The organism is Bacillus sp. cl95 (genome assembly GCF_900115925.1).
Lineage (GTDB): Bacteria > Bacillota > Bacilli > Bacillales > Cytobacillaceae > Neobacillus_A.
The window spans coordinates 1-57,624 of record NZ_FOYF01000009.1 but is presented as its reverse complement, the minus strand read 5'-3'; the positions used below and the strand labels follow the sequence as shown (position 1 = coordinate 57,624).

At 39.6% G+C, this 57,624-nt stretch carries 57 protein-coding genes, 2 tRNA genes and 3 rRNA genes; 59 read left to right on the top strand and 3 right to left on the bottom strand.

All coding sequences use genetic code 11. From position 1 onward, the window contains the following. From BMZ31_RS18620 to rsmI, 12 genes are all read left to right on the top strand, one after another. Positions 1-118, top strand: a 23S ribosomal RNA gene (locus BMZ31_RS18620); the annotation flags it as partial. A gap of 88 nt (positions 119-206) precedes the next feature. Then, a 5S ribosomal RNA gene (gene rrf, locus BMZ31_RS18615) occupies positions 207-323 on the top strand. Positions 324-712: 389 nt separating this feature from the next. Then, the gene (locus tag BMZ31_RS18610; protein WP_090833442.1) at positions 713-916 is read left to right on the top strand and encodes a sigma factor G inhibitor Gin; all 204 of its coding nucleotides are present in this window, start codon (positions 713-715) and stop codon (positions 914-916) included. A gap of 318 nt (positions 917-1,234) precedes the next feature. Then, positions 1,235-2,677: an aminotransferase class I/II-fold pyridoxal phosphate-dependent enzyme gene (locus BMZ31_RS18605; protein ID WP_090833441.1), complete on the top strand. Its 1,443-nt coding sequence runs from the start codon at positions 1,235-1,237 to the stop codon at positions 2,675-2,677. Positions 2,678-2,708: 31 nt separating this feature from the next. After that, a complete protein-coding gene (tmk, locus tag BMZ31_RS18600; RefSeq protein ID WP_175478180.1) occupies positions 2,709-3,338 on the top strand; it encodes a dTMP kinase in 630 nt (209 codons plus the stop codon). Between the two features lie 181 nt (positions 3,339-3,519). After that, complete coding sequence (locus BMZ31_RS18595) at positions 3,520-3,849, top strand: cyclic-di-AMP receptor (protein ID WP_090833439.1); 330 nt, start codon at positions 3,520-3,522, stop codon at positions 3,847-3,849. Positions 3,850-3,875: 26 nt separating this feature from the next. After that, complete coding sequence (locus BMZ31_RS18590) at positions 3,876-4,316, top strand: YaaR family protein (RefSeq protein ID WP_090833438.1); 441 nt, start codon at positions 3,876-3,878, stop codon at positions 4,314-4,316. A gap of 13 nt (positions 4,317-4,329) precedes the next feature. After that, entirely contained in the window at positions 4,330-5,337 is a 1,008-nt protein-coding gene (gene holB, locus BMZ31_RS18585) for a DNA polymerase III subunit delta' (protein ID WP_090833437.1), read from the top strand. Next, positions 5,330-6,157: a PSP1 domain-containing protein gene (locus BMZ31_RS18580; protein ID WP_090833436.1), complete on the top strand. Its 828-nt coding sequence runs from the start codon at positions 5,330-5,332 to the stop codon at positions 6,155-6,157. The genes holB and BMZ31_RS18580 overlap by 8 nt, the downstream gene beginning before the upstream one ends. Positions 6,158-6,170: 13 nt before the next feature. After that, positions 6,171-6,545, top strand: coding sequence for a DNA replication initiation control protein YabA (yabA, locus tag BMZ31_RS18575; RefSeq protein ID WP_090833435.1), 375 nt, complete (start codon positions 6,171-6,173; stop codon positions 6,543-6,545). A gap of 249 nt (positions 6,546-6,794) precedes the next feature. Then, positions 6,795-7,535: a tRNA1(Val) (adenine(37)-N6)-methyltransferase gene (locus BMZ31_RS18570; protein WP_090833434.1), complete on the top strand. Its 741-nt coding sequence runs from the start codon at positions 6,795-6,797 to the stop codon at positions 7,533-7,535. A gap of 407 nt (positions 7,536-7,942) precedes the next feature. Beyond that, the gene (rsmI, locus tag BMZ31_RS18565) at positions 7,943-8,815 is read left to right on the top strand and encodes a 16S rRNA (cytidine(1402)-2'-O)-methyltransferase (protein WP_090833433.1); all 873 of its coding nucleotides are present in this window, start codon (positions 7,943-7,945) and stop codon (positions 8,813-8,815) included. Positions 8,816-8,905: 90 nt separating this feature from the next. Here rsmI and BMZ31_RS18560 read toward each other — a convergent pair whose 3' ends face one another. Beyond that, positions 8,906-9,190, bottom strand: a complete 285-nt coding sequence (locus tag BMZ31_RS18560) for an AbrB/MazE/SpoVT family DNA-binding domain-containing protein (RefSeq protein WP_090833432.1) — start codon at positions 9,188-9,190, stop codon at positions 8,906-8,908. Between the two features lie 507 nt (positions 9,191-9,697). Here BMZ31_RS18560 and metG point away from each other — a divergent pair. The 26 genes from metG (at position 9,698) to BMZ31_RS18430 (ending at position 35,084) form a co-directional block, all read left to right on the top strand. Then, a complete protein-coding gene (gene metG / locus BMZ31_RS18555) occupies positions 9,698-11,662 on the top strand; it encodes a methionine--tRNA ligase (protein WP_090833431.1) in 1,965 nt (654 codons plus the stop codon). Between the two features lie 134 nt (positions 11,663-11,796). After that, positions 11,797-12,567, top strand: coding sequence for a TatD family hydrolase (locus BMZ31_RS18550; protein WP_090833430.1), 771 nt, complete (start codon positions 11,797-11,799; stop codon positions 12,565-12,567). Between the two features lie 234 nt (positions 12,568-12,801). Continuing rightward, positions 12,802-13,986, top strand: coding sequence for a G5 and 3D domain-containing protein (locus BMZ31_RS18545; RefSeq protein WP_090833429.1), 1,185 nt, complete (start codon positions 12,802-12,804; stop codon positions 13,984-13,986). 247 nt (positions 13,987-14,233) lie between these two features. Further along, positions 14,234-14,794 (top strand): ribonuclease M5, encoded by a 561-nt coding sequence (gene rnmV, locus BMZ31_RS18540; protein WP_090833428.1) that lies wholly within the window; start codon positions 14,234-14,236, stop codon positions 14,792-14,794. Further along, the gene (gene rsmA, locus BMZ31_RS18535; RefSeq protein WP_090833427.1) at positions 14,787-15,665 is read left to right on the top strand and encodes a 16S rRNA (adenine(1518)-N(6)/adenine(1519)-N(6))-dimethyltransferase RsmA; all 879 of its coding nucleotides are present in this window, start codon (positions 14,787-14,789) and stop codon (positions 15,663-15,665) included. The genes rnmV and rsmA overlap by 8 nt, the downstream gene beginning before the upstream one ends. A gap of 167 nt (positions 15,666-15,832) precedes the next feature. Further along, a complete protein-coding gene (yabG, locus tag BMZ31_RS18530; RefSeq protein ID WP_175478179.1) occupies positions 15,833-16,726 on the top strand; it encodes a sporulation peptidase YabG in 894 nt (297 codons plus the stop codon). A 208-nt stretch (positions 16,727-16,934) separates the two neighbouring features. Then, a complete protein-coding gene (gene veg / locus BMZ31_RS18525) occupies positions 16,935-17,198 on the top strand; it encodes a biofilm formation stimulator Veg (RefSeq protein WP_090833425.1) in 264 nt (87 codons plus the stop codon). A gap of 119 nt (positions 17,199-17,317) precedes the next feature. Beyond that, positions 17,318-17,494, top strand: coding sequence for a small, acid-soluble spore protein, alpha/beta type (locus BMZ31_RS18520; protein WP_090833424.1), 177 nt, complete (start codon positions 17,318-17,320; stop codon positions 17,492-17,494). A 261-nt stretch (positions 17,495-17,755) separates the two neighbouring features. Then, positions 17,756-18,625, top strand: a complete 870-nt coding sequence (gene ispE, locus BMZ31_RS18515) for a 4-(cytidine 5'-diphospho)-2-C-methyl-D-erythritol kinase (protein ID WP_090833423.1) — start codon at positions 17,756-17,758, stop codon at positions 18,623-18,625. A gap of 58 nt (positions 18,626-18,683) precedes the next feature. Further along, a complete protein-coding gene (gene purR / locus BMZ31_RS18510) occupies positions 18,684-19,517 on the top strand; it encodes a pur operon repressor (RefSeq protein ID WP_090833422.1) in 834 nt (277 codons plus the stop codon). 62 nt (positions 19,518-19,579) lie between these two features. After that, positions 19,580-19,954 carry a RidA family protein gene (locus tag BMZ31_RS18505; protein ID WP_090833421.1) on the top strand — a complete coding sequence of 125 codons (375 nt, stop codon included), beginning with the start codon at positions 19,580-19,582 and terminating at the stop codon, positions 19,952-19,954. A 161-nt stretch (positions 19,955-20,115) separates the two neighbouring features. Next, a complete protein-coding gene (spoVG, locus tag BMZ31_RS18500) occupies positions 20,116-20,406 on the top strand; it encodes a septation regulator SpoVG (protein ID WP_090833420.1) in 291 nt (96 codons plus the stop codon). Positions 20,407-20,608: 202 nt separating this feature from the next. Then, the gene (glmU, locus tag BMZ31_RS18495) at positions 20,609-21,982 is read left to right on the top strand and encodes a bifunctional UDP-N-acetylglucosamine diphosphorylase/glucosamine-1-phosphate N-acetyltransferase GlmU (protein WP_090833419.1); all 1,374 of its coding nucleotides are present in this window, start codon (positions 20,609-20,611) and stop codon (positions 21,980-21,982) included. A gap of 19 nt (positions 21,983-22,001) precedes the next feature. Next, positions 22,002-22,958 (top strand): ribose-phosphate diphosphokinase, encoded by a 957-nt coding sequence (locus tag BMZ31_RS18490; RefSeq protein WP_090833418.1) that lies wholly within the window; start codon positions 22,002-22,004, stop codon positions 22,956-22,958. 156 nt (positions 22,959-23,114) lie between these two features. Continuing rightward, on the top strand, positions 23,115-23,750 hold the full coding sequence (locus tag BMZ31_RS18485; protein WP_090833417.1) for a 50S ribosomal protein L25/general stress protein Ctc: 636 nt from the start codon (positions 23,115-23,117) through the stop codon (positions 23,748-23,750). Positions 23,751-23,976: 226 nt separating this feature from the next. Then, positions 23,977-24,540, top strand: coding sequence for an aminoacyl-tRNA hydrolase (gene pth / locus BMZ31_RS18480; RefSeq protein ID WP_090833416.1), 564 nt, complete (start codon positions 23,977-23,979; stop codon positions 24,538-24,540). A 112-nt stretch (positions 24,541-24,652) separates the two neighbouring features. After that, on the top strand, positions 24,653-24,883 hold the full coding sequence (locus BMZ31_RS18475) for an anti-sigma-F factor Fin (RefSeq protein WP_090833415.1): 231 nt from the start codon (positions 24,653-24,655) through the stop codon (positions 24,881-24,883). 144 nt (positions 24,884-25,027) lie between these two features. Beyond that, positions 25,028-28,558, top strand: a complete 3,531-nt coding sequence (gene mfd / locus BMZ31_RS18470) for a transcription-repair coupling factor (RefSeq protein WP_090833414.1) — start codon at positions 25,028-25,030, stop codon at positions 28,556-28,558. A gap of 264 nt (positions 28,559-28,822) precedes the next feature. Beyond that, the gene (gene spoVT, locus BMZ31_RS18465) at positions 28,823-29,359 is read left to right on the top strand and encodes a stage V sporulation protein T (protein ID WP_090833413.1); all 537 of its coding nucleotides are present in this window, start codon (positions 28,823-28,825) and stop codon (positions 29,357-29,359) included. A gap of 390 nt (positions 29,360-29,749) precedes the next feature. After that, entirely contained in the window at positions 29,750-31,372 is a 1,623-nt protein-coding gene (locus BMZ31_RS18460) for a putative polysaccharide biosynthesis protein (protein ID WP_090833412.1), read from the top strand. Between the two features lies 1 nt (position 31,373). Then, complete coding sequence (gene mazG, locus BMZ31_RS18455) at positions 31,374-32,834, top strand: bifunctional methyltransferase/pyrophosphohydrolase YabN (RefSeq protein ID WP_090833411.1); 1,461 nt, start codon at positions 31,374-31,376, stop codon at positions 32,832-32,834. A 21-nt stretch (positions 32,835-32,855) separates the two neighbouring features. Continuing rightward, positions 32,856-33,131 (top strand): RNA-binding S4 domain-containing protein, encoded by a 276-nt coding sequence (locus tag BMZ31_RS18450; protein ID WP_090833410.1) that lies wholly within the window; start codon positions 32,856-32,858, stop codon positions 33,129-33,131. A 96-nt stretch (positions 33,132-33,227) separates the two neighbouring features. Beyond that, positions 33,228-33,530, top strand: coding sequence for a sporulation protein YabP (yabP, locus tag BMZ31_RS18445; RefSeq protein WP_090833409.1), 303 nt, complete (start codon positions 33,228-33,230; stop codon positions 33,528-33,530). Beyond that, a complete protein-coding gene (yabQ, locus tag BMZ31_RS18440; protein ID WP_090833408.1) occupies positions 33,527-34,162 on the top strand; it encodes a spore cortex biosynthesis protein YabQ in 636 nt (211 codons plus the stop codon). The genes yabP and yabQ overlap by 4 nt, the downstream gene beginning before the upstream one ends. A 14-nt stretch (positions 34,163-34,176) precedes the next feature. After that, on the top strand, positions 34,177-34,572 hold the full coding sequence (locus BMZ31_RS18435) for an FtsB family cell division protein (protein WP_090833407.1): 396 nt from the start codon (positions 34,177-34,179) through the stop codon (positions 34,570-34,572). A gap of 86 nt (positions 34,573-34,658) precedes the next feature. Then, positions 34,659-35,084 (top strand): S1 domain-containing RNA-binding protein, encoded by a 426-nt coding sequence (locus BMZ31_RS18430; protein WP_090833406.1) that lies wholly within the window; start codon positions 34,659-34,661, stop codon positions 35,082-35,084. A 180-nt stretch (positions 35,085-35,264) separates the two neighbouring features. Here BMZ31_RS18430 and BMZ31_RS18425 read toward each other — a convergent pair. Beyond that, positions 35,265-35,336 (bottom strand) — tRNA-Glu (locus BMZ31_RS18425). Positions 35,337-35,348: 12 nt separating this feature from the next. After that, positions 35,349-35,425 (bottom strand) — tRNA-Met (locus BMZ31_RS18420). 657 nt (positions 35,426-36,082) lie between these two features. Between BMZ31_RS18420 and spoIIE the strand changes: the two genes are divergently transcribed. The 21 genes from spoIIE to BMZ31_RS18315 form a co-directional block, all read left to right on the top strand. Further along, a complete protein-coding gene (gene spoIIE / locus BMZ31_RS18415; protein ID WP_090833405.1) occupies positions 36,083-38,557 on the top strand; it encodes a stage II sporulation protein E in 2,475 nt (824 codons plus the stop codon). Between the two features lie 115 nt (positions 38,558-38,672). Then, on the top strand, positions 38,673-39,410 hold the full coding sequence (locus BMZ31_RS18410; protein ID WP_090833404.1) for a VWA domain-containing protein: 738 nt from the start codon (positions 38,673-38,675) through the stop codon (positions 39,408-39,410). Further along, positions 39,379-40,386 carry a protein kinase domain-containing protein gene (locus tag BMZ31_RS18405; RefSeq protein WP_090833403.1) on the top strand — a complete coding sequence of 336 codons (1,008 nt, stop codon included), beginning with the start codon at positions 39,379-39,381 and terminating at the stop codon, positions 40,384-40,386. Before BMZ31_RS18410 ends, BMZ31_RS18405 begins: the two co-directional genes overlap by 32 nt. Before the next feature lie 328 nt (positions 40,387-40,714). Continuing rightward, on the top strand, positions 40,715-42,097 hold the full coding sequence (gene tilS, locus BMZ31_RS18400) for a tRNA lysidine(34) synthetase TilS (RefSeq protein ID WP_090833402.1): 1,383 nt from the start codon (positions 40,715-40,717) through the stop codon (positions 42,095-42,097). 33 nt (positions 42,098-42,130) lie between these two features. Beyond that, positions 42,131-42,685 (top strand): hypoxanthine phosphoribosyltransferase, encoded by a 555-nt coding sequence (gene hpt, locus BMZ31_RS20840; protein ID WP_090833401.1) that lies wholly within the window; start codon positions 42,131-42,133, stop codon positions 42,683-42,685. A 126-nt stretch (positions 42,686-42,811) separates the two neighbouring features. Next, positions 42,812-44,782 (top strand): ATP-dependent zinc metalloprotease FtsH, encoded by a 1,971-nt coding sequence (gene ftsH, locus BMZ31_RS18390; protein WP_090833400.1) that lies wholly within the window; start codon positions 42,812-42,814, stop codon positions 44,780-44,782. 197 nt (positions 44,783-44,979) lie between these two features. Further along, positions 44,980-45,759 (top strand): type III pantothenate kinase, encoded by a 780-nt coding sequence (locus tag BMZ31_RS18385; RefSeq protein WP_175478181.1) that lies wholly within the window; start codon positions 44,980-44,982, stop codon positions 45,757-45,759. A 25-nt stretch (positions 45,760-45,784) separates the two neighbouring features. Continuing rightward, positions 45,785-46,663: an Hsp33 family molecular chaperone HslO gene (gene hslO, locus BMZ31_RS18380; protein ID WP_090833398.1), complete on the top strand. Its 879-nt coding sequence runs from the start codon at positions 45,785-45,787 to the stop codon at positions 46,661-46,663. Between the two features lie 23 nt (positions 46,664-46,686). Continuing rightward, positions 46,687-47,577, top strand: coding sequence for a peptidyl-prolyl cis-trans isomerase (locus tag BMZ31_RS18375; protein WP_090833397.1), 891 nt, complete (start codon positions 46,687-46,689; stop codon positions 47,575-47,577). A 230-nt stretch (positions 47,578-47,807) separates the two neighbouring features. After that, on the top strand, positions 47,808-48,737 hold the full coding sequence (gene cysK / locus BMZ31_RS18370; protein ID WP_090833396.1) for a cysteine synthase A: 930 nt from the start codon (positions 47,808-47,810) through the stop codon (positions 48,735-48,737). Positions 48,738-48,893: 156 nt separating this feature from the next. Further along, complete coding sequence (locus BMZ31_RS18365) at positions 48,894-50,312, top strand: anthranilate synthase component I family protein (protein WP_139205981.1); 1,419 nt, start codon at positions 48,894-48,896, stop codon at positions 50,310-50,312. Next, positions 50,296-50,904, top strand: coding sequence for an aminodeoxychorismate/anthranilate synthase component II (pabA, locus tag BMZ31_RS18360; RefSeq protein ID WP_090833395.1), 609 nt, complete (start codon positions 50,296-50,298; stop codon positions 50,902-50,904). Before BMZ31_RS18365 ends, pabA begins: the two co-directional genes overlap by 17 nt. 4 nt (positions 50,905-50,908) lie before the next feature. Beyond that, the gene (pabC, locus tag BMZ31_RS18355; RefSeq protein ID WP_090833394.1) at positions 50,909-51,781 is read left to right on the top strand and encodes an aminodeoxychorismate lyase; all 873 of its coding nucleotides are present in this window, start codon (positions 50,909-50,911) and stop codon (positions 51,779-51,781) included. Then, positions 51,778-52,626, top strand: a complete 849-nt coding sequence (gene folP / locus BMZ31_RS18350; protein ID WP_254778918.1) for a dihydropteroate synthase — start codon at positions 51,778-51,780, stop codon at positions 52,624-52,626. The genes pabC and folP overlap by 4 nt, the downstream gene beginning before the upstream one ends. Beyond that, the gene (gene folB, locus BMZ31_RS18345; protein WP_090833393.1) at positions 52,619-52,978 is read left to right on the top strand and encodes a dihydroneopterin aldolase; all 360 of its coding nucleotides are present in this window, start codon (positions 52,619-52,621) and stop codon (positions 52,976-52,978) included. The genes folP and folB overlap by 8 nt, the downstream gene beginning before the upstream one ends. Position 52,979: 1 nt before the next feature. Further along, positions 52,980-53,507, top strand: coding sequence for a 2-amino-4-hydroxy-6-hydroxymethyldihydropteridine diphosphokinase (gene folK, locus BMZ31_RS18340; RefSeq protein ID WP_090833392.1), 528 nt, complete (start codon positions 52,980-52,982; stop codon positions 53,505-53,507). Beyond that, positions 53,459-53,668: a helix-turn-helix domain-containing protein gene (locus BMZ31_RS18335; protein ID WP_090833391.1), complete on the top strand. Its 210-nt coding sequence runs from the start codon at positions 53,459-53,461 to the stop codon at positions 53,666-53,668. The genes folK and BMZ31_RS18335 overlap by 49 nt, the downstream gene beginning before the upstream one ends. 78 nt (positions 53,669-53,746) lie before the next feature. Further along, positions 53,747-54,754, top strand: coding sequence for a tRNA dihydrouridine synthase DusB (dusB, locus tag BMZ31_RS18330; protein WP_090833390.1), 1,008 nt, complete (start codon positions 53,747-53,749; stop codon positions 54,752-54,754). A gap of 209 nt (positions 54,755-54,963) precedes the next feature. Further along, a complete protein-coding gene (lysS, locus tag BMZ31_RS18325) occupies positions 54,964-56,448 on the top strand; it encodes a lysine--tRNA ligase (protein ID WP_090833389.1) in 1,485 nt (494 codons plus the stop codon). Between the two features lie 269 nt (positions 56,449-56,717). Continuing rightward, positions 56,718-57,080: a GNAT family N-acetyltransferase gene (locus tag BMZ31_RS18320; protein ID WP_254778917.1), complete on the top strand. Its 363-nt coding sequence runs from the start codon at positions 56,718-56,720 to the stop codon at positions 57,078-57,080. Positions 57,081-57,402: 322 nt separating this feature from the next. Then, positions 57,403-57,624 (top strand): 16S ribosomal RNA (locus BMZ31_RS18315); the annotation flags it as partial.

Here is a 57,624-nt window from a genome sequence, read left to right as displayed (position 1 = left end):
GATTTCCCATAGCGTAAGCTAGTAAGATCCCTGAAAGATGATCAGGTTGATAGGTCAGAGGTGGAAGCGCGGCGACGTGTGGAGCTGACTGATACTAATAGATCGAGGACTTAACCAAAGTCAAAGATTTAAAAAGGTGAACTCGTTTTTACTCTTCTTCTAACATTATCTAGTTTTGAGGGAATGAACCTCAAAAAACAAAATAGTCTGGTGGCGATAGCGAGAAGGTCACACCCGTTCCCATACCGAACACGGAAGTTAAGCTTCTCAGCGCCGATGGTAGTTGGGGGCTCTCCCCCTGTGAGAGTAGGACGCCGCCGGGCAATATGAAAGAACAGCCGTTGTGCTGTTCTTTTTTTTGTGTGTTGAGGGAGTATCAAAAGAGAACTGAAGAAATGCATAAATGAGTAAAGGGAGAATTAACGCAAGTAAGGGAAGTGATACTAGTATGAGATGCTCGTACTATAAGGAGTAGATGGGGGTTAGAAGGAAAGCGCTTTGGAGGGAGTAATTGAAATAGACAATCCGTTAAGATAACACCAGCATCAAAAACAGAAAAAATATGCTCCAATTTCAAGATTTCCAATAGAGACATACACCCAAATGAAACATTTGACATACAATATTATTCAGGACCATTCCTGCGAAAAATTCTAAAAATTGTATACAAATGGATGAGACAGGAAAGAATATGTGTATGGAGGTGGGGAAATTGAGTTCGCTATTAGCTAAAAGACAAATTGAGGAAACATGCGTCGTTTGTGAACAAATGAAACCAAAAGGAATACATCTATACACTGCTTTTATATGTACAGAGTGTGAGAGAGATTTAATCCAAACAGATACGAGTGATCCAAGGTATAAATATTTCTTGAAACAACTAAAGAAAATTACAACACCAGAAATCTTCTCCTAAAAAAGTCCATTCGGGCTTTTATTTTTTTATCAAAAGCCTCTGTACTACTACAAAGTTCATATTCCTTAGAATCCGTTCCCTTAAAAATACCTGACAAGCCTTTTCACTCGTTCTTCCGGGCGTGGTGTTGTCAGAGTTAGACACTTCTTACTCACGAGTGTCGCTGATTCTCGGATTTATCATTTGTTTTAAAATAATGATTGAACTTAAACAGAGCCAGGTCAAAAGAGTTAATATGATTAATGAGAGAAAACAAGATTATTGGAGAATGTTTTGTTAAAATAGATGGGACTCTCGTATGGAAGTAGTGATGGTTAAATGGATCACAGTCAGGTACCACTATATCGGGCACTCAAAAAACATAGTAGTCGAAGTCCTCTATCCTTTCATGTACCCGGACATAAGTATGGAAAAGTATTCCCCTCGATAGAAAATGAAGATTTCCAGGGAATATTAAAAATAGATGCAACTGAGATTACAGGTCTCGATGACCTCCATGCTCCTGAAGGGGTAATCATGGAGGCAGAAGACTTGTTAGCAGATTTATATAAAGTTCAAAAGAGTTTTTTTCTCGTAAATGGTTCGACAGTAGGTAATCTTGCGATGATTATGGCGGTATGCAAGGAAAATGACATCGTACTTGTTCAAAGAAATTGTCATAAGTCAATCATGAATGCCATTAAATTGGCTAGAGCTCATCCCATTTTTCTTGAACCGGAATACGATGAGGACTGGGGAGTTGCAGCTGGTGTAACAATTGCTACGATAAGCAAAGCATTAGATCAATATCCAAATGCGAATGCGCTCATCCTTACATACCCTAATTATTATGGGATGACATATGATCTAAAAAGTATCATAAAAGTGTCTCATGAAAAAGATGTTCCTGTACTTGTAGATGAGGCACACGGAGCTCATTTTACCATCGGTGGAAATTTCCCTACTTCTGCAACAACCTTAGGTGCAGATATTGTGATTCAATCTGCTCATAAGACATTGCCTGCCATGACAATGGGTTCTTATCTACATTTCAATAGCAAACGTGTATCCATAACGGAAATCTCGGAATATTTACATATGTTTCAGTCTAGCAGTCCATCTTATCCCATCATGGCTTCCCTTGATTTAGCTAGAGCCTATTTAGCGACATTCTCGGGTGAGGACTATGATTCTTTAATGAGAGAAATTCGATCTTTTAAAAAAGAAGTGGAACATCTAGATGGTCTTAAAGTAAATACCTATAAAGAAGGCATGTTGGATCCTTTAAAATTGACGATACAATCTACAAGTGGATTAACAGGATATGAATTGCAAAACCAATTTGAGGGTGTTGGCATTTTTACAGAAATGGCTGATCCACAGAATGTAATTCTCGTTCTTCCATTATTGAAGAAGACACAACAGAACTTCTTTGCTGAGGCTTTGGAAAGAATGAAAAAGGTTTCATTCGGGTTAAAAGGGACAAACATGGAAAGAGAAGCTATTAGAACCAGTAAGAAACCAATTTCTGAGCTAGCCCTATCCTACAAACAGATGGAAGGATTATCGGTCACTTACATAGAGTTAGAGGAATCAGATGGAAGGATTTCAGCCGAAACAATCATACCCTATCCTCCTGGAATTCCACTTATCCTAACAGGTGAAAGGCTCACGAGCAGTGTCATTTCAAACATGAAAAGATTAATGTCATACGGAAGCAGATTTCAGGGTGGAGAAAGTTTAGAACAAGGAAAGATTAGAGTCTTTTCACAATCAAGCTAGTCTCACAATACATAGTTTTGGAGGATACATCATGGAAGGAATTTTTATCACAATAGAGGGACCAGAAGGAGCAGGGAAATCTACGATTATTTCCATGCTCACTGAGAAACTTATCTCAAGTAATTTTGATGTTTTACTTACTCGTGAACCGGGGGGCATTGATATTGCGGAACAGATTAGAAACGTCATATTGAATACTGAAAATACAGCGATGGATCCACGTACTGAAGCATTACTTTATGCAGCTGCACGGAGGCAACATCTGATTGAAAAAGTAAAACCAGCGTTGGCAGAGGGTAAAGTTGTACTTTGTGACCGCTTTGTTGACAGTTCTCTTGCTTACCAAGGCTATGCACGCGGACTAGGAATAGATGAAGTCTTCAAGATCAATGAGTTTGCCATCGAGGATATGATGCCAGAGCTTACGTTATTCTTTGACTTGGAACCTGCTTTAGGACTGGAGAGAATTGGCCTTAATAACGGTCGCGAAGTAAATAGACTCGATTTGGAAAAGCTTGATTTCCATGAAAGAGTAAGAGAAGGTTATCATATTTTGTTAAACCGTTTTAGCGATAGAATGGTTTTAATCGACGCATCAGGGCCAATTGAGCAAGTTTACCGTGATGCTGAGGAAGCCATACTAAAAAGACTCAAAAAATAAGTTAACATGAAAAAAGCCTCTCAGGGGCTTTTTTTAACAGAAAGATTCAATATGAGCAAAGTAAGCCCTTATAATCAAGTCATATATATACCTTTTAATTTCCAATTGAATATACGATGTAACTAACAGTTGTAACTGTTATAATATAGAAAGAACCAATGCGGAAAAAGGAGTGGATAATATGAAATTGATACTAGCCGTCGTTCAGGATCAAGATAGCAACCGCTTATCTTCAGCACTGGTCGATCATAATTTCAGAGCAACAAAGCTTGCTAGTACGGGTGGATTCTTAAAATCAGGAAATACGACATTCATGATTGGGACGGAAGATATTCGTGTAGACAAGGCTTTAGAAATTATTAAGGATAACTGTAAGTCAAGGGATCAATTAGTCGCTCCGGTATCTCCGATGGGTGGAAATGCAGATTCCTATGTGCCTTATCCGGTTGATGTAGAAGTTGGTGGAGCAACAGTATTCGTCCTGCCAATTGAACAATTTGTTCAATTTTAGAAGGACATGTTTACGGAGGATGCAGAATGAAAATTAACCAAGATCTTCGTTTGAACATGGATCAAGTAAGGTCTGAAGTAAAACAGCAATCCGTCGGTACCGCAAAGTTTGGAGCGCTTGTTCAAAAGCAAGACCAAAAATTACATGTCGCGCAATTGCAACAGCTAATGGCAGACATTGAATCAGCTGGCGATAGACTTGGAAGGTCAAGAACTTTCAAGGAACTAGCAAAATTTAAGACCCTTGTTAAGCGTTTCGTCAAGGAAACGGTTGATTTTGGAATGGGTCTGAAACAATCACATAGCTGGAACCAGATGGGACAAGGGCGTTCACTCAAGATTGTCGAAACGATAGATCAGAAGCTAGTTGAGTTAACGGAAGAAATCACGAAAAAAGAAGGCGAGTCCATAGATGTTCTTGGCAAAATCGGGGAAATTAAAGGACTTTTAATTAATTTATATACGTAAGAGAGTGATAAATTTGGTTAAAACATGGGACGAGCTTGATCAGCTTCAGCCGATTGTCATGAAAATGCTGAAAAATAGTATCCTAAAAAATAGGGTTGCCCATGCGTACTTATTTGAAGGTATGAGAGGTACGGGCAAAAAGGAAACGGCAATCATACTTGCAAAAGTACTACTTTGCGAATCTCTCCTAGATCAGTATTTACCATGTGATGAGTGCAGCAATTGCAAGCGGATAAATAGCGGTAACCATCCTGACGTACATATCGTTGAACCAGATGGTTTATCGATTAAAAAGGCTCAGGTACAAGCCCTTCAAGAAGAGTTTTCAAAAAAAGGCGTTGAATCATCAAGGAAAATTTATATGATCGTACACGCGGATAAAATGACCGTAAATGCAGCCAATAGTTTGTTAAAGTTCCTAGAGGAACCGAGTGCGCAAACTGCAGCCATACTACTGACAGAGCAGACTCAGCAAATACTCCCAACTATCCTATCCAGATGCCAAGTTCTTTCATTTAAGCCTCTATCACCTGCTAATATGACAGAAATATTGTTGCAAAATGGTCTAAGTCGACAAAATGCTGCAGTTTTAGCCAATTTGACGAATAATGTCGATGAAGCATTGCAATTAAATAGTGATGAATGGTTTGTACAAGCGCAAAAAATAGTGTTAAAATTATATGAAGTGCTAAAAAAAAATCCGCTTGAAGCCATGGTCACGCTTCAAGGTGATTGGTTCTTGCACTTTAAGGAAAAAGATCAGATTGATCGAGGTTTAGATCTATTACTTTTAATCTTTAAGGACTTACTTTATATACAGCTTGGCAAACACGAACAAACCGTTTATGTTTCAGAAAAAGAACGGTTAGAGCTTTATGCCTTGCAAACATCCGGACGGCGCATATCCGAGCAGATGGCAGCGATCTTAGATTCAAAAAGAAAGTTGCAAGCTAATATGAATCCTCAGCTGTTAATGGAACAGCTTGTGTTAAAATTGCAGGAGGGATCTTCATTTGTATGATGTTGTAGGCGTACGCTTTAAGAAAGCTGGTAAGATTTATTACTTTGACCCCGGCGATCACCATATAGAAAAAGATGAATTCGTCATCGTTGAAACGGTTCGCGGTGTTGAATTTGGTAAAGTTGTTATAGCAAGGAAGCAAGTCGAGGAGCATGATGTAGTCCTTCCGCTCAAGAAGGTAGTTCGTATTGCCGATCAAAAGGACAGACTCATTGTTGACGAAAATAAGTATGCTGCCCAGCAAGCCTATGAAGTCTGCAATGCAAAAGTCAATGAACATCAATTAGATATGAAATTAGTAGATGTGGAATATACTTTTGATCGTAATAAAGTTATTTTCTATTTTACGGCAGATGGACGTGTCGACTTCCGTGAACTTGTAAAAGATTTAGCCGCTGTTTTCCGGACTCGAATTGAATTGCGCCAGATTGGCGTAAGAGATGAAGCGAAGATGCTAGGTGGAATCGGACCTTGTGGCAGAATGCTATGCTGTTCGACTTTCCTAGGAGACTTTGACCCGGTTTCAATCAAAATGGCAAAAGATCAGAACTTATCACTAAATCCTACTAAAATCTCTGGATTATGCGGTCGCTTAATGTGCTGCTTAAAATACGAAAATGATGAGTATGAATCAGCAAAAGAACTATTGCCTGATTTGGGTGCGTTCATTGCAACACCGCATGGAAAAGGAAAAGTAGTAGGTTTGAATATTTTAGAACGGATTTTACAGGTTGAATTCAAGGAACAGGAACGTGTACTCGAATACACCCTAGATGAAATCATGAAAGAAAGTGCAGTTTCGATACAATCCACAGACTAATGGGGTGGAATGCGTGGATAAAAAAGAAATTTTTGATTCAGTGAGCAATATGGAGGTCCAAATTGGACATCTTTATCGTCAGCTTGGTGAATTGAAACAGCATTTAGCAGAAATATTAGAAGAAAATAATTCTGTCAAAATTGAAAACGAACATTTAAGACGCCGTCTGGAAAAAGCAACAGAGCGAGAGGGGAAATCTCCCGTTTCCAAGAAGAAAGGAAAAGGGCAAACAGAAACTCCTGATGAAAAATCTGTTGATATTGGCGAGGGATATGATAATTTGGCCCGACTATATCAAGAGGGTTTCCATATTTGCAACCTGCATTTTGGCAGCTTGCGAAAAGAAGGAGATTGCCTTTTCTGTCTTTCCTTCTTAAATAAGAAATAAATGCAGCCTTCCTTTCAATTAGGAAGGCTATTTTGTTAAACTTTGATTAGTAAATACATACGGGCGGGTTATAGACTAGAGACTTCGATTTTCTCTTGTTAAGAGCGGCATCGGCTCGTGGGCATAGGCTAATGGCTTCGGAAGGCGAAGAACGCATTCTGACAGCGCTCGTCTTATGCTTGTCGCTGATAAGCGACCGCACTTCGCTTTTCTGGATATACTAATGGTATTGAAGCAATGGAGGATATTATGACGATTTTAAAAGATGATGAACGGCTGGATTACTTACTTGGTGAAGACTTAAAAATCATACAAAGTCCTTCTGTTTTTTCATTCTCATTGGATGCCGTTTTATTGGCAAAGTTCGCATACGTTCCGATACAAAAAGGAAACTTGCTGGATCTTTGCAGTGGTAATGGGGTCATCCCATTGTTTTTGAGTTTAAGGACAAAGGGGAAAATTACTGGCGTTGAGATACAGGAACGCTTATATGATATGGCAATAAGAAGTATTGAGTATAACGGTCTTGATGAGCGGTTAAGCATGATAAATGGGGATATTAAGGAAATGCCTAAAGTATTAGGCTTTGGCAAGTATGATGTTGTAACCTGTAACCCCCCATATTTTATCACTCCGTCTTCAGAAGAAATCAATTTGAACGAGCATTTGGCAATTGCCCGCCATGAAATAATGTGTACATTGGAAGATGCCATTAAAGCGGCAAGTCAGTTAGTGAAACAAGGTGGGAAAGTAGCTTTTGTTCATCGTCCCGGCAGACTTTTAGATATCGTTACACTCATGAGAAAGTATCGCTTGGAGCCTAAGAGAGTGCAATTTGTTTATCCTAAAGCAAACAAAGAAGCAAATACATTATTGGTTGAAGCTATCAAAGATGGCAATGCCGATCTGAAAATACTTCCCCCGCTGGTAGTATATAATGACAAAAATGAATATACCTCTGAGATGAATGAAGTATTATTTGGAACTTAATTAATAATAATAGAGTTTTTATTTTAGGCTGTGTTAATGTACAATGTTGATTTTCTGCACTTTGTTGATTGGAGCGGAGGATGCGAGACTCCTCGAAAATCCTCATTATGCTATCGCATAATATCGTGCGATGTAAATTCAGGGAAACATTCCTTGTGCTACCGCCTTTTCTTCGTGCGTGGGTTCATTCGAGGAAGTCAATCAATGTCCTGCAAGATTAGCGGGACAGGTGAGACCCATAGGCGCAAATGCGCTGAGGAGGCTGACCGCACGCCCGATAAGAATTTGCCCATGAAAAAGCCTGCACTAGGACTTTTTCATAATTCGTCCGCGGAAAACGAGCATCCTGGAGCGGAAATCAACAAGTAAGTATAACAGAGCCTTATTTTAAGAAACGGGTGGATATGATGTGGCAACAGAAGAGCTTTGAAAATGAAAATAATAAGGGTATTCTCTATTTGGTACCGACACCCATAGGCAACTTGGAGGACATGAGTTTTAGGGCCATTCGACTGATGAAGGAAGCAAATTTCATTGCAGCAGAAGATACGAGAAATACTAAAAAATTGTGTAATTACTTCGAAATTGAAACTCCTATCGTCAGTTATCATGAACATAATAAGGAAGTAAGTGGGCAAAAACTAGTTAGTTTGTTGAAAGAAGGAGCAAAGATCGCCTTAGTAAGTGATGCGGGAATGCCAACGATTTCGGATCCAGGCTATGAACTAGTTACAGCAGCATTGGCGGAACAATTGACAGTTGTCCCACTACCAGGAGCAAATGCTGCCTTGACGGCCTTAATTGCGTCAGGTCTGTCTACGCAACCCTTTTTCTTTTATGGATTCCTTCAACGCCAGAAAAAGGATAAACGTAAAGAACTTGAACTCTTAAAAGGTCAGACAGCGACAATGATTTTATACGAATCACCGCACCGCCTAAAAGAAACACTTCAACTAATTTTAGAGGTGTTAGGAGATAGGCAGATAGTTCTGTGTCGTGAATTAACAAAGAAATTTGAAGAATTTATCCGTGGTACTGTTCAGGAAACTCTTCATTGGGCAGAGAATGAAGAAGTAAGAGGAGAGTTTTGCCTCATTATCGAGGGTGGGCTAGCTGTTGAGGAAGAAGCGGATAACTGGTGGGAGAATTTATCTATTGAGGAACATGTAAACCATTATATGAACAAGGAAAATGCCAATTCTAAAGAGGCAATAAAACAAACCGCTAAGGACCGCGGTGTTCATAAAAGGGACATCTATCATGCCTACCATATAGAATAATAAAAGGGCCAATCCGCAATGAATGTGGATTAGCCCTTTGTTTTATCAGAAATAAATTTGGTGCGGTTTGCTTAAAAGCAACCGTCCTAATTATTTTACAAGTTCAAAATTGCTTTGGATTTCTTGAAGTAATTGTTCTGCACCTTCACGGCTAAGGATCAATTTACCGCCAGCTAAAGTGATGTTGTTATCAGATACTTCACCTGTTACTTGGCAAGTCATGTTTGGCTTATATTTTTTCAAGATGATTTTTTCATCGTCTACATAAATTTCAAGAGCGTCTTTTTCTGCAATACCCAATGTACGTCTAAGTTCGATTGGAATTACCACACGACCTAGTTCATCAACTTTACGAACGATACCTGTAGATTTCATAATAAAATGTTCTCCTCTCAATTTAAAGCTTGTGTCTATTTATCTATTTTTCTCTTTTTTTAATTCGTCATTATTCGACAAAATACTTACAAATTCATAATACCAGCCATTCCCATAAACGTCAATTACTTTCTCTGTAAAAATAATAGTAAATTTCACCCATTATCAATAAAGATGATTATACTGCGGTTCTTTGTGTCTATTTTTAGAATTTAGAGGAAATTCACGCTTTTGAAATTGGAAATTACAATAATATTTCATTAAGTGTGATTCGACATAAAACGACAAAATTCCTTGCTACTATATATATTTCGATACAACTGAATATTATTTGGGGGTAAGAAAATAATTTGATTTCATTCCATGAGTGGGCAACTTTACCATTCTATTGCACTTTCGTGGTTTTTTAGGTATATTTTGAGGATATAAGAGGCAAAGATGAAAGAAAAATGAAAGTGTTAGAACGGGTAACTGAAATACGCTTTTTGACCATAAGGAGTGACAAAAATGGAAGACAAATTAAAGACATTTTATATTACGACCCCAATCTATTACCCAAGCGGGAATTTACATATTGGGCATGCATACACAACTGTAGCAGGAGATGCGATGGCAAGATATAAGCGCTTACGTGGCTATGATGTTATGTATCTAACAGGAACAGATGAACATGGTCAGAAGATACAGCGTAACGCCGAAGCGAAGGGTGTTACCCCACAACAATATGTAGATGAAATTGTTGATGGAATTCAAAGTTTATGGAAAAAGCTTGATATTTCCTATGATGATTTTATTCGTACAACACAAGATCGACACAAGCAAATCGTTGAAAAGATATTCGCCAGACTCTTGGAACAAGGCGATATTTATATGGATCAATACGAGGGTTGGTATTGCACCCCTTGTGAATCGTTCTTTACAGACCGCCAGCTTAACGAAGGCAATTGTCCTGACTGTGGCAGACCGGTAGAGAAAGTAAAAGAAGAATCTTATTTCTTTAAAATGAGCAAGTATGCTGATAGATTGCTGAAATATTATGAAGAAAATCCTGATTTCATTCAGCCAGAATCCCGTAAGAACGAGATGATCAACAATTTCATCAAACCTGGACTTGAAGATTTAGCTGTTTCAAGAACGACGTTTGATTGGGGAATTAAGGTTCCTGGCGATGCGAAGCATGTTATCTACGTTTGGATTGATGCTTTATCAAACTATATTTCTGCTCTTGGTTACGGCACCGAAGAAGATGCGAAGTACTTAAATTATTGGCCAGCTGATGTGCATCTTGTTGGTAAAGAAATTGTTCGCTTCCACACAATCTATTGGCCTATTATGTTAATGGCACTCGATGTTCCGCTTCCGAAAAAAGTATTTGCGCATGGTTGGCTTCTCATGAAAGATGGAAAGATGTCCAAATCGAAGGGGAATGTTGTTGATCCAGTAACATTGATCGATCGTTACGGCTTAGATGCGTTAAGGTATTATCTGTTACGTGAAGTACCATTCGGTGCTGATGGCGTATTTACACCAGAAGGGTTTGTAGAACGCATTAACTTCGATTTAGCCAACGACCTCGGAAATCTTTTGAACAGAACGGTTGCTATGATAGATAAGTACTTTGATGGTCAAATTCCTACGTATAATGGTTCAATAGGTGAGTTCGACAGTCAATTGCTTGAGATGAATCAAGAAACTGTAACGAAGTACGAAGAAGCAATGGAAAAAATGGAGTTTTCTGTTGCACTTAGCGCTATTTGGCAATTAGTCAGTCGCACAAATAAATATATAGATGAGACCCAGCCATGGACATTGGCTAAGAATGAAGATCGTAATGAAGAGCTTGCAAGTGTGATGGTTCACTTAGCTGAATCATTGAGAAGAGTAGCAGTTCTTTTAAAACCTTTTCTCACTCGTACGCCTGGAGAAATCTTCAAGCAGCTTGGCGTTGAAGATGAAACACTTCAGACTTGGGAGAGTTTAGAAAAGTTTGGCTCAATCACTGAAGGAACAAAGGTAGTAAAAGGAAATCCTATTTTCCCTCGACTTGAAATCGCTGACGAAGTGGAGTATATCAAGGAACAAATGCAAGGCCCTGCCGCTCCAAAGCAAGAAGAAAAGACAACTGAAGTGATGGAAGTACCTGAAAGTGAAGAGATTTCAATCGATGATTTCATGAAGATTGATTTGCGAGTTGCTGAAGTCATTCATGCAGAACCTGTGAAAAAGGCAGATAAGTTGTTGAAATTACAGTTAGATTTAGGATATGAAAAGCGCCAAGTAGTTTCTGGAATTGCGAAGTTTTATAAGCCAGAAGAATTGATCGGACGTAAAGTAATCTGCATAACGAACCTTAAACCAGTTAAGTTGCGTGGAGAACTTTCACAAGGAATGATTCTAGCGGGCTCTAAGGATGATGTTCTTTCATTGGCAAGCGTGGATCAATCCCTTCCAAACGGTGCAAAAGTTAAATAAAGAATTTTTTTAATATAAAAAGACAAACAATAAAAACATAGGAATGTTCCACGTGAAACAAGAAAATAGTGGAAATTCCTATGTTTTTTCATCAATAAAAAAATATTGAAATATAATTCTTGAAGGAGCTTGTTATGTTATTTGATACACACGTGCATTTAAATGCGGAACAGTTCAATGAAGATTTGAAAGAAACTATTGAAAGAGCCCTCGATGAAGGAGTTACGAAAATGGTTGTAGTGGGTTTTGATCGTCCAACCATTACGAAGGCAATGGAATTAGCGGAACGATACGATTTTATATATGCTTGTGTAGGTTGGCATCCTGTTGATGCCATTGATATGACAGATGATGATTTGAAATGGATTGAGGAGTTGGCATCGCATCCAAAGGTAGTTGCCATTGGGGAAATGGGTCTTGATTATTATTGGGACAAGTCCCCTAAAGAAATTCAAAAAGAAGTATTCCGTAAACAAATTCGTCTGGCTAAAAAAGTGAAGCTGCCGATCGTTATCCATAATCGAGATGCGACATCAGATATCGTGGAAATACTAAAAGAGGAAAATGCTGCCGAAGTAGGTGGTATTATGCACTGCTTTAGCGGAAGTGTCGAAGTGGCTCGTGAATGCGTGGAGATGAATTTTTATATCTCTTTAGGTGGTCCTGTTACTTTTAAAAATGCCAAAAAACCAAAGGAAGTTGCGGCTGAAATCCCATTAGAAAAACTTCTGATAGAAACTGATTGTCCATATTTGACGCCGCATCCATACCGAGGGAAACGAAACGAACCTGCATATGTAAAATTGGTTGCAGAGCAAATTGCTGAAATAAAAGGGCTTTCCTTAGAAGAAGTGGCTAATGCCACAACTGAGAATGCGAAAATAGTTTTCGGCATAAATCGCTAAGAAATCTTGTCGATTGACAAGGAAGTTTGTCCTAATTTTTTAAGATTATTAATTGTTCTACATGTCTCCTTTTCTACATAGGATAACCGTGTCGATAAGTTTCCCTTTGCATCTTGTCCCAGTTTATGCATAATTAGAAATACGTTCCAGCAAGGTGTAAAGGTTGACAGCCGGCAACATAGTTCTTTATAATCACTCCAAGAAAAGGAGGCGTTTTTCATCGTATTTAAAAACATGAAAAACCTGTTTTCCAAGTCTTTGAGTAACAAGAAATGGGCTCTAGTTTTTACTAGTTTCCTAGTTTTTGCAGCATCTCTTGGGTTTCTTTTTTATGAGGGATCGAAAAAGACAGTTGCATTAACTTTGGATGGAAAAGAGCAAGTCATCAAAACACATGCAGATACAATCCAAGAAATTTTCGATGAACTTAATATTTCTTTACACTCTGAAGATTTTGTCTCTCCCCAAAAGGGAAGTAAGGTAACCGACAATTTAAAAGTTGTGTGGAAGCCAGCAAAACAGGTTCAAATGGTTACAGAGCACGAGAAGAAAACGGTTTGGACAACAGCCGATACGGTTGCTGAGCTCCTCAAAGAGCAAAACATTGTACTAGGTGAACACGATCAAATCCAACCAAAACCGCAAGATGCCATTAAGAATGAGATGAGTATTGCCATTCAAAGAGCTTTTAGTCTCATAGTCTCAGATGGAGGAAAGCAACAAAAAGTTTGGTCCACTTCGGCTACGGTCGCTGACTTTTTAAAACAGCAAGGTATCACACTAAATGAATTAGACCGAGTTGAACCGTCATTAAACGAGACAGTGAAAGAGAATGCCGTTATTAACGTCATTCGAGTAGAAAAAGTCACCGATGTAGTGGAAGAACCAGTTGAATTTGCCGTTGTTTCAAAGCAAGATAGTCAATTGCAAAAAGGGACACAAAAAGTTGTGACGGAAGGCCAAAATGGTCTGATTACGAAGCAATATGAAGTCGTACTAGAAAACGGCAAAGAAGTATCCCGAAAATTGATTAGCGAGAAGAAAGTGAAAGAAAAGCAAGATAAAGTAGTGGCTGTGGGGACAAAAGAAATTGTCAAGCAAGTTTCACGTGGAGATAGCAGTGAGTCGGGAAAAGAGTTTTATGTGAGCTCAACGGCGTATACAGCTAACTGTAATGGTTGCTCTGGTACTACTGCAACCGGTCTTAACTTGCGCTCAAATCCAAATGCCAGGGTAATTGCTGTTGATCCTAGTATTATACCTCTTGGAACGAAGGTATACGTTGAAGGATACGGATATGCAATTGCAGCTGATACTGGATCGGCCATAAGAGGGTTTAAAATCGATGTATTTTTCTCTTCTAAATCTGATGCATATCGATGGGGAAGAAAGAAAGTAAAGATTAAAATCCTAAATTAGTTTTTTGATGCAGGGGAGAAATCCTCTGCATTTTGTTTTTTATCCGGAAATGATTATACTAGTCAGCATATTAAGATTCAATAGGATATAATAAGCATATTAGGAAATTTTATTTCACTTATTAAGACGCTTGAAAAGGCCCAAAAGTTTCAAAGTTTTTTTAGATTTTTATTGTTTTTTATGTTGAAGCAAAAGGTTATTTAAGATAAGGTGCCTTACGCTTTTCTTAGGAGGTACAGTTTAACTTATGAAAATCCAAGAGATTATTGTGGTTGAGGGAAAAGATGATACAGCAGCTATCCGTAATGCGGTGGATGCTGATACGATAGAGACGAACGGTTCAGCCATTAATGAAGAAACGATTGAGAAGATAAAGTTGGCACAGAGCACGAGAGGTGTCATTGTTTTCACAGACCCAGACTTTCCAGGTGAAAAGATCAGAAAGACAATTGCAGAACGCGTGCCAGGCTGTAAGCATGCATTCTTACCGAAGGAGAAAGCTATCCACCGAACTGGCAAGGGTTTAGGTGTAGAGCACGCAAGCCGACAGGCCATTATCGAAGCGTTGAAGGACGCTTATGAGATGAATGAACAGATCGAAGAAACAATTACACAAGAAGATCTAATTTCAGCAGGACTCATTGGTGGTGCTGGTTCTAAAGAGCGGAGGATACAGTTGGGTAAGCTGCTAAAAATCGGCTATACGAACGGCAAACAGCTACATAAGAGGCTAATGATGTTTCAAATCAGTCAGCAGGATTTTGCAAAGGCACTTGTGGCCATACGTCAGGAGGAAGAAAATGCATAAAGATATTGCAACACCCGTTAGAACGAAAGCCATTATGGAGAAGTATGGTTTTTCTTTTAAGAAAAGTCTCGGACAAAATTTCTTGATTGATACGAACATATTGAGAAAGATTGTTGATGCAGGATTATTATCTGAGTCTTCCGGTGCCATTGAAATTGGACCTGGTATCGGGGCGCTTACTGAACAACTTGCTAAAGTCAGTAAAAAAGTAGTGGCATTTGAAATTGACCAACGCTTATTACCTATCTTGGCAGACACATTGTCACCTTATGACAATGTGAAAATCGTTCATCAAGATGTTCTAAAAGCAGATGTGAATCAAATTGTCGCAGAGGAATTCGAAGGCATTTCTGATTTGATGGTTGTGGCCAATTTACCGTACTATGTCACTACACCTATCATCATGAAGCTCCTTGAAGAGAAAGTGCCAGTTCGAGGCATGGTAGTCATGCTACAAAAAGAGGTTGCAGACAGAATCTCAGCTAAGCCAGGGACAAAGGATTATGGTTCTCTTTCTATTGCCGTGCAATACTACACGCAGCCTGAAACGGTCATGATTGTACCAAAGACCGTTTTTGTACCGCAACCAAACGTGGATTCAGCAGTTATTCGTTTAACGAAAAGAGACAAGCCTGCCGTTGATGTAAAAGATGTGGACTTTTTCTTTACGGTTACGAGAGCGAGTTTTGCTCAAAGGAGAAAGACCTTGTTAAACAATTTAACGAGTCAATTGCCAGAGGGGAAACAAAAGAAAGAAGAAATCCTTGCAGCGCTGGAAGAAGCTAATATCGAGCCTTCCCGCAGGGGAGAAACGCTTTCGTTAGAAGAGTTCGGTCGATTAAGTGATGCATTATATCCGCATTTCCACTAGATCCATTCATTAGAATGGGTCTTTTTTTATGAAAAGTACAGCGTTTTGATCAATCATTCGGTGAATTCAAGAGCAATTTAAAACTCCTTATGTAACAGGTTATTAGGTTTTCGCATAGCTTATGAAAGAAACATTATCGGAGGGCCAATTTTGGTCTCAATGGAGTGATGACAGTGGATATTAATAAGATGGATATTGTCGGTAGACTGTCATATAATTGTGATCTTTTATTCCGTGTAATAGACATTCAAGAATCAAATGGCAAGAAAATAGCCATTTTGTTCGGGGAAGACTTACGCATTGTCGCAGATGCACCCTACGAAGATTTAGTGATTATTGATCAAAAGGATCGCTTGAAGCTTACTCAGGAATATCGGTCCCTTGAAGAGCAATCCCTTCAACTATTCCGTCAAGATGTAAGTTTATTAAAACAGCGCCGTGAATATGAGGTATCAGGAGGATATTCAAAACCGTCGAACTACTTTCAGATTCCAGGAAAGGTTCTGCACCTCGATGGAGATGCGTCATATTTAAAAAAATGTTTAACATTGTACGAAAAAATAGGAGTTCCTGTAATGGGGGTTCATTGCAACGAAAAAGAAATGGCAGAAAAGGTTGGACAGCTTATTGAAGATTATCGCCCGGATATACTTGTTGTAACCGGACATGATGCTTATTCAAAAGCAAAGGGGAAATTATCAGATATCAACTCTTATCGACATTCAAAGCATTTCGTCCAAACTGTAAGGGAAGCTAGGAAAAAGGTACCTCACCTCGATCAGTTATTTATTTTTGCAGGAGCCTGTCAATCCCATTTTGAATCGCTCATTTACGCTGGAGCAAATTTTGCAAGTTCTCCATCAAGAATTAATATTCATGCCTTGGATCCGGTTTATATTGTATCTAAGATTAGTTTCTCGCCTTTCATGGAAAGAATCAATGTTTGGGATGTGCTAAGGAATACTTTAACTGGTGAAAAGGGGCTCGGTGGAATCGAGTCTAAAGGAGTATTGCGTACTGGTATGCCTTATAAGCCGATAGTTGAAGAGAATGAAGAATAGATGACAAGCAGGTACTAACCGTTCCTGCTTGTTTTTCCGTTTTTTACATAATCGTATTATGATATGGATATAATAAGTTTTGTTGAAAAATGGGAGAAAAAGCAGAAGAAAAATTATTGACAATCTTTTTGCGGGACTGATATAATTTATGCTTTTGTTTGACACTAGTGTGTCAGAGTGTTATACTTTACATAGTGAGGTGGACCGAATGCCAAAGACCTTAGCCGATATTAAACTGGCTCTCGATTCAAATTTAGGGAAAAGACTTTTGCTCAAGGCGAACGGTGGACGTAGAAAGACGATTGAACGTTCCGGAGTTTTAGCAGAAACTTATCCATCCGTATTTGTAATTGAACTAGATCAGGATGAAAATGCATTTGAACGCGTATCATACAGCTATGCGGACGTTTTAACAGAAACGGTTCAAATTACCTTCTATGAAGATGCAGCAGGACATTTAGCTTTAAGCTAAGATATATCGCTTCAAGCGAGGCAGTGGATAATGATTCCACTGCCTTTTGATTTTGTGATGAAAAACTCGTCAATTAACCATACTAATAATGCCGCAAGTGATGAAAGGGGCTGTTTTGGATGGGTAGAAGAAGAGGTGTCATGTCAAGCTCTTTTAAAGAGGAACTCGCTAGGGAACTTGGTTTTTATGATGTTGTTCAAAAAGAAGGCTGGGGAGGAATCCGAGCTAAAGATGCGGGTAACATGGTAAAACGTGCGATCGAACTTGCTGAACAACAGCTAAGAAGCAAACGCTAGTAATGACTTTTGAGCGGAAGTGGCTCGCTTTATCTTCAGAAAACTAAAACGAGAATTTCACTGCGGTAAAAGGTCGAGGCGTAAGCCTTGGCCTTTTTTCAGGTCTTTAAAATTATTATTCGGTTTTTTTCTACAAAAAATGAACAATATATATAATTTTTTGATGAATAGTTCAGATTCTAACGTCTTACATAGTCGATTTTGTGGTAAAATAGGACAAAATATTGAGATCGTTGGAAAACTCAAAAGTAGGTGGACGAAGTGAAGCTTTTGGTAAAGGCACCGGCTAAAATCAACTTAACATTAGATGTTTTACACAAACGTCCAGATGGCTTTCATGAAGTCGAAATGATCATGACAACCATCGATTTAGCCGATCGCCTAGAATTAACATTATTGGATTCAGATAAAATTACGATTCTTTCACATAATCGATTCGTACCGGATGATCAACGGAATTTAGCTTATCAGGCTGCAAAGTTGTTGAAAGAACGGTTTAACGTAAAGAAAGGTGTAGCGATTTCCATCGAGAAGACGATTCCGGTGGCAGCTGGTTTAGCAGGTGGGAGCAGTGATGCCGCTGCTACATTAAGAGGGTTGAATAAGCTTTGGGAGCTTGGTCTTTCGTTGGACGAATTGGCAGAGTTGGGGTCTGAGATTGGCTCTGATGTTTCTTTTTGTGTATACGGGGGAACGGCCCTTGCAACGGGCCGAGGAGAAAAGATTGCACAATTGCCAGTACCGCCAACTTGTTGGGTCATTCTTGCTAAGCCATTCATTGGTGTATCTACGGCAGATGTATATCGACGTCTGGATTTGAGTACAATGAAGCACCCGCAAACAAGCGAAATGATTGCTGGGATTGAGGAAAACGACTACCACAAGGTTTGTCAAAACGTAGGGAACGTTCTTGAAGAAGTAACGTTGAACGTGCATCCAGAGGTTGCACAAATAAAAGATCAGATGAAACGTTTTGGTGCCGATGCTGTCTTGATGAGCGGCAGTGGTCCTACTGTCTTTGCCATCGTTCAGCATGATTCAAGAATGCACCGTATTTATAATGGTTTGCGTGGATTTTGTGATCAAGTATTTGCTGTGAGGATGCTCGGAGAAAGACATACGCTTGATTAAATCCGTTTATTGATGCTGCCATTTCTACATTAATAATATTCGGTTTTAGGAGGATTTCATGAAATTTCGTCGCAGTGAACGTTTAATCGACATGACGAATTATTTACTCGAGCATCCAAGTCAGCTTGTACCACTGACTTTTTTTGCTGACCGCTATGGATCTGCCAAGTCATCGATTAGTGAGGATCTTGGGATCATAAAAGAAACCTTTGAACAAAGAGGAATTGGAACGCTACAGACAGTACCTGGTGCTGCTGGTGGGGTAAAATACTATGTGAATGTCAGTGATGATGAGGCAAAGCCATTCGTTGCAGAATTATGTGAAATGATTGCCACTCCAGATAGACTTTTACCTGGTGGCTATTTATATATGACAGATATATTAGGGGACCCGGCTATCGTACAGAAAGCGGGCCGCATAATTGCTTCTGCTTATGCTCATGAAAAGATCGATGTCGTCATGACTGTAGCAACGAAGGGAATACCATTGGCCTATGCAGTAGCAAGTCAATTAAATGTCCCTGTTGTCATAGTAAGAAGAGACAGTAAAGTGACAGAGGGTTCTACAGTTAGTATTAATTATGTTTCTGGGTCAGCAAAAAGAATCCAAACAATGCTCCTGTCAAAACGCAGTTTAGCTGAAGGGTCAAAAGTGCTGATTGTCGATGACTTTATGAAAGCTGGCGGTACTGTGATGGGTATGATCAGTTTGCTAGAAGAATTCAATGCCCATGTAGCAGGGATAGCAGTACTGATTGAAGATGAAAAGATTCAAGAGCGCCTGGTAGACGAATACATATCCCTAGTCCAATTATCAGACGTAGATGTAAAAGAGAAGAAAATCAATGTAAGAGAAGGCAACTATTTTGTAAAAAAGAATGAAAAAGTTTAAGCTGTTTTTAACAAAGATTACTGTTTAGTTGAGCTTGCGATTTTCTAATAGGGGGAATTGAGATGAAAGTAGTTCAAACTGTTCATGCTCCAGCGGCCATTGGTCCTTATTCACAAGGTATCGTTGTAAATAATATGTTCTATAGTTCGGGACAAATCCCGTTGACTGCGGAAGGAACAATGGTTGAAGGTGATGTGAAAGCTCAGACTCATCAAGTGTTCAAAAATTTGCAGGCAGTTTTGACGGCCGCAGGTGCTTCTTTTGAAACAGTGGTAAAAGCAACAGTATTTATTAAGAATATGGATGACTTTGGTGCGATAAATGAAGTGTATGGTGAGTACTTTGCTTCTCATAAGCCTGCTCGTTCTTGCGTAGAAGTGGCAAGATTACCAAAAGATGCTGAAGTGGAAATTGAAGTTGTAGCGCTCGTTAAATAGGACGAGCGTTTTTATTTTGCCCATTTATTCAAGAATTTTACAAAAATTCATCAAATAGACCTAATTTTTCAAAAAAATTTTACAATTAAAGAAGGAATATTCATTCTTTTGTAGAATTTAATTAACTAGATTTTATATCTACAGAAAAGGGTGTGAACCACATGGAAGTAACAGACGTAAGATTGCGACGCGTTAATACAGATGGACGTATGAGAGCGATTGCCTCGATTACATTAGACAACGAGTTTGTTGTTCATGATATTCGAGTAATTGATGGAAACAATGGTTTATTTGTAGCAATGCCAAGCAAACGCACTCCAGACGGAGAATTTCGTGACATCGCTCATCCAATCAATTCAGGAACACGCGGAAAGATACAAGAAGCAGTGTTGGCTGAATACAATCGCGTTGGAGAGTTAGAAGTCGAGTTTGAAGAAGCCGGTGCTTCCTAAGCAATAAGACATCAAGGGCCTACCTCAAAAGTAAGGCTCTTTTTATTTTTCTACCCCTTTTTCCCCCAGGTGACTCCTCTTTATTCATTATTTCTGTAACGATATTTTGACAAATATATACACTTTACTTCATTCCTTGAAATAAGAGGCTATTTAAGATAATATTTTTAATGGATAAAAAGGTGAAAATGGAGGCCTGTACATGTTTAATCGATATGCCGTAATCTTAGCGGCAGGGCAAGGAACGAGGATGAAATCAAAGCTTTATAAAGTTCTCCATCCTGTGTGTGGAAAACCGATGGTTCAACATGTTGTGGATCAGATTTCAAAGCTTGATATAAAAGAAATCGTGACTATTACTGGACACGGTGCAGAGCAAGTGAAATCCCAGCTTGGAGAGCAAAGCCTGTATGCCTTACAGGAAGAACAGCTTGGAACTGCTCATGCTGTTATGCAAGCTAGTGATATGCTCGAAGGTAAAGATGGAGTCACAATTGTTGTTTGTGGAGATACACCTCTAATCAAAGCAGAGACGATGGAAGCCCTCTTTAAGCATCATGAACAAACGTCAGCAAAGGCAACGGTCTTAACGGCACAATTGGCTGATCCAACAGGATACGGCAGAATTATCCGTAATGAAAATGGCCATGTTGAGAAAATTGTTGAACATAAAGATGCAACCGCTGAAGAACGGAAAGTCGATGAAATCAATACAGGGACTTACTGTTTTGACAATCGTGCTCTTTTTGAAGCAATCAAGAATGTTTCAAATGAAAATGTACAAGGTGAATATTATTTGCCAGATGTCATTGAAATCCTTAAAAACCAAGGGGAGATTGTTTCAGCTTATCAAACGGCAGAATTTGAAGAAACTCTTGGTGTAAATGATAGAGTGGCACTTGCTGAGGCTGAAAGATTGATGCGTTTGCGCATTAATGATTTGCACATGAGAAACGGTGTGACTTTAATAGACCCAGCAAACACGTATATCGGTGCAGAAGCAGTGATCGGTCAGGATACTGTTATCTATCCAGGCACAACGATTACTGGCAAAACGTTTATCGGTTCAGAGTGCAAAATTGGACCTAATACAGAAATTGATAGCTGCTTAATTGGAGATAATACGGTAATTAAGCAATCAGTTGCACACCAAAGTTCAATAGGTTCTGAAGTAAACATCGGACCGTTTGCACATATTCGTCCAGAATCTGATATCCAAGACGAAGTAAAAGTCGGCAATTTCGTGGAAATCAAGAAAGCAAGCTTTGGAAAAGGAAGCAAAGCTTCTCATTTAAGCTATATCGGTGACGCAAATGTCGGCAGCGATGTTAATATTGGATGTGGTACGATCACAGTCAATTACGATGGAAAAAATAAATTCCTAACTACAATTGAAGACGGCGTATTTATTGGCTGTAACTCAAATCTTGTAGCTCCGGTAACAGTTGGAAAAGGTGCTTACGTGGCCGCGGGTTCTACCATTACGGAAGATGTACCAGGTGAAGCATTATCAATCGCCAGAGCACGTCAGGTAAACAAGGAAAATTACGTTCAAAAGCTCAATCTTAAGAAATAGTGATTATTGGAGGTCCATCATGTCAAATCAATATTTAGATCCTAATTTAAAAGTTTTTAGCTTGAACTCAAACCATGAACTTGCTGAAGAAATCGCAAAAGTAATCGGTGTAGAGCTTGGGAAATGTTCTGTAACAAGATTCAGTGACGGAGAAATTCAGATTAATATCGAAGAAAGTATTCGTGGCTGTGATGTTTTCGTTATTCAATCTACAAGCGCACCGGTAAATGAAAACATCATGGAACTTCTTATTATGATTGATGCTTTGAAACGTGCTTCTGCAAAAACGATTAATATTGTTATGCCTTATTACGGTTACGCACGACAAGATCGTAAGGCGCGTGCCCGTGAGCCAATCACTGCGAAACTTGTAGCTAACCTACTAGAAAAAGCAGGAGCAACACGTGTCATTACCCTAGATCTACATGCACCGCAAATCCAAGGTTTCTTTGACATCCCGATTGACCACTTAATGGGTGTGCCTATTCTCTCTGAGTATTTCAAGAACAGAGAACTTGGTGGGGATATTGTTATTGTTTCTCCTGACCATGGTGGTGTTACACGTGCCCGTAAGATGGCAGAACGTCTAAAGGCTCCGATTGCGATTATCGATAAACGTCGTCCGAGACCAAATGTAGCCGAAGTTATGAATATTGTTGGTAACATTGAAGGAAAAGTAGCGATTTTAATTGATGACATCATTGATACTGCGGGTACAATCACACTTGCTGCCAATGCATTAATTGAAAACGGTGCTTCTGAAGTTTACGCTTGCTGTACACATCCTGTATTATCAGGTCCAGCAATCGATCGCATTCAAAACTCAAAAATTAAAGAACTTGTTGTGACAAATTCTATCGCTCTTTCAAAAGAAAAGAAAACAGAGAAAATCGTTCACTTGTCTGTAGCTCCACTGATTGGTGAAGCGATTATCCGTGTACATGAAGAGCAATCAGTAAGTACGCTTTTTGATTAAGAATTAGTGGATTTAGCTTCCTCGTTTTGCCTGGAATTTTCTCCTGCATGTGAAGCAGTTTTTTATTGAAATGAAACTTAAGCGTTTAGACTTTCCTATTTTGGGGCAATTTTTATATAGACAGTCTTTGGACTAAAATAGGAAGGGGATTTCATAATGAGTACTTTACTGCAAGCAAAGGAACGTACAGAATTTAAGAATTCTGAACTAAGGAGATTGAGACAGGAAGGGAATATTCCCGCAGTCGTTTATGGATCTAAATTAGCTAGTAAATCTGTTTATATAAGCGCTTCAGAGTTTCTGAAAGCCATCAAAGAAGTAGGTAGAAACGGTGTTATCTCCCTTGATCTTGATGGTGCGAAACAAGACGTAGTGTTAAGTGATTATCAGGAAACTGCAATGAAGAAGGAAATTATCCATGCTGACTTTCTAGCTATTGATAAGTCGTCTGTCATCAATGCAGATGTACGTATTACACTTGTTGGAGATGCAGCAGGCGTAAAAGATGGCGGGGTCATGCAACAAGCCCTTCATCAAGTTTCCGTAACAGGCAGACCTGCTGAAATTCCTCAGGAACTTGAAGTAGATGTAACAGCACTTCAAGTGGGTGAGACCATTACAGTAGCGGATTTAACCCCTGGTGCTGACTTGAAGGTAAACCATGAGGATGAAGAAGTCATTGCATCCATTCTTCCACCAAGACAGGAAGAAGAGATTAATTCAGGCGAACAGCAAGATGGCGGTACGCCTGTTAATGAAGAAGGAAGAGAAACACCAGCTAGCGGAGAATAATGTAGGAGACGTAACCCATATAACGGGTTACGTCTTTTGTGGTCTTTTCTTTAAAAGATAATTAAGTATATAAATTTTACGTGGATAACTGTCTAGCTCCAGCGCCCAGCCCCTCGGGATCATAAGCCAAACCGCTACAGAAATCAGGATTTCCTGCGCGCTTCGTCTTATGCCTGTCGGGGCTAATCAGGGCGCTTGCGCTTTTCTTGGGGGAGTGAGAAATAAAATGAAATTAATAGTTGGCTTAGGTAATCCAGGTAAGCTGTATGCTCAGACGAGGCATAACATAGGTTTTGATGTTATTGATGAACTGTCATCAAAGTTTCAAATTCCACTTGATCAACAAAAGCATAAAGGCTTGTACGGAACAGGCTTTCATAAAGGTGAAAAGATTTTACTACTCAAACCCCTTACATATATGAATCTATCCGGTGAAAGTATTCGTGCAGTAATGGATTATTATCAAATTGACCTTGAGGACTTACTTGTCATTTATGACGATCTCGATTTGCCGGTTGGGAAGCTCAGACTTCGTCAAAAAGGCAGTCCGGGTGGCCACAATGGCATTAAATCTACTGTGGCTCATATGGGTTCACAACAATTCAATAGAATTCGAATCGGAATAGACCGTCCTAAAAACGGGATGAGCGTTTCTGATTATGTTTTAGGAAAGTTCTATAAAGAAGAACAAGAGTTAATGAATGAAGTGATCAAGAAGAGTGCAGAGGCATGTGAGGCATGGCTGGATAAGCCCTTTTTACAGGTAATGAACGATTTTAACCAATCTTAAAATTTGGTACATGAGTTTTCTTTTACTTTCATACAATGAAACAATATGAATAAGTTCCTTCCAATGCGTGAATAATAGGGATATTGAATGCCTTGCAAAGGGAGGGACAGGCATGGCCATACATTACCAATGCCGTCATTGTGGTTCGAAAATAGGGTCTTTAGATCAGAAATCCATTCATGCGGAAGCATTAGGGCTACATAAGTTAACCGATCAAGAGAGAATGGAAATGGTCACTTATGATTCAGGTGGTAACATTCATATCACATCTATTTGTGAAGACTGCCAAGAGTCGCTGGAGCGTAACCCAGACTACCATCAATACGATTTTCTTATACATTAACAAGCTTTGGAGAACGCATCCAAAGCGTTTTTCTATTTTGAACTTTTGAAATTTTTTAATAGAAATGCATCTGTAAAGTTAGGGCGCTATTGGTTGAGAGATCCATATAGCGCTACTTCTTTTCGGCTGAAGGGAGGCGCGGTTGTGAAAGGTCTTAAGAATTTATTTTATCAACAGGACGATATACGGTCGGTTTTAACCGGAGTAGAAGAAGGCTTAAAAGAACAGTTGGTAGCCGGATTGTCTGGGTCTGCGAGAACCGTCTTTATCGCATCAATATATGAACAGACAAGAAAGCCTATCCTGATTGTGACTCACAATCTATTACAAGCTCAAAAGCTTTATGAGGATATGATCAATCTAGTAAATGAACAGGAAGTATTTCTGTATCCTGCCAATGAACTGATTGCAGCGGAAATGAGCATTGCCAGTCCAGAATTACGCTCGCAAAGAATTGAAGCCTTAAATCATTGGAGCAAACGGACTGATGGTATTGTCATAGCACCAATGGCAGGCTTACGTAAACTGCTGCCACCTAAAGACAAGTGGGAGCATTATCAATTGGAGATTAAAGCTGGCGAAGATCTCGATGTACCAGTAGCTTTAAAGCTTTTTGTGAAAATGGGATATACACGAACAGAAATGGTCTCTACGCCTGGTGAATTCAGTGTAAGAGGTGGAATTCTTGATATCTTTCCCTTAACCGAAGCAAATCCTATTCGAATAGAGCTGTTTGATACAGAAGTTGAATCGATACGCACTTTCTCTTTGGAAGACCAACGTTCGAAGGAAAAGCTTTCTGACGTAATGATTGGCCCAGCTTCGGAAACACCGATTGAAGGACTTGATTATGGGAGAATCATTGAACGATTAGAGCAAGGATTGTCTCAAAGCTTAAAGAAGATAAAGAATGAAAAAGCAAAATTGCAGTTATCTCAAAACATTGGTTACGAATTGGAACAGTTAAGGAACGGGCAAAAACCTGATCAGCTTTTTAAATACCTTTCACTCGCTTACGAAAAAGCTAATAGTTTACTAGATTACCTTCCCGCCAATGGTCTACTTTTTATCGATGAAATTAGCAGGGTTCAGGAGATGAATGATTCACTTGAGAAAGAAGAAGCGGAATGGTATACCTCTCTCCTAAGTGAGGGGCAGATTATCCATGATTTGATGATTTCGCACAACTTACATTCCTTGTTGCAAAGGAAATCGGTCCCAATTCTTTATTTGTCACTTTTCTTACGACATGTTGCCAATACGAGTCCGCAAAACATCATTAATGTTTCGTGTAAACAAATGCAAAACTTCCATGGTCAGATGAACGTGCTAAAATCTGAGATTGAAAGATGGAAGAAGGGCAATTATGCAGTGCTTTTCCTCGGTCCAGATGAAGAAAGGGTCAAGAAATTAGAACGTGTTTTGGAGGACTATGAGGTTGAGGCAACGTTCTTGAAAGAAGATCAGGATGTATTGCCTGGGAAGGTCCAAATTGTGCGTGGAACACTGCAGTCCGGTTTTGAGCTGTCAATTCAGAAGATTGCAGTTATCACGGAAGAGGATCTTTTTAATAAGAAAACAAAGAAAACAGCCCGTAGACAAAAGCTTTCAAATGCAGAAAGAATTAAAAGCTATTCTGAACTGCGTGTTGGAGATTATGTTGTCCATGTTAATCACGGAATCGGTAAATATCTAGGAATTGAAACTCTTGTTATTAATGGCATTCATAAAGATTACCTGCATATTCGTTATCATGGTACAGACAAATTGTATGTGCCAGTTGAACAAATTGACCTTGTTCAAAAGTATGTAGGTTCGGAAGGTAAAGAGCCGAAGATTTATAAACTTGGAGGAAGCGATTGGAAACGGGTTAAGAAGAAAGTTGAATCTTCTGTCCAAGACATCGCTGATGACTTAATCAAGCTTTATGCTGAACGTGAAGCGGCAGTTGGTTATGCTTTTTCACCTGATGGAGAAATGCAAAGAGAGTTTGAATCGAATTTCCCTTACCAGGAAACGGAAGACCAAATCAGATCGATTCATGAAATCAAAGTCGATATGGAAAAAGAGCGGCCGATGGATCGATTACTTTGTGGTGATGTGGGTTATGGAAAAACGGAAGTGGCGATAAGAGCTGCTTTCAAGGCAATTGCGGATGGAAAACAAGTCGCTCTTCTCGTCCCAACTACTATTCTTGCGCAACAGCATTATGAAACGATGAGGGAGAGATTTCAAGATTATCCGATTAACATCGGTTTGTTGAGTCGTTTCCGTTCAAGGAAACAACAGACAGAAACGCTGAAAGGTTTGCAGGCTGGAACGATTGATGTCGTAATCGGGACCCATCGATTATTATCCAAAGATGTTATTTACCGCGATTTAGGATTGTTGATTATCGATGAAGAACAAAGATTTGGTGTTACTCATAAAGAAAAAATCAAGCAGTTAAAGACAAATGTAGACGTGCTGACGCTGACAGCCACTCCAATTCCAAGAACATTACATATGTCCATGCTAGGCGTAAGGGACCTGAGTGTTATCGAAACACCGCCTGAAAACCGTTTCCCTGTCCAAACGTATGTAATGGAATATAACGGAGGACTTGTACGTGAAGCCATTGAGAGAGAGTTGGCTCGTGATGGGCAAGTGTATTTCCTATACAACCGTGTAGAAGATATCGAGCGAAAAGCTGAAGAGATCTCCATGCTTGTTCCTGATGCAAGAGTCGTCTATGCGCATGGACAAATGTCCGAGAATGAATTAGAGTCCGTCATGCTTAGTTTCCTTTCAGGAGAGGCGGACGTTTTGGTCAGCACAACGATTATAGAAACGGGTGTCGACATTCCTAATGTGAATACATTAATTGTTTTTGATGCCGATAAAATGGGCTTGTCTCAACTTTATCAGCTTCGTGGACGTGTTGGACGTTCGAATCGGGTGGCATATGCTTACTTTACTTATAGAAAAGATAAGGTCCTTACTGAGGTGGCGGAGAAGCGTCTACAAGCGATTAAAGAATTCACCGAACTTGGATCAGGGTTCAAAATTGCGATGCGCGACTTATCGATTCGAGGAGCAGGGAATCTGTTAGGTGCCCAACAGCATGGGTTTATAGATTCTGTCGGTTTCGATCTATATTCTCAAATGCTCAAAGAAGCCATTGAAGAAAGAAAAGGGGACATCAAACCTCGACAAGCTTCAAAGGTGGAAATCGATCTTGTCATCGACGCGTATATTCCTGATAGTTATATTAAAGACGGCCATCAAAAAATCGAAATGTATAAACGTTTCAGAGGTATTCAGACACTAGAGGAAGTAGAAGAGCTTCAGAAAGAAATGCTCGACCGTTTTGGAGAGTACCCGGATGAAGTATCATACTTATTCCAAATTGCAGAATTAAAGGTTTATGCGGCAATTACAGGAGTAGAGTTGGTCAAGCAGACGAAAGATGAAGTAGTCATCCTATCCTCGGAAGAGGGAAGCATAGGAATAGATGGCGGGCGCATTTTCCAAATTAGCACTGAATTTGGCAGAATGGTTGGACTCGGCATGGAAGGCAAAAAGTTTAAGATGACTCTCAAAATTAAAGGTGTCGAAACAGCTACATGGCTACATGCTGCCTTCGAGATGGTTCGAGGATTGCAGAAAGCCAAGGATAGAGAACAGGCGTTATAAAACAAAAAATGTAATCTATTTGTAAAAAAACATACGTTTTGACAATCTATACTAAGGGTATTTCATCTAATAATAACCTGGATGTTAGAGTTGGTATCTTTATCCTTTTTTGGAATCTTTATTACCATTCAGAAAAAATTTAAGATTGTGCATAGAACTTTCCATATGAAAGATACTAAGTTCAAACTTGGTGATGGTTTCTAATAAAGGAAATAAAGGTCATTGCCATTTTCTAATCATCAGATGAAAGTGAGGCAACATTGGATGAAAGCAACTGGTATTGTTCGTCGAATCGATGATTTGGGTCGTGTAGTCATTCCTAAAGAGATCCGCAGAACTTTGCGTATCCGTGAAGGTGACCCACTAGAGATTTTTGTGGATCGTGATGGTGAAGTCATTTTAAAGAAATATTCTCCTATAAGTGAATTAGGTGACTTCGCAAAAGAGTATGCTGAAGCTTTGTTTGATAGTCTGGGTAATCCGGTTCTCATTTGTGATAGAGATTCTTATATTGCAGTTGCTGGCGGATCTAAAAAGGACTACTTAAACAAAAATATCAGTGAGCTAGTTGAAAAAACAATGGAAGAACGAAGTTCCGTGCTAAACAATCAGCAAGGTAATCTATCGCTCGTTGATGGAAATGAAGAATCTCTTTCTTCTTATACAATTGGTCCAATCATCGCTAATGGTGATCCAATTGGGGCAGTTATCATTTTTTCTAAAGAAGGTTCACTTGGAGAAGTGGAGCAAAAAGCAGTGGAAACAGCTGCTGGATTCCTTGCAAGACAAATGGAGCAATAAACATTATCATATTTTTATTTAAAAAGGCAGCGATATGCTGCCTTTTTCTGTTGAGAAAATAGTGTGTCGACCTTACCGCGGGAGGCTTCGACTTCACTAAGCGAATCAAAAGGGCAGTGAAGCCTTTCATACTAGATAAGAAAGTAGAAAAATTAAACGGAGATAGCTGTCTAGCTCCAGGCCCAGCCCCTCGGGGTTGTTTCCAGAAGCCGAAACAGCCTTAATTGTTTTCTAAAGCCAAAACAATTTTGGTCATAAGCCAAATCACTCCTGAAATCAGGAATTCCTGCGCGTTTCGTCTTATGCCTGTCGGGACTTACCAGGGCGCTTGCGCTTTTCGTATATTACCTGTGCTATAATATCTTGAGTTCGACTGGAAGGAGATGGGGAATGAAGCCTGATAATCAATCGAAAGAGCTTTTTAAAGGCATCTTTATTTTAACCATTGCAGCACTTCTCACCAAGATATTAAGTGCATTTTATCGAATCCCTTTTCAGAATATCGTTGGGGATGTTGGATTTTACATATATCAGCAAGCATATCCATTCTATGGGTTGGCAGTCGTATTAGCTACGACAGGTTTTCCAGTGGTCATTTCGAAGCTTTATGCTGAATTTAGGGAGAAAGGTGATGTCGAAGGGGGACAACGTTTTTTGTTCCAATCCTTCTTTATCCTGCAAATTATAGGAACCATTCTCTTTCTTATCTTATATGTAGGCTCCGAAGAAATCGCTAGGGTAATGAATGACCCAAGCTTGGCCATTTTATTGAAAGTGGTTTCGATTGTCTTTCTTACCTTTCCACTTATTGCTGTATTGCGTGGCTATTTTCAAGGGAAGGGGAATATGCTGCCGACTGCTGTTTCTCAGGTTGCCGAGCAAGCGGTTCGAGTAGGAACCATTTTGCTGCTGGCTTTTCTGTTTACACGAGCAGGCTACTCAAAGTATCTTATTGGGGCGGGGGCAATGTTCGGTTCCATTACGGGAGCGATCGTTTCAGCATCTTTGCTCTTTATATACTTAGGGATGCAAAAGAAGAAGCAGAAAAATCTATCATATTTTAAGATACGCAACAGTTTTTATGATTTGAAAAAGACTTCGGTCGTCTTATCCGTTCAAGGATTGGCGATATGTATTACAGGGGCTTTGCTTATTTTCATTCAGTTGGCAGATTCACTTAATCTTTACTTCTTGCTAACTGAGAATGGGTTAGAGAAAGAAACAGCAAAAGCCTTAAAAGGTGTGTATGATCGCGGACAACCGCTTATTCAACTTGGTACCGTAGTGGCAACATCGATATCCTTAACCCTTGTCCCACTAATTACTGCAAAAAGAATGAATCAGAATACGGAGTTTATACTCCATAAAATCGGCTTGGCAGTTAAAATAAATATTGTAGTGGGTCTTGCTGCTACTACTGGGTTATGGGCCATCATTAAGCCAACAAATATCATGCTTTTTAAGAATAGTTTGGGTTCAGATGTATTGGGCATACTCACCACTGTGATTATCTTGAATTCGCTTTTAGCGGTCATCATTGCTATTATGCAAGGAATCGGAATAATGATGTTTCCAGCCTTGGTAATCTTCCTGTGCTTACCTGTTAAATATATGTTGAACAATTTACTAATTCCGGCATATGGAACCTCAGGTGCAGCGATTGCAACCATTATCACCATTTGTATGGCAATCATTGTGTTGCGCATTAGGTTACTAAAGGCCATACCACAAAAATTGGTCGACCTTCCTTTTATCAAATCGGTTTTAATTGCCACTGTGATCATGTTTCTCGTGTTGAAGGTGTATATCGCTATTTCAGGCGGTCTTTATGATTTCTTCCCTGATGAGCGCATGGCTGCAGCCTTACAAGCCATATCAGCTGTAATTTTCGGAGGGCTTATCTATTTGGTACTGATTATTAGGCAATCCGTTTTTAATATATCCGAGTTAATGTTGTTGCCTTTTGGCAGCAAGCTCCTGTTATTTTTGCCAAAACATAAAGGGAGGAAATGAAATGGGTAAGAAGATTGAAATTGTTGGTTTAGGAGCCGGTGATTTAGAGCAAATGCCTTTTGGAATTTATAAAAAGCTTTTGCATGCCAGCCACTTATATTTACGTACAAAAGAGCATCCTGTTGTGGCTCAGTTGGAAGCAGAAGGTATGAGCTACACATCATTTGACCATGTATACGAAAAACATGATCAATTTGAACAAGTATATGAAGAAATTAGCCAAATACTTTTGGAAAGCGCCCAAAATGAAACGATAATTTATGCTGTACCAGGTCATCCGCTTGTGGCAGAAAGAACGGTTCAACTATTGCTTGAAAGAAGTCAGGAAAATGGTGTCGAAGTTGAAATTGGCGGTGGTCAAAGTTTTCTTGATGCGATATTCACTGCATTAAAAATTGATCCTGTCGAAGGATTCCAGCTTCTTGATGGAACGTTGTTGGATTCTGCTCAGCTTCAACTAAGTCAGCATATTTTTATCAGCCAAGTATATGATCGTTTTGTAGCATCAGAGGTGAAATTGACCCTAATGGAGAGATTGCCGGATGAATATGAAGTAACGGTCGTTACCGCCGCTGGCAGCAACCAAGAAAAATTGCAGACAGTACCGCTTTATGAACTAGATCGTATCATTGACCTCAACAATTTAACTTCCGTGTATGTTCCACCTGTTAAGGATAATAGCCTCATGCTGAGAGAGTTTTCGAAGCTGAAGGATATTATTGCAGAATTGCGTGGTCCGAACGGGTGTCCTTGGGATAAGGAACAAACCCATGAGTCTTTGAAAAAGTATCTGATAGAAGAAACTTTCGAGGTCATTGATGCAATAAATAATGATGATATCGACCATTTAATAGAAGAATTAGGGGATGTGCTTTTACAAGTAATGCTCCATGCTCAAATTGGTGAGGATGATGGTTATTTTTCAATCGCTGATGTGATTGAGGCTGTATCAGATAAGATGATTCGCAGGCATCCACATGTGTTTGGAGATAAGGAAGTAAATGACAGTGAAGAAGTGCTTAAGAATTGGCAGCAGATCAAAGCGGAAGAGAAAGGGGAAAAATCTCTATCCATACTTGATGGCATTACGAAAGGGCAGCCAAATTTGTTAAGAGCGTATGACTTGCAGAGAAAAGCAGCAAAAGTGGGCTTTGACTGGAAGGAACTTAAACCGGCCATAGCGAAAGTTAAAGAAGAGTTGGCAGAATTTGAAAATGAAATCAGCCATGCTGATCAGCAAGGTGCACTAAAAGAATTTGGTGATCTATTATTTTCATTTGTAAATGTTGCACGATTCCTAGATATCCATCCGGAAGAAGCTTTACATGAAACAAATGAAAAATTCATTCGCCGCTTCCAATATGTCGAACAAAAAGTGAATGAGAGTGGAAAAGGTTTTGAACAGTTCACTCTCGATGAACTCGATCGCTTTTGGGAAGAGGCAAAAGAAAAAGGCTTATAAAGCAGATAGGGGAATTTAGAAATGCGTCTAGATAAATTTTTGAAGGTTTCTAGAATCATTAAACGACGTACGTTAGCAAAAGAAGTTTCGGATCAAGGCAGAATCTCAATCAACGGTATACAGGCAAAAGCAAGCTCTAATGTTAAGGTCGGTGACGAGTTAACGATTCGTCTTGGACAAAGAGTCGTCACAGCCAAAATAGAAAGATTACAAGAAACGACGCGTAAGGAAGAAGCGGCAGAAATGTACACAATCTTAAAAGAAGAAAGTGTTGAACAAAACGAGCCGAAATTTTAATAAGTAGTGTTACATGTTAGGGGCTTGTTCTAATTCGATGATTACTCACATAAATATGTACAAAAAGGTTGTACTAATGAATGTGAGGGATGTTGAATGAGCCAATATTATGAAACGAATAACACAAAGAACACTATACCCGATCACGATGTAGTCATGCGAGGGAGACGTTTACTTGATATTACCGGAGTTAAGCAAGTGGAGAGCTTTGATAACGAAGAATTTCTACTTGAGACGTCTATGGGCTTCCTATCCATTCGCGGCCAAAATCTGCAAATGAAGAACCTTGATGTGGACAAAGGTATTGTATCAATTAAAGGGAAAGTATTTGAACTCAATTACTTGGATGAACAGCATGGGGACAAAGCTAAAGGATTCTTTAGTAAGATTTTCCGATGACGCTATCCACTCAGTTTCTGACCATGTTATCCATGATAGGCATGGGGATATTGTTTGGTTGCCTTCTTGATACGTACCAACGCTTTTTAAAACGGAAGAAAAGAAAGAGTTGGCTTGTTTTTTTCAATGATCTACTTTTTTGGACAATTCAAGCCATGCTCACTTTCTATATTCTATTTTTGGTAAACCAGGGTGAACTTCGTTTTTATATCTTTTTAGCCCTTCTTTGTGGATTTGCTGTTTACCAAAGCCTTTTAAAGGGCATTTATTTAAGGATACTTGAATGGATCATCAAGACAATTATCTCCATTTACCTATTAATAAAGAAAACAGTTTACTATTTAATCTATAAGCCAATTGTAGGTTTATTCCAAGTATTGATTGCCATCAGCTTGTTTATTGGCAGGGGACTTTACACCCTTGTCAAATTTATTTTAAAAGTAATACTATTTATTCTTAAGTTATTTTGGACTCCTGTCGAAAAATTTTTCGCTATTTTGTGGAAACTTTTGCCGAAAAGGTTTAAAAAAATCGTCGAGAAGATTTATAATAAATGGGCAGGAAACGGAAAACGCCTGAAGAATTACTTAAGTGAGATAAAAAAGAAGTGGAAAAACAGGAAAAAAGAGTAAGGAGGTAGCGATGAATGAGTGTGGTACGAACGAAAAATGTGGCAAAGATCCAAACAAACTATGCTAAGCAACAAGAGCTAATTGATACATCATCCACGAATAAGCGAAAGCTGGTAGTAAGAAGACTAGCCCTGTTTACCTTATTTGCTGCTGTTTTCTCGTATTTCATGATTTCAACGATTCTTTCGCAATCCTCTGCGCTTGAAGAGAAAAAGACCGAAAAAAGGCAACTCGATCAAGACTTGGCAGCGTTGAAGAAAAAACAAGATATTTACGAAGAAGAAATCATTAAGTTGAATGATGATGAATATATTGCTAAGCTAGCAAGACGGGAATATTTTTTATCTGAGAAGAACGAAATTATCTTCAATCTTCCAGACGATAAGAAAAAGGAAAAAACATCTAATTAGTGGTTATATTGACACTCATTTTTTCCATTCTGTATAATATAGAGTAAGTATGATTTTTTATATTCTTAAGGAGGAACATTCTTTTTATGTCAATCGAAGTAGGCAGCAAGTTACAAGGTAAAGTAACAGGAATTACTAATTTCGGAGCGTTTGTGGAGCTGCCGGAAGGCTCGACCGGGCTTGTTCACATCAGCGAGGTTGCAGACAATTATGTTAAGGACATCAATGAGCACTTAAAAGTTGGCGATCAAGTAGAAGTGAAAGTCATCAATGTTGAGAAAGATGGCAAGATTGGTTTATCAATCAAAAAGGCAAAAGAAAGACCAGAAGCACCGAAATCTCAATCATATTCGCAACGCCCTCGTCATGGTAGAACGAACGATCGTAACCCAAGACCAGAAAATTTCGAGTCAAAAATGGCTAAATTCTTAAAGGATAGCGAAGATCGCTTATCATCTCTTAAGAAGAATACTGAAACCAAACGTGGTGGAAGAGGAGCTAGACGAGGTTAACTTGCTGCTTACGGGAAAAGGAAGCTAGAATGATTAGTTACCGAAACTGAGCGGAAATTAACGATTTATTCCTATAACATATCGAAAGGCAGGCCTAATAAGGCTTGCTTTTTTTTATTTGCTTTACTCGAAAAATAAAACACAAAAAAAGCATCGGCTTAAGCCGATGCTTTACTTTTATGACCCCTACGGGATTCGAACCCGTGTTACCGCCGTGAAAGGGCGGTGTCTTAACCGCTTGACCAAGGGGCCTATGCAGAATTATGGTAGCGGCGGAGGGAGTCGAACCCACGACCTTTCGGGTATGAACCGAATGCTCTAGCCAGCTGAGCTACACCGCCATAAATCAGACACAAGAAATATAATACTAGGGATAAGTAATAAAGTCAACGGTTTTTTTGAAAAGATAAGAATGTATAAAATTTGAATCTACTATGGTCCTTGGTGCTGTTGTATTTCTTTTATGCTGGTAGGTTTTCTGAAAATTCAATTTGGCGTAATATAAGCTAAAACCCGCGGTACTTTTAAGGAAACCGCGGGACTTTCAACAAAGTGTGCGGGATTTTTGCTATTTTGCGCGAGATTGAAAAAAGTAACTTCTTATATTTCGGCTATAGTCACAAAACGGCCATTTAGTCTTACAAATATGGCAGAAATGATCCTCTTGTTTGAAGAAGTTTATATCGATATCTATAAGGGAGGGGAAAACTTGAACGTTAGGAAAGTAAAAAGCCCATAAGACTACTTCTAGTAGAGGCCTTATTAGAAGACTTACAAAAGAGCATCCTATAATTAAAAAGCGAGTTTAATCGTCCGTTCGTTCTATTAATCTGTGAGAAATAGCTTAAACTTTCTCCATGATTCCCCAATTACATCAATATTCCGCTGAAAAGAGTCGAACAATTTTTGGGGGCTTGTTAGTCATTTTGACAATCTTCTATTCTCATTGCTCTTATAATAATGTGCAACGATATAAAGAAAATGGGGAGTGTGGCTTAATGGAAAAAGTAGAACGGAGTATGATGGAACCGATAAGTAACGTTCATTTAGACACATCAAAGTGGGGATTGGCCGAATGGCTAGGAAAAATACCGGGAAAATTAGAGACCTTGTTCCTGAAGAAAGGCTATATTCTATTATTCGTAGGTTTTCTTCTTGGACGAGCACTCATTTTAGCTAAATTAACTCCGTTCATTCTCCCATTCTTCGCAGCAGTATACTTTATAAAAAGAGATCGTGCTCCATTGACCCTCATTGGCCTGGTTGCAGGTGCGGCTACCTTATCGATGACAAACGCTGTTTCGGCTTTCAGTGTGACCTTTGTGTTCTTGTTATGTTTTAGGATATCAAAAAAATGGTTGAAGAATGAACTGCGTGCCCTTCCATTTTATGTGAGTGCAATCTTGCTAGTCGGGAAATTGGTGGAACCCTATATTTTGACCAATAGTCTTAGTCTTTATGATGGGATGATGGCGGGGGTTGAAGCGAGTCTTGGTTTTATTTTGACCCTTATTTTCCTCCAGAGCATACCGCTTCTTGCTTTTAATAAAAGAAGGCAGCCACTTAAGACGGAAGAAATTGTATGTATCATCATCATGCTGGCTTCAGTCATGACCGGCACAATCGGATGGTCTGTATATGATTTATCGGTTGAACATATCATGTCACGTTATCTTGTCCTTCTTTTCTCACTCGTTGCGGGTGCTACAGTCGGTTCAACAGTTGGTGTGGTAACAGGTCTCATCTTTAGCCTTGCAAGTGTATCAAGCCTTTATCACATGAGTCTTCTTGCCTTTTCTGGAGTACTCGGTGGTCTTTTGAAGGAAGGCAAAAAAATTGGTGTAGCGATTGGATTGTTCATCGCAACTCTCTTAATAGCAATGTATGGTGAAGGCAGTGGGTCCATTTCTATTGCGCTTATGGAAAGTTCAGTTGCAGTTATATTATTTTTGCTGACACCTGTTTCTTTAACGGCAAGGCTGGCTCGAAATATTCCTGGTACACCCGAATATGCAGCGGAACAACAAAAGTTTATGCGTAAAATGCGTGACGTTACCGCTCAAAGAGTATCTCAATTTTCAAATGTTTTTGAAGCACTTTCTAAGAGCTTCTCTCAGTATGATGTTCCAACCGAAGATGATGAACATCTTCGCGAGCTTGATTACCACATGAGCAACATTACAGAAAAGACTTGTCAGACATGCTTTAAAAAAGAACATTGTTGGACAAGGAATTTTAATACAACATATGACTATATGAAAGAAATTATGCTAGAAATGGATCAAAATAATGGAGTGATACCTGCTCGTCTAAGCAGAGAATGGGATAAATATTGTACAAGGTCTAAGAAGGTAACCGAAGCCGTGCATCAGGAATTAACCGTCTATCAAGCTAATTTGAAATTGAAAAAACAAGTTCAAGAGAGCAGACGTCTTGTTGCCGACCAGTTATTAGGAGTATCAGAGGTCATGGGCGACTTTGCCAAGGAAATTCAGCGTGAACGCGAAAATTTGCACAAGCAAGAGGAACAAATTCTTGAATCATTGCAAAGTTGTGGCGTCCATATTGAACATGTGGAGATATATAATCTTGAGCAAGGCAGCGTCGATATTGATATGACGATACCGTTCTGTAATGGACATGGAGAATGTGAAAAACTGATAGCTCCGATGTTATCGGATATTTTAAATGAAACGATTGTGGTAAGTGCAGAAGACTGTGCTACATTTCCTAATGGTTTCTGTCATGTTACCTTCCACTCAGCCAAGGCTTTTGTTGTTGAAACAGGCGTAGCACATGCCGCGAAAGATGGCGGTTTTGTTTCAGGGGATAGCTTCTCGACGATTGAACTTGGGGGAGGCAAATATGCAATTGCCATCAGTGATGGAATGGGTAACGGTGAAAGGGCTCACTATGAGAGTACAGAAACATTGCAGTTATTACAAAAGATATTGCAGTCGGGTATTGAAGAAAAAGTGGCTATTAAATCGATTAATTCGATCCTTTCATTAAGGACAACCGATGAAATTTTCTCGACTTTGGACTTAGCCATGATCGATCTTCAAAATGCCGGAGCGAAATTCCTGAAAATTGGGTCCACACCTAGCTTTATTAAAAGGGGAAGTAAGGTAGTCAAAATACAGGCAAGCAATTTGCCGATTGGTATCCTCCAGGATTTTGAGGTGGATGTTGTAAGTGAGCAGTTAAAAGCCGGCGATTTGCTTATTATGATGAGTGATGGTGTATTTGAGGGACCCAAGCATGTAGAAAACTTTGACCAGTGGATGAAGAGGAAGATACACGAACTTAAAACGGAAGATCCGCAAGAAGTCGCAGATTTAATCATGGAAGAAGTGATAAGATCTCGTTCAGGTAGTATTGAAGATGATATGACAGTGGTCGTTTCAAAAATCAAGCATAATACTCCAAGATGGGCCACCATCCCTGTCCAAAATATGAAGAAGCGCGCATAATAATAGAATGAATGCAAATTGAAGTAAAAAGAAGCAACAATTCAGAAGTATAGGTATAAATCCCCCACGAACCGTCGAAAATGGTAACAATTCGAAGCGTAGAGGGGGATTTTGTATGCATGTAGGGAAGATTCGTCAAATCTTATTGTTAACAGACGGCTGTTCCAATCAAGGGGAAGATCCAATTGCAATGGCAGCCCTTGCACATGAACAAGGGATTACTGTAAATGTCATTGGTGTGATGGAGCAAGATGTCATTGATGATCAAGGGTTAAAGGAAATTGAAGACATAGCCCTGTCTGGCGGAGGAGTAAGCCAGGTAGTATACGCACAACAGTTGGCACATACCGTACAAATGGTCACTCGAAAAGCTATGACACAAACCATCCAAGGAGTCGTTAATCGAGAACTCCAACAAATCCTTGGACGTTCACAAACTGTTGAAGACCTTCCGCCAGAAAAAAGAGGCGAAGTCATGGAAGTTGTCGATGAATTGGGTGAGAAGGTAGACCTTGAAGTGTTGATTCTTGTCGATACGAGTGCGAGCATGAAACACAAACTGCAAACAGTTAAAGAAGCACTTTTAGACTTGTCGCTTAGCTTAAATGCGAGATCAGGAGAAAACCAGTTCTCTGTTTACGTATTTCCCGGGAAAAGGGATGATGTCGAAAAATTGCTGGATTGGACACCTAGGCTCGAAGTGTTGACAAGCATATTTCCGAAATTAACGACCGGTGGCATAACACCAACGGGACCTGCCATTAAGGAAGCTATTTCTTCTTTCCAACAAAAACGTTCTTTAAGGAGCCTTCTTTCACGTGATGATGAATCATTCTTTGAAGAGTCAATGTAGTGTTAGCCCAGGGACTATTATAGAGGGAAAGTGGCATCGAAACCGTTACAAGATTCTGAAGCAATTGGGATTCGGGGCAAATGGGGTCGTCTATCTTGCCCAGTACAAAAATCAGCATGTCGCTTTGAAAATGAGTGACAATGGCATGTCTATTACATCTGAGGTGAATGTATTAAAATCCTTTGCAAAGGTCCAGGGGTCTGCCCTTGGACCTTCTTTACTTGATGTGGATGATTGGCAGAAAAGTACTGGAAATATATCATTCTATGTAATGGAATATTTAGAAGGGCGAGATTTCTTAAGCTTTTTAGGGCATAAAGGGAAATCGTGGACAAGCGTGTTACTTCTTCAACTTCTTTCTGACTTGGACAAACTTCATCAAAATGGTTGGATATTCGGTGATTTAAAGCCAGAGAATTTAATTGTTACAGGACCGCCACCCCGAATCCGCTGTATTGATGTAGGGGGAACGACCATACAAGGTCGTGCCATCAAGGAATTCACCGAATTTTATGATAGAGGTTACTGGGGATTAGGCTCACGGAAAGCAGACCCTGGTTACGACTTATTTGCTTTAGCGATGGTGATGATCAATACCGCCTATCCGAACCGTTTTCAAAAAACAACTGGAGGTTTTACTCAATTGAGTGCTGCGATTAGGCAAAAGCCTGAACTTAAGCCTTACGAAGGTATCATCTTAAAAGCACTGCAAGGGCACTATACTCATGCCTCGCAGATGAGAAGTGATTTGGTAGCATTGATGAATCCGAAACCAGCAGCTAGAGTTGCTCCTGCCACAAAACAAACAAACGCAAGCCGGGTCCAAAGGAATCATACTGCGGCACAAGTTACTAATAACCAAACTCGAACAACGGTTGTTCAGAAAAAGAAAAAAGGTGGATTCGCTGAGACATTACTAATTGTAGCAATTATTTCTCTTTTCTACGCTTTATATATTTTTGGACAAGTTCTTTGAATTAAGCTCTTTTAAATGACACTATTAATAGTTGTAAGTAGGGAACCCGCTATACTCCTTCGGAAAAACGGACTGTAAAGACCCCGCAGCGAGGAATGACCGAGGAGGCTTGTCGGTTGGGATTAGGAAAGCGAGTGGATTTTCTCTACCATAGCTCATAAAAGTCAACACTAAGCATTAAGAGAGCTGGAATTTAAAAAATATGAAACCAATTCACAATGTAATCGTATATATTTAAATCAGCAACTAAACAATAGGAATAGTGGGTACGTTTTTTATTGAACAACTGAGGGTAAAGAATGTATACCTTTTTAAGGAAGTTGGAATCATGTTTGAAACTAATCTCAAAAAATTTGTAAAGCAACACAACTTTTCTTTTGAAGATAAACGAATCGTCGTAGGCGTTTCTGGTGGGCCAGATTCGATGGCCTTACTTCATTTTCTTAATGAAAATCGAAAAAGGTGGAACATTTCACTTGTGGCCGCCCATGTAGATCACATGTTTCGCGGTGAAGAATCGTTTGCTGATGCGGTGTATGTGAAAGACTATTGTGAACAAAGAGGTATCCCTTTTGAAATGGCACAAATAAATGTACCAGAAGTTATTGCTGCTACCGGAAAAAGCTCTCAAGTCGCGGCAAGAGAATGCAGATACGCTTTCTTTGCAGAGGTGCTGAAAAGGCGGGGATGCGATTGGCTAGCCCTTGCCCATCATGGTGACGACCAAATCGAAACCATTCTTATGAGACTGACGAGGGGGAGTACCGGAGCTGCGCGTGCAGGAATACCGTTTATTCGTTCGTTTGAGGAGTGGAATATTGTTAGGCCGTTGTTGGATGTGACGAAGGAAGAAATTCGAGAGTATTGTGACCAACATGGTCTTTCTCCTCGGAACGATCCTAGTAATGAAAAAGGATACTATGGTCGGAATCGGTTTAGGAAACACGTCGTGCCATTTCTTAAGTCAGAGAACCCGCTTGTTCATCAGCATTTTCAACGATTTAGTGAAGAGATACAAGAAGATGAAGCACTTCTGCAGGAATTAACCGCTCTTAAAATGAATACAGTAATCATTAAAAGAGAAAATGGTCGTATTACAGCGGATATCGAAACATTTGCAGCGATGCCAATGCCTTTACAAAGAAGAGGTATTCAACTAATATTAAACTATCTTTATAAGGAAAAACCCGCATCTCTTTCAGCTGTACATATTGACCAAGCGCTTTCCTTGCTTCATAGACCTCAGCCATCTGGAACGCTCGACTTTCCAAATGGTTTAAAAATTATCCGTTCCTATCAGCGTGGCCATTTCATTTTAGAAGGGCAGAAGTCAGAAGCTTATTGTTTTGAATTGACTGAGCCGGGTACAATCATACTTCCAAATGGGCGAAGCTTAACTATGGAATATACGGATAATCCAGTTCCTTCACTTCATTCGAAAATTTCCATTTTTGCTATGCATGATATGAAAAAGCCATTCATCATTCGCTCTCGACAAAATGGTGACAGAATGACATTGAAAGGAATGGCAGGAACTAGAAAAATTAAGGACATTTTCATTGATCAAAAGATTCCGCTGAATGAGAGAGAAAGTTGGCCCATTGTCACAAATGGGGAGGGTAAGATTCTTTGGTTACCGGGTTTGAAAAAGTCAGCTTATGAAGACACTAACAAATGTGCTAATAGTTATATCCTTTTTACATACAACTAACAAGTAACGATCTTCTAGGGGGCAAAAAAAGAAATGATGAAAAATGATATCGAAAAAGTGCTGTTTACAGAGGAAGAAATTCAAGCAAAGATTAAAGAACTTGCTGCTCAGTTGACAGAAGACTATCAAGATCGCTTGCCATTAGCAGTCGGAGTATTGAAAGGTGCAATGCCTTTTATGGCTGATTTGTTGAAAAGAATGGATACTTATCTTGAAATGGATTTCATGGATGTTTCAAGCTACGGTAATGCTTTCGTTTCTTCAGGCGAAGTGAAAATCTTGAAAGACCTTAATACTTCAGTCGAAGGCAGAGATATCTTAATTGTGGAAGATATCATTGATAGTGGCTTGACGTTGAGCTATCTTGCGGATTTATTTAAATACCGTAAAGCAAATTCCGTTAAGATTGTAACACTACTGGATAAGCCTACAGGCCGAAAATCAAAAATTGAAGCTGATTATGTAGGATTTATCTGTCCAGATGAGTTCGTAGTTGGATACGGTTTGGATTACATTGAAAAGTACCGTAACCTTCCTTATATAGGCGTGTTAAAACCTGAAGTTTATACAAACAACGACGAAGAATAAAACTAGTTTTCATGCACATCCAAGAACATGCCACCAAGCTATGTGTACAAGTGTAATTCCTTGAATTGGAATGATTTTCTATGATACTATTTAAAATAGTTTGCTGACCGTGGGAGGAGGTAAGGGATGAATCGGATATTCCGTAATACCATCTTTTATTTATTGATATTTTTAGTCATTATAGGTGTTGTTAGCTTCTTTAATGGAAACAACGAAGCGACAAAGCACCTTACCTATAATGAATTTGTTACAAAGCTAGAATCAGGTGACGTAAAGACTTTCCAAATGCAACCTGAACGTGGTGTTTATGAGGTGCGCGGGCAACTCAACGAATACAAAAAGGATCAGTATTTCCTTACTTATATTCCAAATAGTGATGTAATGCTTGATCGCATTGATAAGGCAAAATCTAAGGTAGATGTAATGCCTGCTAAAGAAACAAGCGGTTGGGTTACATTCTTTACAAGCATTATCCCGTTTGTCATTATCTTTATCCTATTCTTCTTCCTTTTAAATCAAGCGCAAGGCGGAGGCAGCCGAGTTATGAATTTCGGCAAAAGCAAAGCCAAGCTATATAATGAAGATAAGAAGAAGGTTCGTTTTAAAGATGTAGCTGGTGCTGATGAAGAAAAGCAAGAGCTTGTAGAAGTAGTAGAGTTTCTTAAGGATCCTCGTAAATTCGCAGAGCTTGGTGCACGCATTCCTAAAGGTGTCTTGTTAGTCGGACCTCCAGGAACAGGTAAAACTTTACTTGCACGTGCTGTTGCTGGTGAGGCAGGAGTTCCGTTCTTCTCTATCAGTGGTTCCGACTTCGTTGAAATGTTCGTCGGTGTTGGTGCATCACGTGTACGTGATTTATTTGAAACAGCTAAGAAAAATGCTCCTTGTATCATTTTCATCGATGAAATTGATGCCGTTGGCCGTCAGCGTGGTGCTGGTCTCGGTGGAGGACATGATGAACGTGAACAAACATTGAATCAATTACTAGTTGAGATGGATGGTTTCGGTGCCAATGAAGGTATTATCATTGTTGCTGCAACAAACCGTCCGGATATTCTAGACCCTGCGTTATTGCGTCCAGGCCGTTTTGACCGTCAAATTACGGTTGATCGCCCAGATGTTAAGGGTCGTGAAGCAGTGCTAAAGGTTCATGCGCGAAATAAGCCTTTAGATGAAACTGTCGATCTTAAGAGTATTGCTATGCGTACACCAGGGTTCTCTGGTGCAGACTTAGAAAACTTATTAAATGAAGCAGCCTTGGTTGCTGCTCGTCAAAATAAGAAAAAGATTGAATTAGAAGACTTAGATGAAGCAACAGACCGTGTCATTGCTGGACCAGCGAAAAAGAGCCGTGTCATTTCGAAGAAAGAACGCAATATTGTTGCTTTCCATGAAGCGGGACATACGGTTATCGGACTCGTTCTTGATGAAGCAGATATGGTTCACAAGGTAACAATCGTACCTCGTGGTCAAGCTGGTGGTTATGCTGTAATGCTTCCAAAAGAAGACCGTTACTTTATGACTAAGCCTGAATTGCTTGATAAGATTGTTGGGCTTTTAGGCGGCCGTGTCGCTGAAGAAATTGTGTTCGGTGAAGTAAGTACAGGTGCTCACAATGACTTCCAACGTGCTACTGGTATTGCGAGAAAAATGGTCACTGAATATGGTATGAGTGATAAACTCGGACCAATGCAGTTTGGCCAAGCGCAAGGTGGTCAAGTATTCCTTGGACGCGACCTTCACAATGAACAGAACTATTCTGATGCTATCGCATTTGAAATTGATCAAGAAATGCAACGTATTATTAAAGAGAGCTACGAAAGAGCGAGAAAAATCATTACTGAAAATCGCGATAAGCTTGATTTGATTGCTAATACATTGCTTGAAGTAGAAACGCTTGATGCGGAACAAATCAAACATCTATGGGATAAAGGGGCAATGCTTGACCGTACTTCTTTAGAATATAGGATGTCTAAAACAGATGATGTGAAAGTGAACATCTCTGCAAAAAAAGATGAAGATCCGTTATCAATTGGCGAGCAAAGACCGCTAGAGAATCTACCGATCGATGATCTTAACGCAAATAAAGATCTATAATATGAAAGAGCGCTTCTCTGAGCGCTCTTTTTTCATTGCTGAATATGGCGAATTTGTCGATATGGATTATTTTCGCAGTCCAAGCGTTTTTGGCTTGTGCTGATGACCCTTGCGCTTTTCTTACATGTTTTGTATGAATTATGATATGATGTTTGCAGTGTAAAAGAAGAATGAATTTCAATAAAGTGGTGATGATGTTGATTTTTGTTTTTGATGTAGGAAATACAAATATTGTTTTAGGTGTATATAAAGGTGAAGAATTAAAACATCATTGGAGGATTGAAACAAATCGGAACCGTTCTGAGGATGAATACGGTATGATTGTCAGATCCTTATTTGAGCACGCACAGCTCTCTTTTGAGGAAATCGACGGTATTATTATCTCATCCGTTGTCCCTCCGATCATGTTTGCGTTAGAAAGAATGTGTCAAAAATATTTCCATGTAAAACCCCTAGTCGTTGGTCCTGGCATCAAGACTGGATTGGATATCAAGTATGAGAATCCGCGCGAAGTTGGGGCGGACCGTATTGTAAATGCGGTAGCGGCAATACAGGAGTATGGAAGACCATTAATTATTGTCGATTTTGGAACGGCAACGACTTATTGTTATATTAATGAACACAAGCAGTACATGGGAGGGGCAATTGCTCCAGGTATTAATATTTCAACAGAAGCACTTTATTCTCGTGCTGCTAAACTTCCAAGAATTGAAATAGCCAGACCAGATGGAGTTATCGGCAAGAATACCGTTGCAGCTATGCAATCGGGTATTTTGTATGGTTATGTAGGACAAGTTGAAGGTCTCGTCAGAAGAATGATGGACCAAAGCGATGTAAAGCCAACTGTTATTGCTACGGGGGGATTATCAAGCTTGATTGCACAGGAATCGAATATCATTGATATTGTCGATCCGTTCTTAACTTTAAAAGGATTACAACTTATCTATAAACGAAATATGGACATGATAAAGAAATAGCACACAACTAGAAAGGGGTTTAAGAATGAACGATTATTTAGTTAAAGCCCTCGCGTATGACGGACAAATTCGTGCTTATGCGGTTTGTAGTACAGCAAGTGTGGGTGAGGCCCAAAGACGCCATCATACTTGGCCGACTGCCTCTGCGGCTCTTGGAAGAGCAATGACCGCAGGAGTAATGATGGGTGCAATGTTAAAAGGTGAAGATAAACTTACGATAAAGATAGAAGGTGGCGGTCCATTAGGGAACATTCTTGTGGACAGCAATGCCAAAGGTGAAGTACGCGGATATGTTACGAATCCACAAACTCATTTTGACTTAAATGAACAGGGAAAACTTGATGTCAGAAGAGCTGTTGGTACAGACGGGATGATGACCGTAGTAAAAGACCTTGGAATGAGAGACTTTTTCTCAGGTCAAGTTCCGATTGTATCAGGTGAACTCGGTGAGGATTTTACCTATTATCTTGTAACATCTGAACAAGTCCCATCATCTGTAGGTGTCGGAGTACTTGTTAACCCAGATAACAGTATTCTTGCAGCGGGTGGTTTTATCATTCAATTGATGCCAGGAATCAAAGATGAAACGATTACGATCATTGAGGATAGATTGAAAACGATTAAGCCTGTTTCAAAAATGATTCAAGAAGGATTGACACCTGAGGAAATATTGGCAGCAGTTTTAGGGGAAGGGCAAGTAAAGATTCTTGAAACTCAGCCTATTTCCTTCCAATGTACATGTTCAAAGCAACGATTTGCAGACGCTATCATTAGTTTAGGGGAAGAAGAAATTCAAGCTATGATAGATGAAGATGGAAAAGCGGAAGCTCACTGTCATTTTTGTAATGAGAAATATCAGTACACAAAAGAAGAACTTGAAGAGCTAAAGCAACAGACGAAATAGAGGTCAAATGGGGGAGGACAAGGGTGAACATAAAGCAGTTATGGCTGTTAGTCGCAGGTCTTGTCATGCTCAATTGCATTACCGTAGCCTTTTTCCTGTCAAAATCTAAAACAACATGGAACACTAAATTGGGTGAAGAAGTGGTAGCCACTGTCGGAGATAAGGAAGTAACGAGACAGGAATGGTTAATGGAACTTGAAGCAAGGTACGGAAAAGATGTCTTGCGTGACTTGGTTGATCAACAGGTAATTGAAGAAATTGCAGATAAGTATGATATTAAGGTATCTGAGAAAGAAATTGAAAGAGAACTAAAGATGGTTCAGACGATGTACGCTTCCGCTGAACATGAAAACGCTGATGATGAAAAGAAGTGGAAGCGGAAAATTAAGAACAGCATATTACTTGAAGAATTATTGACCAAGGATGTAGCTGTATCTGAAAAGGAAATCGCCAAATACTATGAAGAGAACAAAGATTTATTCAGAGTTCCTACTTCTTATCATTTATCCCACTTGATCGTGAAAACGAAAAGTGAAGCGAAGCAGGCGACAAAAGAGCTATCCCAAGGATCAAGTTTTGCAGCCCTCGCTATGGAAAAATCGATTGAAGAATTCTCAGCGAATCAGGGCGGCGAAATTGGATTTGTTAATGCAGACGACGAACGCTATCCAGCTGAGTATATTGAGGCGGCCAAGAAACTAAAGGCTGGAAAATGGAGCGAGCCGCTTAAAGTAGAACAAGGATATGCAATTATTAAGCTCCATGAAAAAGTAGATGGACAAGAGTATGAATTCAAAGAAGTGAAAAATCAAATAAGACGTCAACTCGCTTTAGAACAAATGAAGTCACCAGTTACGGCTAGAACATTCTGGGATGAAGCGAAAGTCGATTGGTTTTATGGTAAAAAAGAATAAAAAATGAAAAACACGGGAATTGTTTCCCGTGTTTTTCATATGGTTAAAAATGAGGGTATTTGCTCATATCTATATAGAGAAGAGTAGAGTTTGGACGTATTAAAATAATCCTCCCTCTCCATGCCTTTTTACTGTATAAAAACAGTACTAATTAATTGACAACTACAATGGTAATTGGTAAATTTTAATAAAACCAATGAAAATACTCGGAATAATAGGGAGTGGTAAGAATGGTTCGTATAGCAAATTCGATATCAGAGTTAATTGGTCAAACACCGATTGTTAAGTTAAACCGTCTCGTTGATGAAAACAGCGCGGATGTATACTTGAAGTTGGAATATATGAATCCAGGAAGCAGTGTAAAAGACCGAATTGCCCTTGCCATGATTGAAGAAGCAGAACAAAACGGCAATCTTAAACCGGGTGTTACGATCATTGAACCTACGAGCGGAAATACAGGAATTGGTTTGGCGATGGTTGCTGCAGCAAAAGGCTATAAAGCCATCTTAGTTATGCCAGAAACAATGAGTGTTGAGCGTCGGAACTTATTGCGCGCCTATGGTGCAGAACTTGTCTTGACTCCTGGTCCTGAAGGGATGGGTGGTGCGATCCGTAAGGCTGAGGAATTAGCAAAAGAAAATGGCTATTTCATGCCGCAACAATTCAAAAACGAAGCAAATCCCGAAATTCATCGTAAGACAACAGGTGTTGAAATTGTTGAACAAATGGGAGAACAGCTCGATGCCTTCGTATCAGGTATCGGTACTGGCGGAACAATCACAGGTGCTGGCGAGGTACTTCGTGAAAAGTATCCTAACTTGAAAGTTTATGCGGTTGAACCAACTGATTCTCCTGTATTGTCTGGAGGTAAGCCGGGACCTCATAAAATCCAAGGAATCGGTGCAGGGTTTGTCCCAGAAATTCTTAATACAGAGATCTATGACGAAATCATTCAAGTGCAGAACGAACAAGCATTTGAATACGCCCGTCGAGCAGCTAAGGAAGAAGGTATTCTAGGCGGAATATCTTCCGGTGCAGCGATATACGCAGCTTTGGAAGTTGCTAAAGAACTTGGAAAAGGTAAAAAAGTTTTAGCGGTTATTCCTAGTAATGGGGAAAGATATTTAAGTACACCGCTTTATCAATTTGAAACAGAATGATTGAACTAGCGCTGTTGACTCGTTGAGTCTGGCGCTTTTTTGTTTTAATGTGATCACTGTGGAATTGCACTTTTAGCATGAAATTAATGTGGAAAAATGAAACTCAAACCATCTTCATGTATGATAATAGTATTAAAACAAGAGGGAGTGTCTTCCTTGACGAAAAAAAACCTTTATGCGAAAAAAATTCCTTATCTTATATCCCGCTTTTTTCCTCAATACCGAAAGATAGCGGAAAATCATAGTTATCATGTTTTCTTTGAAAGTGGAAGGGGTGGGCGTTATAGTATGGCAGCGTTCACTCCAGAAGTGACTGCAATTGGTCGTGATTATGAATTGGAAATCAAAAGTAATGGTCAATCCATAACGTTCAAGGGTAACCCGCTGCACTTATTGAAGGAATGGATGAAGGACTATAAGGTAGAAGCCTTGCCGGGGTTCCCTGACTTTCAAGGTGGAGCCATTGGTTTTATCAGCTACGATTATGCTCGTTACATAGAGAAGCTTCCTGATTTTTCGAAGGACGACCTCTTAATTCCTGATATTTATTTCATGTTGCATGATGAATGGTTTGTTTTTGACCATGAAACGAATGAGCTTTGGCTCATGTTCTTGTACGATGGAAATGATTCATTGATAGACGATAGAGTAAAAGAGTGGGAAAGGTTATGGACTGATGCAGAACAGGCTTCTTCAGTCCCTCTTCGAAATGAAAACATGAATGATTCACTGGAGGTTTCTCTAAGTGAAGATGAATTCATGTCTGCGGTGGAAAAAATTCAACACTATATTTCACAAGGTGATGTTTTTCAAGTCAACCTTTCTGTGAGGCAAACGAAAGATTTGGCGGTAGATGCGATAGATGTGTATGAAAAACTGCGCATTTTAAATCCTTCTCCGTATATGGGGTATTTCCATACACCTGAATTTCAGCTCGTGAGCGGCTCACCTGAATTGTTAATCAAGAAAAAAGGCGATGTTGTCAGTACAAGACCTATTGCAGGTACAAGATCGCGAGGAAGAGACGAACAAGAAGATTTGCAATTGGCTAATGAGCTAATAGAAAATGAGAAGGAGCGAGCTGAACATGTCATGCTCGTTGATTTGGAAAGAAACGATCTAGGGAGAGTATGCCGCTATGGAACAGTAGAGGTAGATGAGTTCATGGTCATCGAAAAGTACTCACATGTGATGCATATTGTTTCGAACGTACGGGGTGAAATCGGCCCTGATAAAAATAATATTGATTTGATAGATGCTGTGTTCCCTGGTGGTACGATTACGGGAGCTCCAAAGATCAGGACGATGGAGATTATTGATGAACTTGAGACTGTCAGAAGAGGTCCGTATACAGGCTCTTTAGGCTGGATTGGATATAATGATGACGTGGAGTTAAATATCATTATCCGTACAATGCTTGTGAAAGATCAAAAGGCTCATGTCCAAGCAGGCGCCGGTATCGTAATAGACTCCCATCCTAAAAATGAATACAAAGAATCGTTGAAAAAGGCACTTGCCCTTTGGAAAGCGAAAGATCTTGCAGAAGCGGGTGATTCACATGATCTTAATGATTGATAACTATGATTCTTTTACATATAACCTTGTTCAATACTTAGGTGAGTTGGGTGAGGAGTTAGTAGTAAAAAGAAACGATGAAATCTCCATACAGGAAATCGAGGAACTGTCGCCAAAGTTCTTGATGATCTCGCCCGGACCGTGTAGTCCCAATGAAGCGGGCATTAGCTTGGAGGCCATTACTTACTTTGCTGGGAAAATTCCGATCTTTGGTGTCTGTCTTGGTCAGCAAGCTATCGCTCAAGCATTTGGCGCTAAAGTAGTACAAGCCGAGCGGCTCATGCACGGTAAAACATCACCGATGCATCATGATGGAAAAACTATTTTCAATGGCATCAAAAACCCTTTTTTAGCGACAAGGTATCATTCGCTTATTGTTAAAAATGAGTCTCTGCCAGATTGTCTGGAAGTGACCGCGTGGACAAAGGAAGGGGAAATTATGGCAATTCGTCACAAGACACTTCCGGTTGAAGGGGTGCAATTTCATCCCGAATCTATCATGACTGAATCTGGTAAGGAGCTATTAAGGAATTTCATCCTTCAATACGCGAATATAGATAAGGTTGCATCTGTAGATACGGCAGGGAGATAATCGCATGTTCATACTACTTGATGGAAAGCTTGTTGAAAAAGAAAAAGCGATGATTTCACCTTTTGATCATGGATATTTATATGGGGTGGGATTATTTGAAACGTTTCGAGTCTATGACGGCCATTGCTTTTTGCTCGATGATCACCTGGAAAGGTTGAATCAAGGATTGAGCGTGCTTGATATCAAAAAAGAATTCATTCGTGAAGAAGTTGAGGGATTAGTTAGCCAGCTTTTAAATGCGAATGGTTATCAAGATGCATACATTAGATTTAATGTCTCTGCTGGTGCAGGAGAAATTGGACTGCAAACAGAGCCTTATCTTAAACCTGTTACCATTGTCTTTGCTAAGCCCTTGCCGCCTGCTTCTGATCTGACTGAAAAAGAGGCTGTCATGCTCACTTTGCCGAGGAATACGCCAGAAGGTGCCAAGAGGCTGAAATCTCATCACTACTTAAATAACCTATTGGCAAAACGAGAAATAGGAGCGGATCCAAAAATAGAAGGAGTTTTCCTCACTTCAGAAGGATATCTTGCGGAAGGGATTGTCTCTAATTTGTTCTGGTTGAAGGATGGGATATTGTACACTCCATCAGTAGATACAGGAATATTGGATGGGGTAACGAGACAGTTAATCCTAGAACTTGCCATAAAGAATGGCATAAAGGTAATCGAAGGCTTTTTTTTACCAGAAGAAGCAACTGATGCTGATGAAATATTCTTCACAAACTCGATTCAAGAAGTAGTGGCTGTTTCGGCTTTCAAAGATAGAAAAAAAGTGGGACGAGCTGGTGGATTTGTGAATGAGCTTCATAACCAATATCGTAACCTTACGCAACATTTGTATAGCAGGCGACAACTGAAGGAGGAACTATTATGATGGATAATGGATATGACACGGTGATTCATTGTGGATCACATACAATAGATTATGGTAAGAAAACTATAATAATGGGTATTCTTAACGCCACTCCGGATTCGTTTTCAGATGGTGGTCATTATAACAGAATTGACAGTGCTGTCGCTCATGCAAGGCAAATGGTTGCTGATGGAGCTGATATCATTGACATTGGCGGTGAATCTACAAGACCAGGTTCAGCTCCAGTCCCATTAGAAGAAGAGCTCGAGCGCATCCTACCAATTGTAAGAGCTGTATCTGAAAGTGTGGATGTACCTATATCCATTGATACTTATAAAGCGGAGGCAGCAAGACAAGCGTTGCTTGCCGGGGCTCATATTATTAATGATGTATGGGGAGCAAAAGCAGACCCTCAGATGGCGCATGTCGCTGCGGAAATGAATGCTCCGATCATCTTGATGCATAATCGCCAAAATCGTGACTATAAGAATTTCACGAGAGATGTCATGAACGACATATTCGAAAGCATTGCTATCTGTAAAAATGCAGGTGTAACGGATGATAAAATTATTCTAGACCCTGGTATCGGTTTTGTGAAGGACACGGAGCAGAACCTAGAGATGATGAGGTACTTGGACAAGTTTGTGGCTGTTGGTTATCCCGTTCTGTTAGGGACTTCCCGTAAATCTACGATAGGAAAGGTGCTCGACCTGCCAGTAGAAGAAAGGATGGAGGGGACAGGAGCTACTGTTTGCTTCGGAATTCAAAAAGGCTGTCAGATTGTTCGTGTACATGACGTGAAAGAGATGAGTCGGATGGCAAGGATGATGGATGCGCTGATGGGGAAGGGAGATTTCAGTGGATAAAATATATGTGAATAAGATGGAATTCTACGGTTATCATGGTGTATTTCCAGAAGAAACCCGTCTCGGTCAACGCTTTGTAATCGACTTGGTCGTCACCGCTGATTTGAAGAAGGCGGGGGAAACGGACGACTTAAACGAATCAGTAAACTATGGTGAGCTATACCGAGTTTGTAAGGAAGTAGCCGAGGGTGAGCCATTTAAACTGGTTGAAGCAGTCGCTGAAAAAATTGCTTCAAATGTTTTAGGGGAATTTGCTGCAGTTATCGAAGTAACTGTCAAAGTCATCAAGCCAGATCCGCCAATCCCTGGTCACTATAAATCGGTAGCGGTCGAAATCACAAGGGGTAGATAGAATGAAGAATGAAGCTTACATTTCACTCGGTGCCAATATGGGAGACCGCGTTCAAACCCTCTTAGAAGCTATTAAACTACTTAATGAACATGAAAAAATTCGTTTGGTAAATAATTCCTCTGTCTATGAAACGGATCCTGTTGGGTATGAAGACCAAGACTTATTTCTTAATATGGTAATTCAAGTTTTGACTGACTTAAGTGCAGAAGAATTACTGGAAGTTTGCTTAGAAATAGAGTTGCAGCTTGGAAGAAAAAGGTTGGTTAGATGGGGTCCTCGAACAATAGACCTTGACATTCTGTTGTATAATCAAGAAAATATTGAAACAGAGAAGCTTTTTGTTCCACATCCTCGTATGTTGGAAAGAGGTTTCGTCCTGATTCCGTTATTAGAGATGAATCAAGACATTCAAATTCCGAATTTAGATAAACCCGTTCAATTCTATTTAGACCATATACATGACAAAGAAGGAGTTCGGATATGGAAGCGGAAAAATGGGGAAGACGTATTCGCGCTTATCGAAAGCTAAAAGGTTATACTCAAGAAAGCTTCTCGAGAAAGTTAGGTGTCTCGGTATCAATCCTTGGTGAAATTGAAAGAGGCAATCGAATGCCTTCAGATGAGCTTATTGGATTGGCTGCTGATAGTCTTGGAGTAAGTTTAAAGGAATTAACTCCACCGGAAGAATAGAAAATGAAGCTTCTTCGAAAAGAAGTCGGTTTAGGTTATATACATTTTTTTTCATACTGGAATTAAGGGGGTTGCTTCATGCTGAAAATTGGAGATATTGTCATGAAGAACCGAGTAGTACTAGCGCCGATGGCTGGTGTATGTAACTCTGCTTTCCGTTTAACGGTAAAAGAGTTTGGGGCAGGGCTAGTATGTGCTGAAATGGTTAGTGATAAAGGGATCATTTTAAAAAATGAAAAAACGATGAACATGCTTTACATCGATGAAAGAGAAAAACCTCTAAGCCTGCAGATTTTCGGTGGCGAAAGATCTACTTTGGTAGAAGCGGCGAAATTTGTGGACCAAAACACAAATGCAGATATCATCGATATTAATATGGGTTGTCCGGTTCCGAAGATTACGAAATGTGATGCAGGAGCTAAATGGTTATTAGATCCAGATAAGATTTATGAAATGGTTTCGGCAGTTGTAGACGCTGTTGATAAGCCTGTTACAGTAAAAATGCGTATGGGTTGGGATTCTGAACACATTTTCGCAGTGAGAAATGCGCAAGCTGTAGAGCGAGCTGGAGGTAAAGCTATTGCTCTTCATGGTCGTACTCGGGTACAAATGTACGAAGGAACAGCCAACTGGGATATCATTCGCGAAGTGAAACAATCCGTTAATATCCCTATTATCGGGAATGGTGACGTACAAACTCCTCAAGATGCGAAACGTATGCTTGAAGAGACGGGTGTAGATGGCGTCATGATCGGAAGAGCGGCGCTAGGAGATCCTTGGATGATCTATCGTACCGTTAAGTACCTTGAAACGGGTGAGCTTGCAGACGAGCCTACTGTACGTGAAAAAATCGATGTATGTACGCTTCATTTAGACCGCCTCATTGCATTGAAGAATGAAAATGTAGCAGTTCGTGAAATGAGAAAACATGCTGCATGGTACTTAAAAGGTATCCGTGGAAATGCCAAGGTAAGAAATGGCATCAACGAGTGTAACACACGCGATGATCTTGTAAACTTGCTTTCTGAGCTAGTTGTAGAATCAGAAGCGAAAGAATTAGAAGAAAACGGTGTGAATGTCGGGTAACAATTGACATCATACTGCTCTTTTTCTATAATACGATTCATACAAGAAGAAACTGCCAGTGGGAAAACTGGCAGTTTTTATTCTATTTCAAACATTTATGATGTGTGATTTTAAGAGTTTGTGTAAAATATTATAGTATGTGAATGAACTTTGCTTGATCAAAGCGATAGACGCTTTACATAAAAGAAACGAAAATGGAGTTGAGTGCAATGAGTCATGAAGAATTAAATGATCAACTGAAAGTAAGACGCGAAAAAATGCATGCTATGCGCGAAAGTGGTCTTGATCCGTTTGGTAAAAGATTTGAGCGTTCGCACGATACAGCAGAACTAATCAGTCAGTACGGCGAATTAGAAAAAGAAGACATTGATGGACGAGCTGTTTCTGTAACCATCGCGGGTCGTTTAATGACAAAGCGTGGTAAAGGTAAAGCTGGTTTTGCCCATGTTCAAGACTTGACAGGTAAACTTCAGATTTATGTTCGTCAAGATGCAGTCGGTGAAGAACAGTACGGTATTTTTAATTCTGCTGATTTAGGCGATATCGTTGGTGTTACAGGTACACTTTTTAAGACACAAGTTGGAGAGCTTTCTATTAAAGTAAGCAGTTTTGAACTTCTGACTAAAGCTCTTCGTCCATTGCCAGATAAGTTCCATGGACTTAAGGACGTTGAGCAACGCTATCGTCAGCGTTATTTGGATTTAATCATGAGTGAAGAAAGCAAAAAGACCTTTATCTCTAGAAGTCTTATCATTCAATCTATGCGTCGCTACCTTGATGATCATGGCTACTTAGAAGTGGAAACACCAATGATGCACTCCATTGCTGGTGGGGCTTCAGCTCGCCCATTCAATACACACCATAATGCTCTGGATATGCCATTATTCATGCGTATTGCAATTGAACTTCATTTAAAGCGTCTAATCGTCGGTGGTCTTGAAAAGGTTTATGAAATTGGCCGTGTTTTCCGTAATGAAGGCGTGTCAACTCGTCATAATCCAGAGTTCACGATGATAGAGCTTTATGAAGCTTACGCTGATTACCGTGATATCATGAAGCTTACTGAAAACCTTGTGGCTCATATTGCTCAAGAAGTACTGGGTACTACTACGGTTATTTATGGTGAATACACTGTTGATCTAAAGCCTGAGTGGAAGAGGCTTCATATGGTAGATGCCATTAAGGAATACACAGGTGCAGATTTCTGGAAGGAAATGAGCGTTGAAGAAGCGCGTGAACTTGCGAATGAACACGGTGTAGAAATTACCAAGCATATGCAGTATGGTCATATTGTAAATGAGTTCTTTGAGCAAAAAATTGAAGATAAGCTTATTCAGCCAACATTCATTTACGGACACCCAGTTGAGATTTCTCCTTTAGCTAAGAAAAACGATGAGGATCCACGATTCACTGATCGTTTCGAATTATTCATCGTTGGACGTGAGCACGCAAATGCGTTCACAGAGCTAAACGACCCGATTGACCAACGTGAACGTTTTGAGGCGCAATTAAAAGAACGTGAGCAAGGTAATGATGAGGCGCATGAAATGGATGATGACTTTATCGAAGCTCTTGAATACGGTATGCCGCCAACAGGTGGACTTGGTATCGGTATCGATCGTCTAGTGATGTTGCTGACAAATTCACCGTCAATCCGTGATGTTCTGTTATTCCCATTAATGAGACATAAATAATATAGTTGAAGCGTCCCTTTTAGGGGCGCTTTTTTGAATTAGTAAAGTTGAAATTACGAAAGGAATTCCTAATAATGACCTTGAAGAATATATGTAATATTTTATAGGGCGGGATTTAGATGTTCTGAGAAAGTAACGTAATTCGATTAAGGGAAACGAGAATGGAAGACATGGATTTTGTATGCGGACTAGAATTGTTAGAAGAAAACTCTTGTTATATTATTCCGTGGGCAAAGGAGTAGCATGTAGAATCATTAAGAAACAAAGATATGATGCACTTCATAATAGAGGATAGGATTCTTGGTGATTCTGTAGTTGGTTACGTAATTTTGGGTGGAGTAATGAATCCGAACAAAAGTGTGGAGCTAATCCGGATAACGATAGGGCCAAAAGGAAAGGGGTATGGAAAAGAGGCGTTTAAGCTTCTAAAAGATTGGGTGTTTCGTGATTTCGATGCAAACCGATTATGGTTAGATGTGAAAGTAGGGAACTCTCGAGCAATTCACCTTTATGAAAGTCAGGGTTTTGTTATAGAAGGAACATTGAGAGAGTGTTTGCTATCTAGGGATGGGTATGAGTCCCTCCATGTAATGTCGATCTTAAGAAGGGAGTTTGATTGCGGGTCAAAATGAGGAGGGAGTTAAATGATAAGTTAGAATTATTATTCTTTAATAGTTTGCGATAAAAATGAAGAATTGCTATTGCATCGAAGATTTAAAGGTGATATATTATTAAATGTTGTTACAGCGAGTTAGCTAGCAAGAAAAAAACTTCAAAAAAGTTATTGACGCAAGCTTAACAAACTGTTAATATAATAAAGTCGCTTCTGAGTGACGAACGAAATTGTTCCTTGAAAACTAAACAAACAAAAATGTCAACAAACAAGTAATAACAAGTGAAAGTAACTTTGTTGCTGGAACTTGCCAGAGTTAGTAATTGAGCTAATCTCACTCTTTATCGGAGAGTTTGATCCTGGCTCAGGACGAACGCTGGCGGCGTGCCTAATACATGCAAGTCGAGCGGATTGATGGGAGCTTGCTCCCTGATATCAGCGGCGGACGGGTGAGTAACACGTGGGTAACCTGCCTGTAAGACTGGGATAACTTCGGGAAACCGGAGCTAATACCGGATAATCCTTTTCCTCTCATGAGGAAAAGCTGAAAGACGGTTTCGGCT

Excerpts from the sequence above, each read along its gene's own strand:
- BMZ31_RS18460 (WP_090833412.1), top strand. The coding sequence starts at position 29,750 with ATGAAGCCTGATAATCAATCGAAAGAGCTTTTTAAAGGCATCTTTATT.
- spoIIE (WP_090833405.1), top strand. The coding sequence starts at position 36,083 with ATGGAAAAAGTAGAACGGAGTATGATGGAACCGATAAGTAACGTTCAT.
- pth (WP_090833416.1), top strand. The coding sequence starts at position 23,977 with ATGAAATTAATAGTTGGCTTAGGTAATCCAGGTAAGCTGTATGCTCAG.
- tilS (WP_090833402.1), top strand. The coding sequence starts at position 40,715 with ATGTTTGAAACTAATCTCAAAAAATTTGTAAAGCAACACAACTTTTCT.
- BMZ31_RS18475 (WP_090833415.1), top strand. The coding sequence starts at position 24,653 with ATGGCCATACATTACCAATGCCGTCATTGTGGTTCGAAAATAGGGTCT.
- rnmV (WP_090833428.1), top strand. The coding sequence starts at position 14,234 with ATGAAAATCCAAGAGATTATTGTGGTTGAGGGAAAAGATGATACAGCA.
- spoVT (WP_090833413.1), top strand. The coding sequence starts at position 28,823 with ATGAAAGCAACTGGTATTGTTCGTCGAATCGATGATTTGGGTCGTGTA.
- BMZ31_RS18550 (WP_090833430.1), top strand. The coding sequence starts at position 11,797 with ATGTTATTTGATACACACGTGCATTTAAATGCGGAACAGTTCAATGAA.
- BMZ31_RS18505 (WP_090833421.1), top strand. The coding sequence starts at position 19,580 with ATGAAAGTAGTTCAAACTGTTCATGCTCCAGCGGCCATTGGTCCTTAT.
- BMZ31_RS18545 (WP_090833429.1), top strand. The coding sequence starts at position 12,802 with ATGAAAAACCTGTTTTCCAAGTCTTTGAGTAACAAGAAATGGGCTCTA.
- ftsH (WP_090833400.1), top strand. The coding sequence starts at position 42,812 with ATGAATCGGATATTCCGTAATACCATCTTTTATTTATTGATATTTTTA.
- BMZ31_RS18430 (WP_090833406.1), top strand. The coding sequence starts at position 34,659 with ATGTCAATCGAAGTAGGCAGCAAGTTACAAGGTAAAGTAACAGGAATT.
- BMZ31_RS18335 (WP_090833391.1), top strand. The coding sequence starts at position 53,459 with ATGGAAGCGGAAAAATGGGGAAGACGTATTCGCGCTTATCGAAAGCTA.
- pabA (WP_090833395.1), top strand. The coding sequence starts at position 50,296 with ATGATCTTAATGATTGATAACTATGATTCTTTTACATATAACCTTGTT.
- hpt (WP_090833401.1), top strand. The coding sequence starts at position 42,131 with ATGATGAAAAATGATATCGAAAAAGTGCTGTTTACAGAGGAAGAAATT.
- pabC (WP_090833394.1), top strand. The coding sequence starts at position 50,909 with ATGTTCATACTACTTGATGGAAAGCTTGTTGAAAAAGAAAAAGCGATG.
- BMZ31_RS18320 (WP_254778917.1), top strand. The coding sequence starts at position 56,718 with ATGATGCACTTCATAATAGAGGATAGGATTCTTGGTGATTCTGTAGTT.
- veg (WP_090833425.1), top strand. The coding sequence starts at position 16,935 with ATGCCAAAGACCTTAGCCGATATTAAACTGGCTCTCGATTCAAATTTA.
- rsmA (WP_090833427.1), top strand. The coding sequence starts at position 14,787 with ATGCATAAAGATATTGCAACACCCGTTAGAACGAAAGCCATTATGGAG.
- dusB (WP_090833390.1), top strand. The coding sequence starts at position 53,747 with ATGCTGAAAATTGGAGATATTGTCATGAAGAACCGAGTAGTACTAGCG.
- BMZ31_RS18450 (WP_090833410.1), top strand. The coding sequence starts at position 32,856 with ATGCGTCTAGATAAATTTTTGAAGGTTTCTAGAATCATTAAACGACGT.
- metG (WP_090833431.1), top strand. The coding sequence starts at position 9,698 with ATGGAAGACAAATTAAAGACATTTTATATTACGACCCCAATCTATTAC.
- folK (WP_090833392.1), top strand. The coding sequence starts at position 52,980 with ATGAAGAATGAAGCTTACATTTCACTCGGTGCCAATATGGGAGACCGC.
- cysK (WP_090833396.1), top strand. The coding sequence starts at position 47,808 with ATGGTTCGTATAGCAAATTCGATATCAGAGTTAATTGGTCAAACACCG.
- BMZ31_RS18595 (WP_090833439.1), top strand. The coding sequence starts at position 3,520 with ATGAAATTGATACTAGCCGTCGTTCAGGATCAAGATAGCAACCGCTTA.
- folP (WP_254778918.1), top strand. The coding sequence starts at position 51,778 with ATGATGGATAATGGATATGACACGGTGATTCATTGTGGATCACATACA.
- purR (WP_090833422.1), top strand. The coding sequence starts at position 18,684 with ATGAAATTTCGTCGCAGTGAACGTTTAATCGACATGACGAATTATTTA.
- BMZ31_RS18605 (WP_090833441.1), top strand. The coding sequence starts at position 1,235 with ATGGATCACAGTCAGGTACCACTATATCGGGCACTCAAAAAACATAGT.
- yabP (WP_090833409.1), top strand. The coding sequence starts at position 33,228 with ATGAGCCAATATTATGAAACGAATAACACAAAGAACACTATACCCGAT.
- yabQ (WP_090833408.1), top strand. The coding sequence starts at position 33,527 with ATGACGCTATCCACTCAGTTTCTGACCATGTTATCCATGATAGGCATG.
- spoVG (WP_090833420.1), top strand. The coding sequence starts at position 20,116 with ATGGAAGTAACAGACGTAAGATTGCGACGCGTTAATACAGATGGACGT.
- BMZ31_RS18405 (WP_090833403.1), top strand. The coding sequence starts at position 39,379 with ATGATGAATCATTCTTTGAAGAGTCAATGTAGTGTTAGCCCAGGGACT.
- glmU (WP_090833419.1), top strand. The coding sequence starts at position 20,609 with ATGTTTAATCGATATGCCGTAATCTTAGCGGCAGGGCAAGGAACGAGG.
- BMZ31_RS18560 (WP_090833432.1), bottom strand. The coding sequence starts at position 9,190 with ATGAAATCTACAGGTATCGTTCGTAAAGTTGATGAACTAGGTCGTGTG.
- BMZ31_RS18490 (WP_090833418.1), top strand. The coding sequence starts at position 22,002 with ATGTCAAATCAATATTTAGATCCTAATTTAAAAGTTTTTAGCTTGAAC.
- lysS (WP_090833389.1), top strand. The coding sequence starts at position 54,964 with ATGAGTCATGAAGAATTAAATGATCAACTGAAAGTAAGACGCGAAAAA.
- BMZ31_RS18410 (WP_090833404.1), top strand. The coding sequence starts at position 38,673 with ATGCATGTAGGGAAGATTCGTCAAATCTTATTGTTAACAGACGGCTGT.
- mazG (WP_090833411.1), top strand. The coding sequence starts at position 31,374 with ATGGGTAAGAAGATTGAAATTGTTGGTTTAGGAGCCGGTGATTTAGAG.
- rsmI (WP_090833433.1), top strand. The coding sequence starts at position 7,943 with ATGTGGCAACAGAAGAGCTTTGAAAATGAAAATAATAAGGGTATTCTC.
- yabG (WP_175478179.1), top strand. The coding sequence starts at position 15,833 with ATGACAGTGGATATTAATAAGATGGATATTGTCGGTAGACTGTCATAT.
- hslO (WP_090833398.1), top strand. The coding sequence starts at position 45,785 with ATGAACGATTATTTAGTTAAAGCCCTCGCGTATGACGGACAAATTCGT.
- BMZ31_RS18570 (WP_090833434.1), top strand. The coding sequence starts at position 6,795 with ATGACGATTTTAAAAGATGATGAACGGCTGGATTACTTACTTGGTGAA.
- tmk (WP_175478180.1), top strand. The coding sequence starts at position 2,709 with ATGGAAGGAATTTTTATCACAATAGAGGGACCAGAAGGAGCAGGGAAA.
- BMZ31_RS18520 (WP_090833424.1), top strand. The coding sequence starts at position 17,318 with ATGGGTAGAAGAAGAGGTGTCATGTCAAGCTCTTTTAAAGAGGAACTC.
- BMZ31_RS18435 (WP_090833407.1), top strand. The coding sequence starts at position 34,177 with ATGAGTGTGGTACGAACGAAAAATGTGGCAAAGATCCAAACAAACTAT.
- BMZ31_RS18485 (WP_090833417.1), top strand. The coding sequence starts at position 23,115 with ATGAGTACTTTACTGCAAGCAAAGGAACGTACAGAATTTAAGAATTCT.
- BMZ31_RS18590 (WP_090833438.1), top strand. The coding sequence starts at position 3,876 with ATGAAAATTAACCAAGATCTTCGTTTGAACATGGATCAAGTAAGGTCT.